This window comes from Streptomyces sp. NPDC086554, assembly GCF_040686095.1.
Lineage (GTDB): Bacteria > Actinomycetota > Actinomycetes > Streptomycetales > Streptomycetaceae > Streptomyces.
This window is the reverse complement of the sequence record NZ_JBFBJK010000016.1, coordinates 1-54851: the sequence shown is the minus strand read 5'-3', so window position 1 is coordinate 54851 and position 54851 is coordinate 1. Positions and strand designations below refer to the sequence as shown.

Below are 54851 nucleotides of genomic sequence, written 5' to 3'. Positions count from 1 at the left end.
GTGGGCAGGCCCAGGAAGGGCGCGACGTCCTTCATGTACGCCTGTGCCTGCGCGGCCCGCTGCGGATCGGCCGCCTTCGGGTACGTGGCGGTGAGCCGCTCCATGACCATGTCGGCCAGACCGCTGCGCGGGACGGTGACGCCCGGGACTGTGACGCTCATGAGACGCACCCTACGGCGATCACACACGTAAGTCGGTTAGTCTCCCCGGATGCTCGACACCGCCGCTGCCGCCCGCCCGCAGGGCATCGCCGTGCGCTGCGCGAGGGCCCTGCTCTCGCCGTGGTCGCGGCTGTCCTTGCTGGTGGTCCTGCTCGCGGCGGCCGGGGCGTGCGTGCTGGTCTTCGAGCCGCAGCGGCTGCTGTCCGACGGGTGGCCCCGGCAGTTGGGCGGCGCCGCAGCGGTGCTTGTGTTCGCTGCCGCGTACGGCCTGTGCACCGCGGCGTTCGTGCCACGCCCCCTCCTGAATCTGGCGGCGGGCGCCCTGTTCGGATCGCAGGCGGGGCTCCCGGCGGCGATCGCGGGGACGGTCATCGGCGCCGGGATCGCCTTCGGCCTCGGACGGATGCTGGGACAGGACGCGCTGCGCCCGCTGCTCCGTGGCCGCTGGCTGAACGCGGCGGACGGCCAGCTGAGCAGACACGGGTTCCGCTCGATGCTCGCGGTGCGGCTATTCCCCGGGGTGCCGTTCGCGGCCGCCAACTACTGCGCGGCGGTGTCCCGCATGGGCTGGCTGCCGTTCCTGCTCGCCACGGCCCTGGGCTCGATCCCGAACACCGCCGCGTACGTCGTCGCAGGCGCCCGCGCCTCGACACCCACGTCACCCGCATTCCTGATCGCGATGGGGTTCATCGCGGTGACGGGGTTGGCGGGGCTACTGGTCGCCTGGCGCAAACGCCACCACCTGCGGGGCAAATAAGACGCCCCGAGGGGAAGCGCCCCCGGAGGGGCGCGGGGCTGTGACATTGTGCGGCTCCGCCGCGTGGGCGCGACAAGCCCCCACGCACCTTCAGACGAAGTACCGGCCCCCAGCAGAGCTACAACGCTTCAAGAATGGTGGCGTTGGCAAGACCCCCGGCCTCGCACATGGTCTGCAGCCCAAAGCGCGCTCCGCGCACCCGCATGGCATGCACCAGGGTCGTCATGAGCCGCGTACCACTCGCACCCAAGGGATGCCCCAACGAAATCGCGCCCCCGTGCACATTCACCTTCTCCGGGTCAACGCCAGTCTCCTGCAGCCAAGCAAGCACCACACTCGCGAACGCCTCATTGACCTCGAAGAGGTCGATGTCGTCGAGGCTCAACGAGGCGTTGCGCAGCACCTTCTCGGTGGCGGGCAGGACCCCGGTGAGCATGAGGAGCGGATCGGACCCGGTGACGGCGAAGCTGTGCAGACGGGCCAGCGGCCGCAGGCCGAGTCGCGCCGCGTTCTCGCTGGTGGTGATGAGGACGGCAGACGCCCCGTCGTTGATGGGGCTGGTGTTGCCCGCCGTGACGGACCAGTCGATCTGCGGGAAGCGCTCGCCGAAGGCGGGGTCTTCGTAGGCGGGCTTCAGGCCGGCGAGGATCTCCGGAGTGGTGGCGGGACGTACGGACTCGTCGCGGGTGACGCCCTCGATCGGGGCGACCTCGGCGTCGAAGAGGCCGTCGTCCCAGGCCCGCGCGGCGCGCTGGTGCGATGTCGTCGCGAAGGCGTCCATCCGCTCACGTCCGATGGACCACTTGGCGGCGATGAGTTCGGCGCTGATGCCCTGCGGGACGAGCCCTTCGGGGAAGCGCTCGGCGACGCCGGGTCCGAAGGGGTCGGCGCCCGCCGGGACGTTCGACCACATCGGTACGCGGCTCATCGACTCCACACCGCAGGCGACGGCCATGTCGTACGCCCCGGAGATGACGCCCTGCGCGGCGAAGTGCACGGCCTGCTGGGAGGAACCGCACTGGCGGTCCACGGTGGTGGCGGGCACGGACTCCGGGAAGCCGGCGGAGAGGACGGCGTAGCGGGTGGTGTTCATGGCCTGCTCGGCGACCTGGTCGACGCAGCCGCCGATCACGTCGTCGATGCGGGCCGGATCGACGCCACTGCGCTCCACGAGGCTGCGCAGGGTGTGGGCGAGGAGCTCGACCGGGTGGATGTGGGCGAGGGAGCCGTTGGGCTTTCCCTTGCCGACCGGGGTGCGTACGGCTTCGACGATGACGGCGTCACGCATGGTGCGGGCCTCCTAGGGCGCCGAGGAGGGGCACGGAACGGCACTCCCCCATGGCGATTACCAGTGAGTAGGAAATCTGAACTCACCATAACCTCGTGAGTTGGAAATTCAAACCCTCTGTTTCGCTCCCCCTAGACTGCCCGTCATGAAGGATGCGCGCCCCTGCTCGATCGCCGACGCCCTCGCCCTCGTCGGCGAGAAGTACTCCCTGCTCGTCCTGCGCGAGGTCTGCCTCGGCAACGGACGCTTCGACCAGCTGGTGCGCAACATCGGCGCCCCGCGTGACGTCCTCGCGACCCGCCTGCGCCGCCTGGTGGACGCGGGCGTCCTGGAGAAGATCCCCTACAGCGAACGCCCGCAGCGCTTCCAGTACCGCCCCACGCAGGCCGGCCTCGAACTCGAACCGGTCCTGATGACCCTGATGGCCTGGGGCGACCGGCACCTGCGCAAGGACGACGACCGCCCGATGGTCATCGAGCACGCCTGCGGCCACGAGATGCTGCCGGTCGTGACCTGCGGGGCCTGCGGCGACCGGGTCCACCACGACGACCTCACCGCGCACCCGCAGGCACTGGGCTGGACGACGAAGGGTCCGACGGAAGCCGCTTAACCAAGTGACGCTACGCTGCCCCACGGCAAGGGCTTGATCACCCCTCGCTCACGTACCGCCCGCATCCCCCTCGTCCCACGCACCTGACCGCACCCGCAGCCCATGATCAGTACTTGGACGGCGCAGTTTCCATGTCTTGGCTTGAATCCTTCATCCTCGGGCTCGTCCAGGGACTGACCGAGTTCCTCCCGATCTCGTCCAGCGCGCATCTGCGGCTGACCGCGGCGTTCGCGGGCTGGCACGATCCGGGGGCCGCGTTCACCGCGATCACCCAGATCGGCACCGAGGCCGCCGTGCTGATCTACTTCCGCAAGGACATCGGACGGATCATCACCGCGTGGTTCGGCTCCCTCTTCGGCAAGGTGCCGCGCTCCGACCACGACGCGCAGATGGGCTGGCTCGTCATCGTCGGCTCGATCCCGATCGGGGTTCTCGGCGTCACGTTCAAAGACCAGATCGAGGGCCCCTTCCGCGATCTGCGCCTGATCGCCACGACCCTCATCGTCATGGGCATCGTCCTCGGCATCGCCGACCGCCTCGCGGCCCGCGACGAGACCGGCGGCAAGCACCGCGCCGTGAAGGAACGCAAGAGCCTGAAGGAACTGGGCGTACGCGACGGCCTGATCTTCGGCGTCTGCCAGGCCATGGCCCTCATCCCCGGCGTCTCCCGCTCGGGCGCCACGATCAGCGGCGGCCTGCTGATGGGCTACACCCGCGAGGCCGCGGCCCGCTACTCGTTCCTGCTCGCCATCCCGGCCGTCCTCGCGTCCGGCGCCTTCGAGCTGAAGGACGCGAGCAATGGCGGTCATGTGTCGTGGGGCCCCACGATCTTCGCGACGATCATCGCCTTCGTGGTGGGCTACGCGGTGATCGCATGGTTCATGAAGTTCATCACGACGAAGTCCTTCATGCCCTTCGTCTACTACCGCATCCTGCTCGGCATCCTCCTGTTCATCCTCGTCGGCGCCGGCACGCTCAGCCCGCACGCGGGGGAATCGGCGGGATGAGGCGAGGGCCTTCGTTGTGACGTGCGGGGCGCCGGGCTCTGCCTGGTGAGGCGGCACAGCCTCACCCCGGAGAAGGCTTGAGCCCGGCGCCGAGGGCGACGATGCCGTCGAGCATCGTGGAGACCGGGTTGGGACGACCAGGAAGCCGATGAGCTTCGGCACGGACTGCGCGACCTTGGACCAGGCGTCGCTGCGGCTCTCTCTGTTACGCCGTACGGGTCACGATCAAGGGCCACGACAAAGGGCCAGGTCACAGCCCCCAGAGTCCCTTGGCGAGCGTCGTGATCCCGCCGCCGAGGGCCAGCAGCAGCACGAGCCTGCGGGCCTGGCGCTCCGGGACACGGGCGGCGATCGCCCTGCCGATCACGGCGCCCGCCGCCATCGCGGCCACGGCAAGGACCCACACCGGTGCGGCGAGGCGCGGCACTCCGTTGGCCGCCACGGAGAAGGCGTTCACCACGACTCCGTAGAACAGCGCGTTCGGCACGAACTCCCGTACCGTCCAGCCCGCGTTGACCGCGTACAAGGAGACCGGCGGACCGCCCACACCCGCCGACGCGTTCATGAACCCACCCGCCGCACCAGCGGCGAGCGCCCCCTTCCTGCCGCGCAGGACGGGCATCCGGACGCCCCGCATCACCAGCAGCACCGCCACGCTCACCAGGGCGCCCATGGCGGTCAGCAGCACGGGCTCGGGCAGCCGCCGGGCCGCCCACGTACCGGCGGGGACGGTGCACACCGCCGCCGCCACCAGCGGGACCATCGCGGAGGGGCGCACCTGCCGCCAGGCGCCTGCCAGGCCGACCACGCTGATCGCACAGCCGGCGCAGTTCGCGAGGACCACGCCTTCGGCCGGGCCGAGGATCAACACCAGGGCGGGCACCGTGACGAGCGCGAACCCCATGCCCGTGAGCCACTGCACCGACGCACCCAGGAGGACGATGGAGCCGAGCAGGACATCCGCCGTCCAACCGCTCGCCACAGGCGGCTCCTCACCTGGTCCGTTGAGTGATCCATCACAGCCTCCCCCGCGCACCGACCCCAACACCAGCCCCTCGACGCTCACTTGGAGGATCTGCCCAGTAGCGGACAGTTCCGATTGTCGTAGCCATCCCCTAGGCTTGACCGCATGCCCTTAAGCTCTCAGCCCTCTGGTTCCGTGCGGTCTGCCGCGGAGTTGAACGAGCGGATCCGCGGCCTGTGGCTGCGCGCCGACGGCCGCCTCTCGGCCGAACAGCGGCGGGAGTACGAACAGTTGGTGACCGAGTGGGCGGCGGCCGTGCGCGAAGAGGTCGTGAAGGCGGCGTAGGCGCGGCCCAGTTGGCGCCGGTTCGCCCGCTCACACCGGAGCGATGAACTCCTCGATGCGGTCCAGGGTCGAGGCCGTATCCGTGTGTACGTGACCTGCCATCCCCAGTGCCCGCGCTGCCGTGACATTGGCGGGCATGTCGTCGATGAACAGCGACCCTTCCGGCTCGGCGCCAAGCCGCCCCAGCGCGATCTCGTAGATCCGCGGGTCCGGCTTGGCGCAACCGACCTCGCAGGACAGGACCAGCTCGTCGGCGATGTCGACCAGGCCGCCGTCCGTCATCCGCTCCCGCAGCCCGGGCCAGGTGTTGCTGACCACGGCGGTCGGCACGCCCGCCCCGCGCAGGGTGCGCAGCCGAGCGACCAGCGCCGCGTCCCAGGTCTCCCGGGCCGCCAGATCGCGCCGCAGCTCACCGATCAGGTCCGGGCCGATCCGCAGGCGCTCCCGGACGGTGTCCCACCAGGCGTCCTCGCCGACACGGCCGATGAGAACGCCGGTGTCGTTGCCGTCGTACAGGGCGGCCAGGAAGTCGGCGGGCGAGAGGCCGAGCCGCTCGCCCCAGGCTGCCGCGACGCCGGGCAGGTAATCGGGGACCAGCACGCCACCGGCGTCGATCAGTACGCTGCGGTTACGCGGGCTCATGAGCAGTACCTTCGCTATCGGCGGGACGCGGCGCTACTCGCCACGCTCGGCGGGCATCTCGCCGGCCAGGACGACGCCCCCGGCCCTGACGAGCGGACCGGACGGATCACCGTACGGCTGCCGCGCGACGCGGCCGACGCTGCCGTCGACGCATGGCGGCGCGACGAGACCGACCGGTTCGACGACGAGTCCCCCGAGCAGGCCCAACTACGCGATGAGGCAGCCGAGTTGGCGCTGATCGGCCTGGCGATCGAGGAGCGCGGCAGGTACGAGGGCGATGAGCTCGTCGTCGAGCTCGACCCGGCCTCGCTGGCGGCGGCGCGACGCAGCCGGGCGCTCCGCGGGTAGTGCGGTGAAACCTGCGGGCCGGTGGGGGCTGGTCGCGCAGTTCCGGTACCGCACGGGCCCAGGGTTCGTACCTGCACGACCCTTGGCTGCGCACCCCCGGTGCCCAACACTGAGCCGATGACGCAGCGTGTGGAACTCGCGGCCGTGCTCGACCGGTTGGCCATCGACGCCCTGATCACCGAGTACGCGGTCACCGTCGACGACGGCGACTGGGACGCCTACCGGAAGCTGTTCGCTCCGGACGGCCGTGCGGACTACCGCTCGGCCGGTGGCATCGAGGCAGGCGCCGACGACATCGCCGGATGGCTCGCCGACACGATGCGGCTCTTCCCGATGCGCCAGCATCTGATCGTCAACCGCAGACTCCGGTTCGGGACCCTGGAGCAGGACACCGGCGACACGGCCCATGTACAGGCCGACTATGTGAACCCCATGCGGTTCGCGCGGGACGGCGGTGGGGCGTCCACGGCGCCGGACTTCGTGTGCGGCGGCAGGTACGCGTTCGCGGCGCTGCGGACGCACGCCGGCTGGCGGCTGCGGCAGGTGGTCGTCGAGGAGAGGTGGCGGCAGAGCCCCGTACAGCACGACCAGAACTCCGCCGCCGGATGAGTGCCACAGACACGGGCGGCGTCCGCCTGTCCTAGATCGTCGCGGGCGCGCACACTGGGAACACGACCGGGCGTCGAGGACCGAGGAGGCGCTGCATGGAGGCAGTCGGCGACGACCGGAGCAGGTGGCGGGCCCGTCTGACGCCCCCCGCGGGCCGGGAGCTGCTCGCTTCTCCCCGGTGGCGCGGCGCCGTCGCCGTGCTGGTCGGCGCGCTGCCTGCCCTCGCCTTCCCCGCTCCCTCTCTGTGGTGGTTCGCCTACGTCGCGCTCGTGCCGTGGATCCTGCTCGCCCGCTCGGCGGGCACCGGCCGCCGGGCCGCGCTCGACGGCTGGCTCGGCGGCATCGGGTTCATGATCGCCGTGCACCACTGGCTGCTGCCGAGCCTGCATGTGTTCACCCTCGTCATCGCCGCGCTGCTCGGCCTGCTGTGGGCGCCCTGGGCCTGTCTTGTGCGGCGCTTCCTGGGCGGGGCCGCGTCGCCGGGGCGGACGGCGGCCGCGCTGCTCGTCCTGCCGTCCGGCTGGCTGATGGTCGAACTGGTCAGGTCCTGGGAGGGCTTGGGCGGCCCCTGGGGGCTGCTCGGATCGAGCCAGTGGCAGGTCGCCCCCGCGCTGCGCCTCGCGTCGGTGGGCGGGGTGTGGCTGGTCAGCGCCTTCATCGTCGCCGTCAACGTCGGCATCGCGGTACTCGTCGTGGCGCACACCGGACGGGCCCTCGGGACGACCCGCATTCCGGCCGTCGCCGGGCTCATGACCGTCGCCACGGTCACCACATCCGCCTGGGCCTGGGCGCCGCGCCCCGAGCCCGCCGGACATATCCGGGTCGCCGTCGTCCAGCCCGGCGTGATCGACGGGGCCGGCAGCGTGGACAAGCGGCTCGCGCGCGAGGAGGCGCTGACCCGCTCCCTGGCGGACCGGGACCTGGACCTCGTCGTCTGGGGCGAGAGCAGCGTCGGCCACGACCTGACACAGCGCCCCGACGTCGCGCGCCGGATAGCGGCACTGGCACGCGAGACCGGCGCCGACATCCTGGTGAACGTGGACGCCCGCCGCTCCGACGGGCCCGGCATCTTCAAGAGCTCCGTCCTGGTGGGCCCGCAGGGACCGACCGGCGACCGCTACGACAAGATGCGGCTCGTCCCCTTCGGCGAGTACGTCCCCGCCCGCTCGCTCCTCGGCTGGGCGACGTCCGTGGGCAAGGCGGCGGGCGAAGACCGGATACGCGGCGAACGGCCGGTCGTGATGAACGTCGGGGACGGCCTCAAGGTCGGTCCGCTGGTCTGCTTCGAATCGGCGTTCCCCGACATGAGCCGTCATCTGACGCGCGAGGGCGCCCAGTTGCTGCTCGCGCAGTCGTCCACCTCGACGTTCCAGTCCAGCTGGGCCCCCGAGCAGCACGCCTCGCTCGCGGCGGTGCGGGCCGCAGAGACAGGGCGCCCCATGGTGCACGCCACGCTCACCGGCGTCTCGGCGGTGTACGGCGCGGACGGCGAGCGCCTGGGGGCCCCGCTCGGCACATCGGCGAGCGCCACAGCGACGTACGAGATACCGCTGGCCAAGGGCGTCACGCCGTACGTCAGGTTCGGCGACTGGCCCGTGTACGCGGCCCTGGCCGCGCTCGCCGCCCTGTGCGCGGCCGAGGGCGTGCGTTCGCTCAGGCGGCCTGCTCCTGAGCCGCGCGGACCACGCGCTCGCACAGCTCATGGGTCGCCAGCGCATCCCGGGCGCTGAGCACCTTTCCGGCACGCACGGCGTCGAGGAAGGAGTGCACCGCCTGCTCGATGCCGCGCTGCCGGGCGACCGGCACCCAGTCGCCGCGCCGCCGCACGGTGGGCTGGCCCTTGTGGTCGACGACCTCGGCGAGGTTGAGCACCTGCCGCTTGGTGTCCTGCCCCGAGACCTCGAGGATCTCCTCGGTGGAGCCGCTCATCCGGTTCATCACGCCGAGCGCCGTGAACCCGTCGCCCGCGAGCTGCAGCACGATGTGCTCCAGGAGCCCGTCCGCGATCCGGGCCCGCACACCGACGTGGTCGATCGGTCCCGGCGCCAGGAAGCGCAGGGTGTCGACGACATGGATGAAGTCGTCGAGGACGAGGGTGCGCACGTCCTCGGGCAGGCCGATGCGGTTCTTCTGCATCAGGATCAGCTCGCGCGGGTGATCCAGGCATTGCGCGTAGCCGGGTGCGAGGCGGCGGTTGAAGCCGACGGCGAGGCTGGTTCCGCGCTCCTCGGCGAGCCGCACGAGCCGCTCGGAGTCGGCGAGTTCGTACGCGAGGGGCTTGTCGACGTAGACGGGTACGTCCGCTTCGAGCAGCCGCGTCACGATCTCGGGGTGCGCGGCGGTCGACGCGTGCACGAACGCGGCGTCCAGGTCCTGGGCGAGCAGCGCGTCCAGGTCGGTGTGACAGCGCTCGTCGGGGATGTGGTGGACGCCCGCGATCCGGGCGAGGGTCGCGGGCGTGCGCGTCTGCAGGTGCAGCTCGACCCCCGGCAGGGTGGTGAGCACCGGCAGATAGGCCTTCTGCGCGATGTCACCGAGTCCGATGCAGCCGACCTTCACACTGTCTCCTCTAGCGCTGTACGTGTTGCTCGTGCCGTACGCGTTGCTCCTGCTGGACGCGTTCCGTTCCCGCAGCATACGGCGGCTGCGGTGGGCGCCAGTCGGCGATCGAGGCGAAGCCGCGCAGGATCAGGTCGGGTGCCAGGCGGGCCGCCGCGCCGACGAGGGTGTTGCGTACGGCGATGAGCGGGGCGCTCGTCAGATGGGTCATCCGGGCGGTGCGTGCCGCCTGCCGGACGATCGCGGTGGTGCGCGGCACCCGCACCGCGCTGTAGGCGGCGAGCCCGGCGGACAGGTCGCCGCCGGGTGCCGCGTGGTGGGCGAGCACCACGGCGTCCTCGATGGCCTGGTTGCCGCCCTGGCCGAGGCTGGGCGTCATGGCGTGCGCGGCGTCGCCGACGAGGGCGGTGCGGCCCCGGTGGTAGGCGGTGAGCGGTGTGGTCAGGTGGCGTACGTCGCTGCGCAGGATGTCCTTGGGGCGCGCGGCGTCGATGATCGCGGGGATCGGGTCGTGCCAGTCGGCGAAGCGGCGGGCCAGCTCGGCCTTCTCGCCGTCGGGGCTGTGGCCGCCCTCGGGCACGGTGGCGGTGCCGTACGCGTAGATCCTGCCGTCCTTGAGCGGGTGCGTTCCCCAGACTCCGCCGCGCCCCCAGGTCTCGTGCGGCTCGAAGGGGCGGTCGGGGGCGGGGACGACCAGGCGCCAGGCGGTGAATCCCGCGTACGCCGGCTGCGGATGTGCCGGGAAAAGGGCCGTGCGCACGGCCGAGTTGATGCCGTCGGCGCCGATCACGAGGTCCGCCTCGATAGTGCCTTCGTCGGTGGTGACGACGGCCCTGCGGTCGGCCGCGCCGGGGTCGGTGAGCTCCGCGCGCACCCCGGTGCGCAGGGCGTCCGCGGGCAGCGCGGAGACGAGCAGGTCGACGACGGTCGCGCGGTGCAGCAGCACGAGCGAGCCGCCGAACTCCCGCGAGGCCGCCGTGGCGCTGGTCCGCACGAGCCAGCGTCCGTTCTGCGCGCGCATCCCGCCGCCGCCCTCCCAGGCGGCGAGCTCGCGGACCCGCTCGCCGAGGCCGAGGACGTCCAGGGCCCGCTGGGAGTTGAGGGCGAGCGCGATGCCGGCGCCGACGGGCTCCAGTGTGGTCGCCCGCTCCAGGACGGTGACCCGCCAGCCCGACAGGTGCAGGCCGATGGCGGCGGTGAGCCCGCCGATGCCGCCGCCGATGACGACCGCGTACGGCCGCTCGCCCTGCTGTGGACGCCGTGCTCGCTGTCCCTGTGCCATGGCTCCTCCTCCGACTCTGCTCACTACACCTGTAGTGGTCGATGACTCGACCGTACTACACCTGTAGTGGTTGGCGGTAGGGTTGCCCCATGTCCGTACGCAGCGCGGGGACGCCGCGCACCGAACTGATCGCCGACACGGCGCTCGCCCTGCTCACCGAGCGCGGTATGCGCGGCCTGACGCACCGGGCGGTGGACGAGGCGGCGGGACTGCCGCAGGGCTCCACGTCGAACCACGCACGCACCCGCCTCGCGCTCCTGGAGACGGTGGTGCGCCGGCAGGCGGAGCGCGAGGCGGTGGTGCTCGATCCCGACGAGCTGCCGGACCCCGCAGGCGGCCGCGAGGCACTGATCGCCTCGCTCGCCCTTGCAGTGCACCGCTACCTCTCCGGCGACTTCCGCCAACTCCTCGTCTCCCGCTACGAGCTGGCCCTCGAGGCGACCCGCAGACCGGAGCTGCGGGCCTATTACGACGCGGCGGGAGCGCAGTTCAGGGAGCCGTTGACGGCGATGCTGCGGGCCGCGGGGTCGAAGGACCCCGAGCGGCACACGCTGACCCTTGTGGCGTGGACGGACGGGCTGTTGTTCACGTGCGTGGCCGGCACGTACCACGCCACGGTCCCGAGCGAACAGGACCTGCGCGCGGGCTTCCGGGAGTTGCTGCGGGGGATGTTGGGGTAATCGGGTGGGTGGGCGGGAAAAAACCGCCGCGAAGCGGCGCGCAACGCGGAGTCAACCCGCAGACAAATGCGGCACTCCCAGCGGCAGCGCCCCTTCACCCATGCGGGGCATTCTGGCCCGCCGCCCTTCCCGCAGGGCGGGACAACGCAGCAGAGTTGCCCGAATGCACCGAACCACGACCACCGCGACGCTCCTGGTATCCGTGGCGGTCACCGCCGTCTCCGGGTGTGTGAGCGTCGAGCGGAAGCCCGCGCAAGGACCGGCCCCCGTGTCCGCACCGCCCCCGGCGCCGCGCCCGGACGGCAGCGCCCGCCCCCGGATCGTGGAGGCCCCCGCGCGGGAGGCGCTCGACCTCATCGGGCCGCCCCGCAGTCCGACCCCCAGCACTACCGGCACCGCGGCGACGGTCCCGGCGGCGCCGCCCCGCACACCCCGCCCCGAGCGGCCCGAGCGTCCCGAACGCCCCAGCGATCCCCCGCACCGCCACGGCGACCGAGCCGCGAACCCCGCCCTGCCCGCGCTTCCCTCGGCCGCACCCACCGTCCTGGACGTCTGCGCCCTGGGCGAGGAGTACGGCAGCTGGCAGCCGGGCAGCCCCGAATCCGTCATCTGCGAGGGCACCTACGGGCGTTGACGCGCAGCCGCCCGGCCCCCGCCGTGTCCGCCCCGGCTCACTCCACGTCGCTGCCCTCCCCCAGCCGCAGCTCCAGCCTGCCGATGGCCGCCCGGATCCCGTCCCCGTACCCGTCGTCCCCCAACGTGCCCACGGCTGCCCGTGCCCGGCGGATGTGGCTGCGCGCCGCCTCGGGGCGCTCCAGCTTCACGTAGTCGGCCGCCAGGTTGAGGTGCAGGGAGGGATAGAAGCCGCGGACCGCGATCGACTGGTGGTGCTCGTGCAGCCGCTCGTCCGTCAGCTCGTCGGCCGCCGACAACGCCCGCAGGTCCCAGGCCAGTTCGTCCGTGGGGTCCTCCTGCGTGTCCGCCATGTAGTGCGCGAGCGTGCAGCGGTGCAGCGGGTCGCCCTCCTCGCCGATCTCCGACCACAGGTCGAGGAAGCGGCCCTGCGCCTCCTCCCGGTCGCCCCCGTGGTGCAGCATGACCGCCTGCCCGATCCGCGTCATCATGGCGTCTTCCGCCGCCTGCTCCTGCTGCTCCGCCACCGGATCCTCCACACTCGTACGCCCATCGTGCAAACCGATCACGACGCTAACCGCAGCCACTGACAATCACGGTCAGGCGCGATCGGGCGCGGGGCGCTCACGCGTACCGCTGGGCCAGCCCGGTGACGGTTCTCGCCAGCTCGGCGCGGAGTTCGGGCGGTCCGAGCACCTCGGCTTCGAGGCCGAGCCTGAGCAGGTCGCTCACGGCGACCGGCAGCGTCTCGACCTCCAGGTCGACCACCCGCCGGCCCTCCGCGTCCGGCCCGCCCGCCGCCTCCACGGCCCGCGCCCCGGCCGCCCCGAACAGCGCGGGCAGCAGCCGAAGGCCGGCCGGGGAGACCCGCACCCGTGCCGTGCCCCGCAGCACCCGGGCCTGCAGGTCCTGGGATGCCGCCTGCCAGTACGCGGCCAGGTCGAACCCCGCGGGGCGCTCGGACGGTTCGTGACGGTCCCCCGCCGCCACGTCCAGGAAGCGCGAGACACGGTACGTGCGCACGGTGCCGTCGGCGGTCGCCACCAGGTACCAGTTGCCCGCCTTGAGGACGAGGCCCAGGGGGTGCAGTTCGCGGTGCACCTCGCCGCCCCAGCGTCGGTAGTGCGCCCGCAGGACCCGTCGTCGCCACACGGCGTCGGCGACGACGGGCAGCAGCGGCGCGGGGTCGGCCGCCCGGAACCAGCCCTCGGCGTCGAGCAGGAAGCGCTCCTGGATCCGCCGGGACCGCTCACCGAGCCCGGCGGGCAGTGCGGCACCCAACTTGAGCTGGGCGGTGACCAGTTCGGCGCCCAAGCCGAGATCGGCGGCAGCCGCCGGCATGCCCGCGAGGGCCAGCGAGTCCGCCTCGTCGTCGGTGAGGCCGGTAAGCCGGGTGCGATAGCCGTCCATCAGCCGGAAGCCGCCCGCCGGGCCGCGCTCGGCGTACACGGGCACTCCGGACGCGGCCAGCGCCTCCACGTCCCGGTAGACGGTGCGGACCGACACCTTGAGCTCGTCGGCCAGTTCGGGCGCGGTCATGCGCCCGCGGTTCTGGAGCAGCAGGAGCAGGGCGAGAACCCGGTCGGCGCGCATGCGGTCAAGTGTGCACCGGTACCTGACAGAAGGTGTCAGGTACCGGTGACAGGCTCCTCTCATGACGACGAACGCCACAGCCGACGACACGACGACGACCACCACCACCGGCGCCTTCACGTTCACCAACTGGGACGAGAAGCCGGTCGCAGGCAGCGACGGCGGCGCACGCATCGCGCACGCCGCCGTCACCAACGACTTCACCGGCGCCATCGAGGCCACCGGCACGTCGTGCGAGTACGCCCTCGTGTACACCGGCGAGGCCACCGGCGCCTTCGTCGGCTACGAGTTCATCGAAGGGACCGTCGGCGGCCGCGAGGGCTCCTTCGTCCTGGAGCAGCGCGGCACCTTCGGCGCCGACGGCATCACCTGCACCGTCACCGTCCAACCCGGCTCGGGATCGGGCGAGTTGGCGGGCCTCACCGGCACCGGTTCGTTCACGGCGCGGCACGGCGACTCCACCGTGCCGTACACCTTCACGTACGACATCGGCTGAGCTCAGCCGATGTCCGGGATGCGCCAGTCGATCGGCTCGTGCCCCTGCGCCGCCACCGCCTTGTCGATCTGGGTGAAGGGGTGCGAGCCGAAGAACTTCTTCGCGGAGAGCGGCGAGGGGTGCGCGCCCTTCACCACGACGTGCCGCTCCTCGTCGATGAGCGGGAGCTTCTTCTGGGCGTAGTTGCCCCACAGGACGAAGACGGCCGGGTCGGGGCGTTCGGCCACCGCGCGGATCACGGCGTCCGTGAACTTCTCCCAGCCCTTGCCCTTGTGGGAGTTGGCCTCGCCGGCGCGGACCGTGAGCACCGCGTTCAGGAGCAGGACGCCCTGCTCGGCCCACGGCATCAGATAGCCGTTGTCCGGCACCGGATGGCCGAGCTCTTCCTTCATCTCCTTGTAGATGTTCCGCAGCGAGGGCGGGGTCTTCACGCCGGGCCGCACGGAGAAGCAGAGGCCGTGGCCCTGTCCTTCGCCGTGGTACGGGTCCTGGCCGAGGATGAGCACCTTGACATCCTCGTACGGCGTCGCGTCCAGGGCGGCGAAAACCTCGTCGCGCGGAGGGTAGACGGGACCTTTCTCCCGCTCTTCCTCGACGAACTCGGTGAGCTCCTTGAAGTAGGGCTTCTGCAGCTCCTCGCCGAGGACTCCGCGCCAGGACGCGGGCAGCATGGCGATGTCGGTCACGTCAACAACCTCCGGTGTGCGGTCACTTCTCACCACAGAACCTACCGGCGACCACTGACAATCGATCCGATCACCCTGCTGCCCGCCACCACTGCCGGCCGGCCTTGCGCTTACCAGCTGGTCTTGCGCTGCAGCTCCCACATCATCATGATCGCCGAGGGGTCGAGGGCGCGCTCGCCGCCCGCGATCTCCTCGCTCGCCATGATGTACTGCTTGCCCTGCCACAGCGGAAGCAGCCGCGCGTCGTCGACGAGGAGCTGCTGCGCCCGCTCGAAGTCGTCGGCCACGGCGCCCCGGTCGGCCTCACGGCGCGAGTGCGGCAGGACCTCGTCGGTGATCTCCGGTACCGGATAAGGCGTGTTGAGCACGTTCTTCTCGCCGACGAACGGCGCGATGAAGTTCTCCGCGTCGGGGAAGTCGGGGAACCAGCCACGGCCGAAGACCGGGTACTCGCCCTTCTTGGTGCCCGCGTCGAACTCCGTCCAGGGACGGCTCTTGAGCGTGATCTTGAACAGGCCGGACGCCTCGAGCTGCCGCTTGATCTCGGCGAACTCGGGTGCGGTGGCCGAGCCGTAGCGGTCGGTCGTGTACCAGAGCGTGAGCGGCACCGGCGCGGTGATGCCCGCCTTCCGCAGGATCTCCTTTGCCTTGTCCGTGCTGGGGTCTCCGTAGTCGTCGAAGAAGCCGGTGCCGTGCCCGGTCAGCCCCTGGGGGACCATCGAGTACAGCGGTTCGACGGTGTCCTGGTAGATCTTGTGGGCGATCGCCCCGCGGTCGATGACCTGGGCGAAGGCCTGGCGTACCGGCTTCTTCCTGGCCCAGGGGTCGTCGGGGTTGAAGACCAGGTAGCGGATCTCGGTGCCCGCGCCCTCGACCAGCTGGATGCCCTCGCGCCGGTGCTTGCCCTGCATCTCGACGATGTCCTGGGACGCGAGGCCACGGAAGGTCACGTCGATCTGCTTGTTCTTGAGGGCGGACACCATGGCGGACGACTTCTTGAAGTAACGGATCGTGACGGCGTCGTTCTTGCGGTCCGCCGAGCCGTCGTAGTAGTCGTTCTTGACCAGCTCCGCCCGTTCGCCGGGCTTGTACGACTCCAGGGCGTACGGCCCCGATCCGGCGATCTCGTTGCCCGCACGGAGCTTGTCGGCCGGGTACTCCGCGGGGTCGACGATCGACATGGCCGGCGTCGCGAGCACGAACGGGAAGGTGGCGTCCGACTTCTTGAGCCGGAATGTGACCGTCCGGTCACCCTTCGTCTCGACCTTGTCGAGCGAGCCGAGCAGACCCGCGGGCCCGCCCTCCACGTCGATGCGCCGCATCCGGTCGAAGGTGAACTTGACGGCCTTCGCGTCGAGCTTGTGACCGTTGGAGAACTTCTGATCCTCGCGCAGTTCGCAGGTGAAGACGGTGTTGGACGCATCGGCGAACTTGCAGGACCGGGCTGCGTCCGGCTCGGGCTCCGCGGCCCCGGTCGGGAAGCTCAGCAGCGTCTGGAAGACGTTCCGGTACAGCTCCCAGGAGCTGTCCCAGGCGGCCGCCGGGTCGAGAGTGCTGGGGGCACTCATGGTGCCGACGGTGATCTGCTGCTCCTCGTCCTCACCGTCGGACGAGATCACTCCGCACCCTGCGAGCAGGGATATCGACAGCAGTCCCGCGGCCGGCCGCAGGCCCCGGCGGGACAGTCCGGCAGGGCCTCGAAGACCCGCCGCCACCACCGGGCGAACTTCACTGAACACGCGCACGCTCCTCGATCGGCCATGCCATGGGTCGGGAGACAATATCGCAATGCCCCGCCGGGCCAACTTGCGGCGCCGACGGGGTACTTGATGCGTATGTACGTCCCTATAAGCGGTGTACGCAGCGGTTTCGAGGGCTTCGTCAGCCGACGCCCGCATTGAGGAAGATGCCCCCATCGACCACGAGTGTCTGGCCCGTGATCCAGTCGGACTGGCTCGAGGTGAGGAAGGCGGCGGCGCCGCCGATGTCCTCGGGCACACCGAGCCGCCCCAGCGGGTACGCGGCGGCGGCCTCCTCCTCACGGCCCTCGTAGAGTGCCTGCGCGAACTTGGTCTTGACCACGGCGGGCGCGATCGAATTGACCCGGACCTTGGGCGCGAACTCGTGCGCCAGCTGCAGGGTGAGGTTGACCATGGCGGCCTTGCTCATCCCGTACGCGCCGATGAACGGCGATGCGGAGACGCCGGCGACGGAGGCGATGTTCACGATCGCGCCGCCGTTCTCGCTCTGCCAGGCCTTCCAGGTCTGCTGGGCGAAACCGAGCGCCGAGATCACATTGGTCTCGAAGACCTTGCGCGCCACATTGAGGTCGAGCTCCGCGATCGGCCCGAACACCGGGTTCGTACCGGCGTTGTTGATCAAGAAGTCGACCCGCCCGAAGGCCTCCATGGCGCGCTCGACGGCGACCGCCTGGTGGGCCTCGTCGTGGGCCTTGCCCGCGACGCCGATCACCCGGTCGGCGCCGAGCTTCTCGACGGCCTCCTTGAGGGCTTCCTCGCCCCGTCCGGTGATGCAGACGCGGTCACCGCGGGCGACGAGCGCCTCGGCGATGCCGTAGCCGATGCCGCGGCTCGCGCCCGTGACGAGCGCGGCCTTTCCACTGTCCTGCACTGCCATCTCGACATCCCTCCGGGCTAGTTGAGCGGGCCGCCGGCCACGTACATGACCTGGCCGGAGACAAAGCCCGCGGCGTCGCCGGTGAAGAAGGCGATGGCGTTGGCGATGTCCTCGGGGCGGCCCACGCGCTGCACCGGGATCTGGCTGGCGGCCGCGGCCTGGAAGTCCTCGAAGCCCATGCCGACGCGGTCGGCGGTGGCCTTGGTCATCTCGGTGACGATGAAGCCGGGGGCGACCGAGTTGGCGGTGACGCCGAACTTGCCGAGCTCCTTGGCGAGGGTCTTGGTGAAGCCCTGCAGACCGGCCTTGGCCGCCGCGTAGTTGACCTGGCCGCGGTTGCCGAGCGCGGAGGACGAGGAGAGGTTCACGATCCGGCCGAACTTGGCGTCCACCATGTGCTTCTGGATCGCGCGGGACATCAGGAACGCGCCGCGCAGGTGCACGTTCATGACCGTGTCCCAGTCTCCGGCGCTCATCTTGAAGAGCAGGTTGTCGCGGAGCACACCGGCGTTGTTCACGAGGATCGTGGGCGCGCCGAGCTCCTGGGCGATGCGCTCGATGGCGGCCTCGACCTGCGCCTCGTCGGACACGTCGCAGCCGACGGCGATCGCCCGGCCACCGGCGCCGGTGATCTGCGCGACGGTGTCCTTGCAGGCGGCCTCGTCGAGGTCGATCACCGCGACGGCGCGGCCCTCGACGGCCAGGCGCACGGCGGTCGCCGCGCCGATGCCTCGCGCTGCTCCGGTCACGACCGCGACGCGCTGCTCAGTGGTGGACATGCTGGTTCTCCTCGCCCTTGGGATGCGGCTCTACGGTACGCCCCAATGGTGAGCGACCGCTTAGTACCTTCAGCTGAACGAGACGCTAGAAGCCCTGGCACCCGGTGTCAACGGCACACCGGGCCTGTGATTCTTTACCTCACCAGGAGGTCGAGCAGCCGGTCCAGCTCTGCGCCCGGATCGGCGGTGAGTCCGGTGTGCACCGGCCCCGGCTGGACGACGGTCGAGCGCGGCGCGATCAGCCACCGAAAGCGCCGCCCCGCATCGTCCCGCTCGGCCTGACCCGCGCCTTCACCGCCCGCGCAGATCCGCTCGACGGCGGCAAGGGCGGCCCGTACGCCGCCCACGTCGGCCTTCGGGTCGAGGGCCCGCAGCTTGTCCTCGTCCAGATGCGTACGGGCGGCCACGAAGGATTTGGCGCGGCAGTAGAGCACGACCCCCGCGTTGAACTGCTCGCCGCGCTCCACCCGCGGCACGACCCGCACCAGCGCGTACTCGAAGACATCCCGCTCGGTCACTGGGTGCGCCCCTTCCGGTGCGGCTCGGGGAGATCGATCCGTTCGTGAATGGTCTTGGCTCGCGGCAGCAGCGCCGCCACATAGGCGCGGCGCACGGCGTCCGGGTCCTCGAAGCCCGGCTCGTCCACCAGCCACTCGTCGGGTACGTCGGCGGCGGCCGCCGCGAGGATTTCCTCGGTGACCAGCGGCGCGAGCTCGGCGGCGGCCGCGGCGACGTCGGGCCGGAAGGGAGCAAGGGCGTGGTCGGACGCGTCGTACGGCTTGGCGGCGGCGGTCTCGGCGGTGCGCCAGTTGTGGTGCCAGATCATGCTCGCGCCGTGGTCGATGAGCCAGAGATCGCCGTGCTTGACCAGCATGTTCGGGTTGCGCCAGGAACGGTCGACGTTGTTGATCAGCGCGTCGAACCACACGACGCGGCCGGCCTCGGCCGGATCCACCGCGTACCCGAGCGGGTCGAAGCCGAGCGCGCCCGACAGGAAGTCCATCCCCAGGTTCAGGCCGCCGCTCGCCTTGAGCAGCTCCTGCACCTGCTGCTCGGGTTCGCCGAGGCCGATCACGGGGTCGAGCCGGATCCGGGTCAGGCGCGGCACCCGCAGGCCGAGGGCGCGCGCGAGCTGCCCGCAGATGACCTCGGCGACGAGTGTCTTGCGGCCCTGTCCGGCGCCGGTGAACTTCATGACGTACGCGGCGTACGTTCCCTCGTCGTCGACCGCCTCGACGAGGCCGGGGAGCGATCCGCCCTCCCGCAGGGGCGTCGCGTAGCGGACCGCGGTGACTTCGGTGAGCATTGCCCCAGGTTAATGCCGGTGTGCATACGGGCCTTCATGCCGGTGCGAACGCGGGTCGCGCAAGAAGTGCTTGAGCCTTTGAACACGGCGCGGCGCGGCCTCGTACCACCTGGCATGACCGTTTCCAGGAATTCCCTGCCCGCTCCCTCCCGTCGTTCCGTCGTCGCCGCCGCGGGTGCCGTCAGTCTTGCCGCCGCCCTCACCGCCTGCGGCGACAGCGACGACAGTTCCGACCAGTACGGCGCGGACGACTCCGCACCGGCCGAGAAGGAGTCCCCGGACGGTGCGGGGTCGTCCGGTGGCGCCGGCGGTGCGGTGCTCGCCAAGACGTCGGAGATCCCCGTGGGCGGCGGCAAGATCTTCAAGGCCGAGGGGGTGGTGGTGACCCAGCCGACGAAGGGCGAGTTCAAGGCCTTCTCGAACCGCTGCACACACAAGCAGTGCCCGGTGACGAGCGTCGAAGGCGGCACCATCAACTGCCCTTGTCACGGCAGCAAGTTCGACATCACCGACGGCAGCGTGAAGGCGTCACCCGCCCCCGCCCCGCTGCCCGCCACCGAGATCAGCGTGGACGGGGACTCCATCAAACTGGCCTAGGGCCTGTCTGATGGGTCCTGCCGGGGTCGCGACCCCTGGCACGCACATCTGCCGCGTTGTCGTCGGTTGCCAACGCTCCGCGTTGTCGCCCTCCTCCGCCTTGCAGCTGCACGCACCAGGGCCCGCTCGGCCCTGCTGAATCGGCACCCGGCGCGAAGACCGGCCCGACCCATCGGACAGGCCCTAGGAGGCGGGCGGCGCCGGCGGCCACGGAATGTCGGCGAGGAGCGGGAGCACGATCCCTTCCTCGTAGTCGAGGTGGGCCAGCAACTCCTTGGACATCCGGGCCAGTTCGGCCCGGAAGTGCTCGGGGTCGGCCGTCCCGACGTCGGCGAGCAGGGCGACAAGGTCGTCCTGGATGCGCGCCACCGTGCGGTGTTCCTCCTGGATGCGGTCCATGGCCTCCCGAAGATGCGGATGGTGGTGTGCGACCACGGGGAAGACATGGCCGTCCTCGCTGGTGTGGTGGAACTCCAGGGTCTGGCAGAACGCCAGGCAGTGCTGCCGGATCTGCAGCCCGAGGCCGGGCGCGGGCGGCTCGCCGGGCCCCTGGTGGGCCGCCCGTGCGGCGAAGTGGGCGTCGGTCTCGGCGCTCACGTGCCGCAGTTGATGGCGCAGCCAGGTGTGGATCTCCAGGATCTTGTCGGCGAGGCTTGTGACCTCACGGGGCCCTTCACCCGGGGCGGGTTCGGAGCGCTCCAGGGCCACGACCGGCAGGATCCTGGTGGTCCGCTCCTGGTAGTCGGCGTATCCGGGCACGGCTTCGACGACACGCCGGAAGAGCCGGTCACGGCGCTCTCCTTCGGCGGGGACGGCGATCGCTTCGAACTCCTCGCCGCCGATCTCCACGCCGACCCCGGGGTGGGCGAGCAGGTTGTGGTACCAGGCGGGGTGGCGTGGCGAGCCGAGGTTGGACCCGACGACGAGCAGCAGGTCGTCGACGCGCACATAGCCGAGAGGGGCGGTGGTCCGCTCCCCCGACTTGGCGCCGGTGGTGGTGAGCAGGAGGAGATCGCCGCCTTCGAAGGGGCCACCGACCTTCCCCCCGTTGGCTCGGAACTCTTCGATGACGGACTGGTTGAACGACGTGGGCATGCTGAGGTGACTCTCCAGGCAAGAAGGTGAAGTCCGCGCAGGACGACAGGACATGCGTCCGCGCAGGACGAGGAAAGGGAGGGGGACGCCGAGCGCGATTGATGCGCTTGCGTCAGTACGTCGGTCGACGCGCTCGCGTCAGATACGGCGCGTCAGATACGGGATGCGGAGTACGAACTCATGACACGTCCCTGAGTGAAGGTGCTCGCCCGGCATCCGGCCTGCCCACTGCTCTTTGGCCGGTGCCACGCGGCACGCGCCCCATTACAGACGCGTGGCCGTCACCTGTCAAACGCCGGGCCGCCGGCGCTTCCAGACGCCGAGGACGTCCTCGGTGGTGGTGACGGTGGCGACCAGGGAGAGCGTGTTGCGGATCATCGCGGGGGTGTAGTCGGCGGGGACGCCCGCGATGGCGTCAGCGGGCACGACGGCGGTGTATCCGAGGTTCACGGCATCGAAGACGGAGTTCGGGATCGCCACGTTCGCCGAGACTCCGGTCACCAGGAGCGTGCGGCACCCCAGGTTGCGCAGCAGCGGGTCGACATCCGTGCCCGCGATGGGCGAAAGACCGTGCAACCGCCGCACGATGAAGTCCTCTTCGGACACCTCGATGGGCGGTGCGATGCGTACGGCCCTGGTCCCGGAGAGCTGCTGCACGGGCAGCCGGCCCGCGGCGCGGAAGAGCCGCGCGTTGTGGTTGGCGCCCCGCCCGTCGGGGCGCCGCTCGGCGACGGCGTGCAGGACCTGGGTCCCGGCCTGGTGGGCCGCGGAGACGAGCCGCGCGACATTGCCGATGGCGCCCGACTCCCTTGCCTCCTTGGCGAGTTCGGGCAGCGCGCTCTCCGTCCCCACGACGCCCTGCTGGCACTCGACGGTCATCAGCACGGTGGTGGCGGGGTCGAGGAGTTCCCTGAGCTGTTCGTACGACGGCATGGTTTCCCCTGTCGCTCTGTCGCCCTGTCGCTGTCGCCCTGTCGCTGTCCGGGATGCGCGGAGGCTAGCGGCCATTGCGTCACGACGGAAGAGACCGCATCCTTCTTCCCTGACGCACCATCAGCCAAGAGATGCATCAGCTACGGATGTACGGAGGACGCATGGCCGTCACACAGCGCCGGGGCCGCAGGATCATGATGTCGCCGGGCGAGCTCGACGAGTTCCTCTCCACGGAACGCACCTGCCGGGTCGCGACCGTGTCCGGCGACGGCGCCCCGCACGTCAGCGCCCTCTGGTTCGCGTGGGACGGCACGTCCCTGTGGCTGTTCTCGATCACCCGCAGCAAGCGCTGGGCGGATCTGCGGCGCGATCAGCGGATCGCCGCGGTGATCGACACGGGTGTGGAGTACGCGGAGCTGCGGGGCGCGGAGCTTTCCGGGACGGCGGCTTTCGTCGGCGAGGCGCCGCGCACGGGCGAGCCGTGCCCCGAACTCGACGCCCCCGAGCGGCTGTTCGCCCAGAAGCACTTCGGGATGGACTCGATGCCGTACGACGGAAAGCACGCGTGGATCCGGCTTACGCCGGACGCGATCTCCTCTTGGGACTTCCGGAAGCTGGCGCAGCTCTAGCCCCGCCCGCTAGCGCAGTCCCGCCCCCACCCCCTGAAGTGCCTCCACCGCCGCCCTGATCGACGGGCGCCGGTCCGCGTCCGCGCGCCACACCACGTACACATGACGCCGTACGCGATGGCGCACCGGGACCGCCCTGACGCCGGCCGGCATCGGGTCGCGCCCCAACTGCGGTGCCACGCAGACGCCGAGGCCCGCGGCCACCAGGGCGAGCTGGGTGTGATGCTCCTCCGCGCGGTGCGCGATGCGCGGCTCGATGCCCTTGGCGCGCAGGGTGAACATCAGCCACTCATGGCAGAACTCCCCCTCGGCCCAGGTGATCCACTCGTCGTCCGCGAACTCGTCGAGGTCCACTTCGGCGCGGTCGGCGAGGGGATGCGCGGCCGGCATCGCGACATCGGCGGGGTCGTCGAGGAGGGGCGCCTTGACCAGGCCTTCGGGCATCGGCAGCGGCTTGTTGTACCAGTCGAGGACGACCGCCATGTCGATGTCGCCGCGCACCACGGCGGCGACTCCGGGCTGCGGCTCCAACTCCTGGGAGCTGACGCGCAGTCCGGGGTGGTCGGTGCGCAGCACGGAGAGCGTGGCGGGCAGCAGGCCTCGCATCGCGGTGGGGAACGCCGCGAGCCGCAGCTCGCCAACTGCCTTGCCCCGCTGCTCCTCCAGGTCGGACTGGGCGAGCTCGACCTGGGAGAGGATGCGCGCGGCGTGGTCGGCGAGCAGCCGTCCGGCGTCGGTGAGGCGCACGCCCCGGCCGTTCTTGGCGAGCAGCTGCTGGCCCACCTCGCGCTCCAGCTTGGTCATCTGCTGCGAGACCGCCGACGTGGTGACGTGCAGCCCGGCCGCGGCCCCGCTGACCGAGCCGTGCCGGGCGAGTGCGTCGAGGGTGCGCAGGCGCTCCAGGTTCAACATGTAAGCAATGCTACGCGATACCAGGAACTTAATCTCGCTTGTGCTACGAGATGGACTGCACCCATCGTGGCGTACATGAGCGTCGCCACCACTCCCGTCACGGCCGCGTCGTCGGCCCACTCCCCCGCCCCGCCCCGGCGCCGCCGCGCCCTCGGCTGGCATGTGCGCTTCGGCGTCCTCTCGCTGATCTGGGGCTTCAGCTTTCTGCTCATCAAGGTCGGCACGGAGGGGTACGCGCCCTTCCAAGTCACCCTGGGGCGGCTCGTGTTCGGCACGGCCGTCGTGGCGGCCGTGCTCGTCGTGAAGCGCGAGCGGCTGCCGCGCGGGGCCCGGACGTGGGGGCATCTGACGGTCTCGGCGTTGCTGCTCAACGCCCTGCCGTTCTCGCTGTTCGCGTACGCGGAGCTGACCATCCCGTCCACGCTTGCCGGGATCTGCAACGCGACGTCGCCCCTGTGGGGCATGGCCCTCTCCCTGGTCGCGCTCTCCGAGGACCGCCCGACGCGGCGCAGGGTCGCGGGCCTTGGCATCGGCTTCTTCGGCGTGCTGACGGTGCTCGGCGCCTGGCAGGGCTTCAGCGGCCTGGACTTCGGCGGCACGGCGATGGCGCTGCTCGCCTCGCTCAGCTACCCGATCGGCTGGATCTATGTCCGGCGCACGCTGGCCGGTTCCGGCCACTCCAATCTCTCCCTGTCCGGCGCGCAGTTGCTGGTCGCGACCGTCGAACTGGCCGTGGTGACCCCGCTGTTCACGTCCTTTCCCACGCACTTCCCGGTCGTGCCGCTCCTGGCGATCGTGGCCCTGGGCGCGCTCGGCACCGGCCTGGCCTTCCTGATCCAGTACGGCCTGGTCTCCGAAGTCGGGCCGACGACCGCCCAGATGGTCACCTACTTCATCCCGGTCATCGCCACCGCCGCGGGCGTTGCCGTGCTCGGCGAGTCCCTGAGCTGGTCGACGCCGGTCGGCGCGGTGATCGTCCTGGCGGGCGCGGCCCTCACCCAGTCCCGCCCGAGGGACCGCGCGCCGGACCGGGCCAGCCGCAAGTCGCCCCGGCCCGAGCGCTCGTGACGCCGCGTCACTCGTAACGCCGCGCGGGAGCGGGCCCGGCTGCGGAGGCGACGGCGTCCGCCACGGCCTCGATGTCGTCGTCGCCGAGTGTCGAGACCGTGATCCGCACCCCGGGCCGCGCGTTCATCCGGAACCGCGCCCCCGGGGCGACGGCCCACCCCGCGTGCAGCAGCCTGGCGACCGCACCGGTCTCGTCCGGCACGGGCACCCAGACGTTCATGCCGCTGCGCCCGTGCGCCACGACACCCCGCGCCGCGAGCCCGGCGATCAGCGCGTCACGCCGCCTCCCGTACGACGCCGCCACCTCGGCGGCTTCCACCGCCCCGTCCTCCCACAGCCGCACCACGGCCCGCTGCGACAGATGGCTCACCCACCCGGGGCCGAGCCGCTGCCGCCCCTGGAGGCGGTCAACGGTCACGGGGTCCCCGGTGAGCACGGCGAGGCGCAGGTCGGGGCCGTACGCCTTGGCCGTGGAACGGACGAACGCCCAACTCCGTGTCACACCCGCCAGCGGGTGCAGCGGCAGGTCGACGATGCCGTGGCCGTGGTCGTCCTCGATGAGCAGCACATCCTTGTGCGCTGCCAGAACTTTTCGCAGCGCACGCGCGCGTGGGGCGCTGATCGCGGCGCCCGTCGGATTCTGGGCGCGGTCGGTGACGATGAGCGCGCGGGCGCCGCCGCGCAGCGCCTGCTCCACATCCGCGGGCAGCGGCCCCTCGTCGTCGACCCCCACGGGGACCGTGCGCAGCCCGAGCACGGGCACCAGATCCAGCAGGCTGCCCCACCCCGGGTCCTCGACCGCCACCGCGTCGCCGGGCTTGAGATGGGCCGCGAGCACCCGCTCGATGGCGTCGAGCGATCCGGAGGTGACGGCGACTGGACCGCCGGGAACCCCGTCCTCGGCGAAGGCCACGCGCGCGTGGCGCTCCATGTCCGGGTCCACGGCCGCCTCGCCGTAGAGCACAGGACGCCGGTCGCCCTCCGCCGCGGCGGCCGCGAACACCTCGGCGAGCGGGGGCAGCAGCTCCGTGTCCGGATTGCCGTTGGAGACATCCCGCACGCCGGACGGCACGTCCACGCGGATCAGCTCGCGCACCGTCGTCGCGGGCTTGGGCCGTACGCGGCTGCCGCGGCGCCCCGCCGTCTCGATGACGCCCCGTTCCCGCAGCGTGCGATAGGCGGCGGCCACCGTATTGGGATTCACCCCGAGCCGCTCCGCCAACTCCCTCATCGGCGGCAGGAGTTGACCCGGCTCAAGGCCGCCGTCACCCACCGCGCGCTCCACGCTGGCCGCGATCTCGGCTGCGCGCTTGCCTTCGATCGGATACTCTACTAGCACAAAGCAGATTATGCACTAGTGCAATGGAGAAGGCAACATGAGCGTCGCATCCGAGCCCGGCATCGAGACCGCCACCGACACCGCCTCGTACGCGCCGACCGACCGCACCGTCCCCACCCGCGCCCGGGAACGTGCCGCGTACGACCACGCGTCGGTGCACGCGATACTCGACGAGGCCTATGTCTGCCATCTCGGCTTCGTGCGCGACGGCGCCCCCGTGGTCCTGCCGACGCTGTACGGCCGGGTGGGCGAGACCCTGTACGTGCACGGCTCGACGGGCTCGCGTCCGCTGCGGATGGCCGGTGCCGCGCCGCAGGACGACCCGGGGCTCCAGGTGTGCCTGACGGTCACCCACGTCGACGGCCTCGTCCTGGCCCGCTCGGCCTTCCACCACTCGATCAACTACCGCTCCGTGGTGGTCCACGGCACCGCGTACCAGGTCACGGACCCCGAGGAGAAGCGCACCGCGCTCGACGCGCTCGTCGACCATGTCGTGCCGGGCCGCTCGGCCGACTCCCGCCCCGCGAACGGCAAGGAACTGGCGGCCACCGCCGTGCTCCGCCTCGACCTCACCGAGGTGTCCGCGAAGGCGCGCACCGGCGGCCCGAACGACGAGCCCGAGGACCTCGACCTCCCGTACTGGACGGGCGTAGTGCCCCTGCGCAAGGGCCACGACCCCCTCATCCCGGCGGACGACCTGGCCCCCGGCATCGCGGTCCCGGACTACCTGATCGAACTGTGATGCTGATCCACCCCTGGGACGCGCCGCGCTCCGACGCCGAATGGCAACAGTGGCTCGCTGCCCACGACTTCGGGCAGCTCGCCGTGAACGGCCTGCCAGGAGAGCCCCCGCACGTCCAGCCGACTCACTTCGCGTACGACCCCGAACACGGCCCGCACGGCCGGGTGATCCTCCACCTGGCGCGCCCCAACCCGCTGTGGCCCGCGCTCGAAGCCGATCCCGAAGTGCTACTGAGCGTGGTGGACGACTACGTGTACGTGCCCGGCCCGTGGCAGGCACCCCCGGACACCCCGCCCGAGCACGGCGTGCCGACCAGCTTCTACGCCGCCGTCCAACTCCGCTGCACCGCCCGCGTCGTCGACGCCCCGGAGGAGAAGGCCGAGCTGCTCAACCGCCAGGTCGACCGCTTCCAGCCGGCGGGCGGATCAGCGCGGGCCGCCGTGGGCGAGGCACCGTACGGCCGCATGCTCTCCGGCATCCGGGGCCTGTGCCTCGAAGTCACCGACGTACGGGCCAAGTTCAAGTACGCGAGTCACAAGCCCGCGGAGGTCCAGGACCGGATCGCCGCGGGCCTCGCCGAGCGCGGCGAGACGCGCGACGCGGCGGCGCACGCCCACCAGCTGCGCCGACGCTGAAGCCCGTGCACGCGGGGCGTGGCCGCATCGGCCGCGCCCCGCGCCGCGTTCACACCAGGGACGCCACCGGCTCCGCCTCGCGCCGGGCCGCCACCGCCCCCCCGCGTCTCCGCAACCGCGAGCCCAGTCACCGCACCCAGCATCAGCAGCGTGCCGACGACGGTCGACAGGGTCAGCTCCTCGCCGAGCAGGACAACGGCGATCACCGCGGCGCTCAACGGCTCGAGCAGCGTGATCACGGAGACGGTCGCGGACCGCACGACCGCGGCACCCGCGAAGTACAGCGCATAGGCGACCGCCGTCGGGATCGCCGCGATGTACAGCAGATAGAGGCCCATGCGCGCCGGCTCGGCGGTGTGCGGCACAAGACCCTCCACCGCGGCGAGCGGCAGCAGGCAGACGGCCACCACGGCGAACGACCAGATGGTCGTGTCGGACGAGTCGGCGCCGCCGTCCCGCCCCCACCACCGCGTCAGCAGCGTCATCACGGCGTACGCGGCCGCCGAGGCAAGGCCCCACGCGACACCCGCCGTCCGCACACTGGCGCCACCACCCCCGACGACGAGCACCACCAGACCGGTCAGCGCCCCGGCCACGGCGACGACCCCGCCGAGCCCGAGCCGCTCGCCCATCGTGATCCGCGCCCCGAGCGCGATGAGCACCGGGCCCGACCCCATCGCGACGACCGTGCCGACCGCGAGGCCCGTCGACTCGACGGACGCGAAGTAGGCGGTCTGGAACACGGCGAGGGCCACCCCGGTCACCACGATCCGCGGCAGCCTGCGGCGCAGCGGCACGGTGCCCGCGGCCGACGCGGACCGGCGGCGCCCCCGCACGAGACGGGCCGCAAAGAGCAGGGCGAAGCCGCCCACGCAGCGCCAGAAGGACAGGCTCACCGGCCCCATGTCGCCGGTCCGGAAGACCAGCGCGGCGGCGGCACCGGCGGTGCCCCACGCCGTACCGGCGACGATCAGATAGAACAGGCCACGTCCGACGGACAGGCCGGAGACAGCATTCGACACGTCGAGTTCTCCGCAGAAAGAAGGAAGGTTCCTGGTCTCCGTCTGCGGGCAGCGTCGCTCCACCCGGCGACCGGCCGGGTGTGATCCAGGAAGTGCCCGCGCCTAAGCGGCGGGCGGCGGAAGAACGAGCGCGTTCGAATGCATGATCACAACCTAGGTGGCGCTGCTGGTCGACGACAACTGCGTATCGGGGTCCGGAACTCCACTCGCAGCAGGCTCCGGCCGGGGCTTGGCGGGCGTGGACGACTGGGCGATGAACGCCCCGGCGAGCACCACCGCGCCCCCGATGATCTGCGGCGCCGACAGATGCTCGCCCAGCATGATCCAGGCGAGGACGGTCGCGATGACCGCCTCAAGGCAGGCCACGACACCGGCCACCTGCGGGGAGAGCCGACGCACGGAAAGGACCCCGGTGACGTACGCGATGACGGTCGCCACCAGCACGATCCAGCCGATCAGGGCCCACGCGGGGACCGAGGAGCCGTCCATGTCGGCGCTGCCCGCGAGCACCGACCAGTCCATGCCCCAAGGGCGGGCCACCACGGTGAGCACGGCGGCGCCGATGAGCAGTCCGTACGCGATGACGCCGAGCGGATCGGGGGCCTCGTCGCCCGCGTCGCTGCCCTGGTCGGACAGGACGAAGTAGCCGACCTGGCAGCACGCGGCGCCGAGGGCGAGCAGCAGGCCCACGGCGTCGAAGCTCAGCCCGGCCCACACCTCGACGACACAGGCGAGCCCGCCGACCGCGAGCACCACGCCGACCGCGGCCGCGCGCGTCACGGGCCGCCGCTGCACGAACCGCACCCAGCCGAGGACGAGCGCGGGCGCCAGGTACTCGACCAGGAGCGCGACGCCGACGGGGATGCGGGAGATCGCCGCGAAGTAGCAGGCCTGGACGCCGGCCACGGCGAGCAGGCCGAAGCCGAGGAGGAGCGCGGGCCTGCGCAGGACCAGCGCGCGGTGGCGCCAGGCGACGGGCAGCATCACCAGGGCGGCGCCCGCCACCCGCAGCCACACCACGTGGAGCGGGTCGAGGCCCACCTCGATCAGCGGCTTGGCCGCGACGCCCGATCCGCCGAAGGCGATCGCCGAACCGAGGGCGAGCCCCAGGCCGACGCCCCTTCCCTGGCTCGCCCGCGAGCCTGCCTGATTCCCCTGAGACGCTTGCACCGGCACATCATGACAGGACGCGTCATGAGCGTCACCCCCGATAGCCCCTGTCTCAATCGGCGGACGACTCGGCGGAGATCTCGGCGGACGACTCGGCGTACGGATCCAGGAACCCGTCGCCCGGCGCACCGCTGGACGCAGCCGCCTCGATCCTCCGCAGCAGCGCCTTCGCGTCGGCACCGGCCCGCCCAAGCACCTCGACAGCGCGGCAGTCCGGATCGGCGACGAGCACCGCCATGAGGTCCACGCCGACGGCACGCGGTTCGCCGCGCAGGGCCGCCCGAGCGATGGCCGCCTCCATGGCGGTGGCCGCCGACGGCGACAAGGCCGTCTCCTTGGGAGATGTCACCAGTGGCACGGCCCCGGAGTCCTCCACGGTGCCCTGCCACTGCAGTCCGTACCCGATGCTGCGCTGCACCAGATAGCCGAGGAGCCGCACCACTTGGGCGCCGTCGTCGATGACCGCCCGCACATCGGGGTCGGCCTCCAGGAGCGAGTGCAGCAGGTGCGCGGTGTCGATCTGCCGGTCCCCGTCACGCACCGCGCGCCGGCGCGCACCGGCCACCACCGACGCCAGCGAAGCACTGAGCCGGGATTCGATGTCTGCGCGGGTCGGGCCGGGCTCGGCGCCCTGCGATGTACGGCTTTGCACATCTCCCACCCCATCAGTCCCCGGCGACGTTGTCATCGGCGGCGGGAAGCATCTTCGCGTCCGACACAGGTTGGGTACGCCTGAGTGGGCTCTCCTCCTTACGGATGAGATCCGACCGTTCTTCCCCGAGGGGCGCGCGCCGCCTTGATGTGCGCCGCAACCATCACACCCCCACCGATCGTCTTTCGGGCATGGAGAGCAGGTGCTGGATGGTCGCGCTGCCCGCGATCGACGGCAGGCAGTACGTGTACCGGGTGTACGCCCCGGACGACGCACTGCCCGCCGACCTGTTCTGGGAAGCCTGGCACTGCCACGACGAGAGCCGGCTCCCCCGGGCCTGCGATCTCTTCGACGCGGCGGTGATCCGCAAGGTCGGCTGAGCGGCGGGCCACGCCTCCGGGCTACGCCTCCAGCGTCCCGATGATGACCGTCGCGTACAGCTCGTCGTCGCTCACCGACCGCGGCACGAGACCGCCGTCGGCGACCGCTTCGAGCGCGTACGGCACCTGCCGCTCGCTCGTCTCGAACAGCAGCCGGCCGCCGGGGGCCAGCCAGCGCGCGGCGTCCGCGGTCACCCGGCGCAGCACGTCGAGTCCGTCGGCGCCGCCGTCGAGCGCCACCCGCGCCTCGTGGATCCGGGCCTCCGGCGGAAGCAGGCCGACCTCTTCGGTCGGTACGTAGGGGACGTTGGCCAGCAGAATATCGACGCGGCCGCGGAGAGCCGCGGGCAGCGGTGCGTAGAGATCGCCCTCGTAGACCTCTGCGCCTATGCCTGCGACGTTGCGCCGGGCGCACCGCACCGCGGCGGGGTCGATGTCGGCGGCGTACAGCTCGACCTTGTCGACGGCCGCGCCCAACGCGGCCCCCAGCGCGCCCGATCCGCAGCACAGATCGACGACGACCGCTCCGGGTCCCGCCGAATCGGCGGCCTGCCGCACGAGGAACTCGGTGCGCCGCCGCGGCACGAAGACCCCGGCGTCCACGGCGATCCGCAGACCGCAGAACTCCGCCCAGCCCAGGACGTGTTCGAGCGGAAGACCGGTGACGCGCCGGTCCACCATGGCGGCGAGTTCGGCGGGGTCGTGGGCCGTGGAGATGAGCAACTCCGCCTCGTCCTCGGCGAAGACACAGCCGGCGGCGCGCAGCGTGGCGACGACAGCAGCCGTGGTGGGCGAGGGCAGGGACGAAGACGCGGGTGATGACGGTGAAGCCGACATGAAAGAACCTTTCGGGATGCCTGTGGGGCTCCCTCGGTCACCTATGCCGGGTGAACCGCGCGGTCGCGAGAGGGGAGCACCCGACCTGCTACTGCGGTAATGGGTCCCACCTCCTCGGTCCGTATCCCTGCGTCGGTCGCAGGAGACGGCCACAGTACCCGACCCGCATCCCGGCGGCATCGGCGCACCCAAGGACGGATCTGACGGTTCATCAGTATTGAATGTTCGAGGCCCTGCGGCTACGTTCCGCGACACCGCAGCTGCGCCCCGCCGCAGCGCCCAACGAGAAGGGGTCGTCGCATGGCCGAAGTCAGCGCGGAAGCACGGATCGAGGCGCCCGCCGAGAAGGTCTGGGCCCAACTCACCGACTTTTCCTCGTACGGCGAATGGAACGCCACGCACACCAGCTTCCCCAAGGGCGGCCCCGCCACGCTGGAGGTCGGCGGCACCTTCGCGGAGAACATGAAGCTGATGGGCTTCCCCGCCGAGGTCGCCTGGACGATCGAGGAGCTGGAAAGCGCGCGCACGCTGGCGATCCGGGGCAAGGGCCCGATGGGCGTGAACGTCGGCACCCGCTACAGCCTCACCCCCGACGGGGACGCGACCACGGTGCGCATCGACGGGGAGTTCACGGGCGCGGCGGTCTCCCTGATGGCGGGCAAGCTCACGGACTCGGCGACGGCGGCGCTGACCGAGTCGCTGCGCAAACTGGGCGGCCTGGTGACCTGAACGCTGGTCGCACACAGCTCCGTACGCACAAATCCGTACGCACAAAGAGGCGCCCCGCACATCGCATGCGGGGCGCCTCACCGGCAATGAGGGTCGGTGACCCCCACCGCCTCAGTCCTCATCGGCGAGGATCAGATACAGCTTCTTACGGGCGTCGTTGATGACCGTGAGCGCCTTCTCGCGCTGCTCCTTGCTGCCGGTCTTCCAGACCTGGCCGAACGCCTCCATCAGGCCGAAGCCGGCCTGCCGGATCTCGTTCAGCGTCTCCCAGTCGACCCCGCGCCCGGCCTCTTCCCAGGGCGCGTCGGGCCCCTCTTCGGCCGCCTCGCGTCCTGCGTCGGTGAGCGAGAAGAGCTTCTTGCCGCCCTCGCTCGCGCTGCTGATCAGGCCCTCGTCCTCCAGGAGCTGGAGGGTGGGGTAGACCGAGCCGGGGCTGGGCTTCCACGCCCCGCCGCTGCGCTCGGCGATCTCCTGGATCATTTCGTAGCCGTGCATCGGCCGGTCCTTCAGGAGGGCCAGGATCGACGCACGTACATCGCCGCGTCGGGCCCTGCCCCGGGGACCGCCCCTGCCGCCGCGCCCGCCGCCCCAAGGGCCGCCGGGACCGCCGAAGCCGGGGCCGAAGGGACCGAACGCCGCGCGCCGCCCCTCGAAACCGCCCCGGCCCTCATGACCGGGGCCGCAGTGGCCACGCCCGTGCTCGTGTTCATGTCCGTGGGTACGCATCGCCATCACTCCTTTGATGTCATCGATCAACGTCTTGTCGTTGATCAGTCGCGATGCGTCAACGATATATCGGAACTACTCGCCCGGCAAGCCCCTTCTTCTGTCCTGGCAAGGTCACGGCGTATCTGGCGGACCCGGGTCTGACGGCGTTCGGCATCGACCTGTCCCCGAAAATGGTCGAGCTCGCCCGGCGGCGACATCCGCACCTGAACTTCGCGGCGGGTCCGATGACCGCGCTGCCGCTCCGGGACGGCCGACCGAGTTCCGTCGCACGCTCGCGCCCGGCGGTGTGCTGATGCCAGCCGGCCACGCAGGCGAGGACCTGCGCCTGCGGCCGACGCACGCCTACGGAGGACATCCGGTGTCCTACGAGTCCCATCTGCTGCCCGCGGAACGGATCGCCGAGCTTCTGGAGCAGGCCGAACTCGCCGTCACCGCACGGCTGGTCGAGCCGAACGCCGCGGGCAGCGGCCGCCGCACCGGAGGTCAGCCCATCTGCGCCTTGACGTAATCGATCACCTCGTGGAACTCCTTCGTGGGCGAGAAGTCGATGTACTCGCAGTCCTCGAGCGCCTCCGGGGCATGGCCGGGCGCCCAGTAGAAGGCCTCGCCCGCTTCGTAGATCTCATCGCCGGACGCCGTACGCATCTTCAGGCGCCCCTTGAACAGGTACCCCCAGTGCGGACACGGGCACAGACCGTCCGGCATTCCGGTGAGAACCGGCGCCATGTCCGTGCCCTGCGGAAGCCGCGCGAACGCCACGGTCATGTCGCCCCCGACGTCCCGCATCCGCAGCTCCACACCGCCGCCCTCGATCGCGACGGGAGTGTCGTCGCGCGTCGTCGCCGTCATGGTTCCTCCTCTGCGGGCCCACTTCCGGGCCCAAGGAATCCCGTCCCTTCCAGCCTCTGCCCACGGGGTACGGGACGCGAGGCGAGATGGGATCGGCGAAGGGGCCAATCGGGCCACCCACCCGCAATTGGCCTTGGCTCGACCCCACATTGGCCCGCTAGCGTCGTCGACATGCCGACTTCCCACCGCATCCGCGTCGTCGACGCCTTCACCGACCACCCCTTCACCGGCAACCCGGCAGGCGTCCTGCTCCTCGACGCCTTCCCGGACGACGCCTGGCTCCAGCACGTGGCCGCAGAGATCAACCACGCCGAGACGGCCTTCGCCCACCGCCTCCCCGTGCACGGCGAAGCCGACTGGGCCCTGCGGTGGTTCACACCCACCACCGAGGTCGACCTCTGCGGCCACGCCACCCTCGCCACCGCCCATGTCCTGCACACCACGGGGGCCGCCACCGGACCCGTGCGCCTCGCCACCCGCAGCGGCGTCCTCATCACCACCGCGCACGACGACGGCACCATCACCATGGACTTCCCGACCGCCCCGCTCACACCGGCCGAGATCCCCGACGGCGTCGCCGAAGCCCTGGGCGCCGAGCCCCTCGCGGCGTACGACGCCGGAGACAACCTCGGTGACCTGCTCGTCGAGTTCGCGGACGAGAAGACGGTGCGCGCACTGACCCCCGACCACAAGGCCCTCGTCCGGCACTCCCGGCGCGGCATCATCGCGACCGCCCGCGCCGAAGACCCCACCCGTGGCTACGACTTCGTCTCCCGCTGCTTCTTCCCGCGCGTCGGCATCGACGAGGACCCGGTGACGGGCAGCGCCCACACCGCCCTGGCCCCCTTCTGGTCCCAGCGCATCGGCCGCACGGAACTGACCGGCCTGCAGGCCTCGGCCCGCACCGGCCTCGTCCGCACCGAACTGCGCGGCGAGCGCACCCTGTTGACGGGCAGCGCGGTCACGGTCATCGAGGGCGAACTGCACGCCTGACGGGACGGTGGGGACGTACCGAGTCGTGTCGTACGTCCCCACCGGGCCGCGCTACGGAGTCGGCAGCCACCCCACCTTGCCGGCCAGCAGGGCGTACCCGACGAACGCCCCGATATCCAGCAGCGAATGGGCCACCACCAGCGGTCCGACCCGCCCCCACCGCCGGTAGAGCAGCACGAAGACCACGCCCATCGCCATGTTGCCGAGGAATCCGCCGATGCCCTGGTAGAGGTGGTAGGAGCCGCGCAGCACCGAGCTGCCGACCAGCGCGGCCATCGGCGTCCACCCCAACTGCCCACACCTGCGCAGCAGATAGCCGACGACGATCACTTCCTCAAGCACCGCGTTCTGCACCGCGGAGAGCACGAGGACCGGGTACTTCCACCACACCTCGGGCAGATCCTCCGGCACCACGGTGAGGTTGAACCCGAGGCCCCGCGCCGCCAGATAGAAGGCGATCCCGGTACTGCCGATCACCGCGGCGATCGCCGCCCCGCGCCCCAGATCGGGCCACGGGCGGCTCCGGTCGAAACCGATCGTGCGCAGTCCTGCGCCCTCCCTGATCAGGAAGTGCGCGACCAGCGCCACCGGCACCAACGCGGTCGTAATTCCGAACAATTGCCACGCGAGATCAAGCCAGGGACGCCCCGGAGCGGCGGACGCGTTCATCGTCGCCGCCTGGTCCTTCAGACCACCCGGTTTGGTGACCGATCCGACAAAGCTGATCAGCGCGGACACACCACTCGCGCCGAGCGAAAGAGCCAGGACGAGCAGCGCCTCGTCCCGGAAGATCCGCCGCGATGGCTCCTCCGGTCGAAAAGAACCAGCCAACGACCCGGGCTCCGCTTGCACTCCGCCTCCAGTTGAGTAATCCCGCCTCATCCTCACCCGCGCCCCGCTAGGGTCTCGAAAGAAGTTACGAAGATCGTGCGCGACAGGCCGAGGGGGACGGACGCCGATTGCGGTCGTGCCACCCCCTCTTTCCTTGCTTCATCACTCAAGGAGGGGCACCACCGCCATGGGACGTCACAGCTTGCCCGATGAGTACGGGACGGTCGCACCCGACCCACGACCGCCCAGGCGCGGCCGCACCGTGGCCATCGCGACGGCGCTCGTCCTGGCGGTCGCCGCGGGCACCGCGTTCGCCGTCCGCAGCGACCTGCTCTCCTTCGGCGGATCGTGCAGCGAGGACGCGGTCCGGCTGAATGTCGTCGCCGCACCGGACATCTCCCCGGCGCTGCGCGCGGCCGCCGACGACGCCCGCGAGAAGCAGGTCACGTCCGACGGGCACTGCATCGACGTACGCGTCACCGCCCGCGATTCGTACAAGGTGGCCGACGAACTCCGGGCGGGCAAGGGCGATCCGGAGTACGACGTGTGGGTGCCGGACTCCGACCTGTGGGTGCGGCGCGTCGGCCTCGGCGGCAAACAGACCAAGGTGGTCCCCGCGGGGAACATCGCATCGTCACCGGTCGGCATGGCCATGGTGCCGTCCGCCGCCGAGTCCCTCGGCTGGCCCAAGAAGACGTACGCCTGGCCGGAGTTGGCCAGCGCCGCGATGAAGGGCGACAAGCTGCGGCTCGGCGCCGCCGACCCGGCGCGCAGCGCGACCGGGCTGCTCGCCCTCGCCAAGCTGGGCGCGTCGGCGAAGAAGTCGGGCGGCGCGGAGGGCGACACCCAGGCGGCCGGCATGGCCAAGGCGCTGTCCGCGCGAACCGCCGACAGCGACGGCCAGCTGCTCGACACCCTGGCCCGCGACGACTCGGGCACCGAGCAGGGCAACCCGCGCCGCAATCAGGCGCTGATCCTCTCCGAGCAGGCGGCGTTCCGGCACAACGCGTCGGCGGGCGAGGAGAACAGCCTCGACATGTTCTATCCGAAGGACGGCTCACCGCGCCTCGACTACCCGTACACGCTGGTCGAGGAGGACCGTCTCTCCACGGACCAGAGCCGGGCGGCGCTGCGCTTCATGACGCTGTTCAGGGACGACGCCGGGCGCGGGATCCTGGAGAAGCACGGCTTCAGGACCGACGACGAGCAGGTGTCCGAGAAGCTCGTCACCGCCGCCGGCGGCCGCACCCCGCAGCCGTACACGGACGACGCGACCGAGCCGCCGTCGGACAAGCAGCTCCAGGAGACCCTCGGCATGTGGACGATCACGGTCCAAAGTGCCCGGCTCAGCACGGTCGTCGACGTGTCGGACTCCATGAGCGAATGGGTGCCGGGCCGCGAGCAGACCCGCATGGAGGTCACCAAGTCCTCGCTCCTGCAGGCACTCGCGGGCTTCACCGACGAGGACGAGATCGGGCTCTGGGAGTTCGCCACCGCGCTCGACGGGGAGCGCGACTACCGCAAGCTGGTGGCGACCGAGCGGCTCGGCGACCGCAAGGGCGACGGCACCCAACGGGACAAGATCTCCGAGGCGTTCAGTGATCTGCAGCCCATTCCGGGCGGCGCGACCGGCCTGTACGACACGACGCTCGCCGCGTACAGGGAGGCGACGTCGACGTACGCGAGCGGCAAGTTCAACGCGCTGGTGGTGCTCACCGACGGCGCCAACCAGGACCCCGGCTCCATCTCGCGCAGCAGCCTCATCTCCCAGCTGGGGGAGCTCGCCGACCCCAAGCGCCCGGTGCCGCTCATCGCGATCGCCGTCGGCCCGAACGCGGACAAGGAAGAGGTCAAGCAGATCGCGGAGGCGACCGGAGGCTCCGGCCACCAGGTCGACGACCCGTCGCAGATCCACGCGGTCATCCTCAAGGCCATCATGGAGGCGGGCAGCCAGGGCTGAGCCTCAGCTCAGAACCGCCGGTTCGGGCAGCCCCACCGGCCAGGTGTGCACCGGGTCCCCCGAGTGCATCAGCTCGGCGTAGCGACGGGTGGTGGCGGCGAGCGCGGCCTCGCGTTCGAGCCCGGTCTCCAGGGCCTGGTGGTACGTCGCCGCCTGCCAGGACGCCCCGTTCACCCGCCGCCTGCACCGCTCCTCGATCACGCCGAGGTAGAAGTCCCGGTCGGCGGGCTCCACGCCCCACGCGTCGAGCCCCGCGGCGGCCAGCGGAAGCAGTTCGTCGCGGACCAGCGAGACCGCGGGCACCTCGACGATCCCGCCGTATCTGCCGCGCCGCGGCCACTTCAGGCGGGCCTCGATGCCGTAGCGGCACGCGGTGTCGAAGTTGTCGGCCGCGGCCTCGAAGGGCAGCCGGGTCCACACCGGCCGCGCCTCCTCGGCCAGTGCGCGTACGAGGCCGTAGTAGAAGGCGGCGTTCGCGATGACGTCGGTGACGGTGGGGCCCGCGGGCAGGACGCGGTTCTCCACCCGCAGATGCGGGACGCCGTCGGCGATGCCGTACACCGGGCGGTTCCAGCGGTAGACGGTGCCGTTGTGCAGGACGAGTTCGGCAAGGCTCGGCACCCGGCCGTCGTCGAGCACCTCCAGCGGGTCCTCGTCGTCCATGAGAGGAAGGAGCGCCGGGAAGTACCGCAGGTTCTCCTCGAAGAGTTCGTACGCGTCCGTGATCCAGCGCTCCCCGAACCAGGTACGCGGCCGTACGCCCTGCGCCTGCAGTTCGGGCGGCCGGGTGTCCGTGGACTGCAGGAACAGCGGCGGCCGCGACTCGCGCCACAGCTCGCGGCCGAACAGGAACGGCGCGTTGGCGCCCACGGTGATCTGCGCGGCGGCCACGGCCTGCGCCGCGTTCCACACGTCGGCGAACCGTCCCGGGGTGACCTGGAGGTGCAACTGCACGGAGGTGCACGCCGCTTCGGGTGCTATCGACGTGGAGGTGCAGGTCAGCCGCTCCACGCCGGTGATGTCCAGGGCGAACTCCTCACCGCGCGCAGCCACGATCTGGTCGTTGAGCAGGGCGTAGCGGTCGACGTCGGAGAGGTTCCCGGAGACCAGGTCGTGGTGGGCGAGGGTCGGCAGAATGCCGATCATGACGATGCCGGCGTTCACCTCGTTCGCTTTACGGTGGGCATAGGCGAGGCCGGTGCGCAGCTCCTCGGCGAGGCGGTCGAGAACGCGGCCGCCCAATCGGTGCGGAGCGATATTGACTTCGAGATTGAACATTCCGAGTTCCGTCTGGAAGTCGCGGCTCGCGATGCGCTCGAGAACTTGCGCATTCATCATTCTCGGCATGCCGTCGGGTCCCGCCAGATTCAGCTCGATCTCCACGCCCATCAGATTCTTGGGCCGGTCGAACCGCTCCTCGTCCAACAGCCTCCGTAACCCCGCGAGACACTCCCTGAGCTTGCTTCGATACCGGTTCCGCTCGGACAGGTCAAACGTTCCTGCTACGACCTTCTCCCCCATCGAAGCGTCCCCTCCTCGGATGGGCAGCCAATGATCCGGCTGCGGTGTCTCGCAGGATGATGCCCTGCAATGTGATCGATAACGCCCCGCACATGCCCCCGTCCCAGTACGCTCGACGAGGGTCGTCACACGGCACATTCGCGAGGCATGACGCACACCAGAAAATCGACGCACCCATATCTGGTGAAAAACACCGACGAGAATCGGCCGTCCGCTGCACAGAAGTGAGCCGAGGTCAGAAGGACCACCCGCATACGGAATCGGGATGAAGCCCGCAAAAGGGCGACCGACAATCGACTTGCGAGCAATATTGGGCGCGGTTAGACGAAACACCGTCTGAACACGTGTCGTATAAACTCCGCGAACGAGGCAGAGAGTTGGCGCTCGCGGTCCCCTGCCCCCGCCCCTCTGGCCCAGAGCAGACAGCGTCGTCCGCACCTGCCCTCGATCCACCGTGCCTGTCGAATGAGAGAGGCGACCCACCATGCCGCTGCAAGTCCCCCCGGCTCCCGCGCCCGCCCTGCGCAGCGTCCTCGCGGCACTCGGTTCCCCCACGGCCGTACGCGAAGCCCGCACCCCGTCCCTGCGTTCCGCCCAGGGACCCGTGACCCCCGAACTTCCGCTGCCCGTCCACGTCCTGGATCGGATCACCCCGTCGGGCAGCACGCCCACCCGGCTCGCGGGATGGCGTTTCCTGATCCGCTGCGGCGAGCGAGCGGTCGCCGCGGCCGACACGATGCTCACACCGGACGGGTGGACGTTCTCGCACTTCTTCGAGGGCCCGTACATCGCGGCCACCGAGCGCGCCCTGCGCCACGCCGAGAAGATGCCCCTGTCGTACCAGCCACGCCTGTTGTCCGTGCCCGAGCTGTACATGCTCACGCTCTGGCTGCACGGCGACTGCACGGCCGACGGCGCGGGCGGCCATCTCTCGGCCACCGACATCCTCGTACCGCTGGCGCCCGCGCCGCCCGGCATCGCGGCCCACCGCCCGCACCACGCCGCCGAACTGCTCAAGGTCCTCACCCACCGCCTGACCCCCGCGCCGCTGCTCGGCTCACCCGCCTGACGCCGCCGCATCTCCCGTGCCCCGCCGCCCGACCGGCCGCGGGGCACGGCGCTGCCCGCTGCCCGCTGCCCATACGGACTAGCCCGGTATGACCACCCCGAACCACCCGAAGAGACAGTGCAGTTGGGCTGAACCGTCCGGGCGGGTGATACGTCATTAAGCAGTAAGGAGCGCTGCCGTTAAATCCCTGCGGATTGGCGCCCGTAGGGCAACACTGGGATCGGACCGACTAATACACGGGGGGCGGTCATGAACACCGCATCGAGCCGCAGGACAGACGTCACAGCCATCACATCGCAGCGAAAGAACCCTTCCATGTGCCAGCACCAACCACCGTGCCCGACAGCCGACTCCGCCGACCGGGAAGCCGCGCTCCTCATGGCGAGCCACCCGGAGCAGGGCTGGAGCCTGCTGTGCAACGGCGTCCTCCTCTTCGAGGACACCGGTGAGCTGCTGCCGGACGGCCAGATCATCGCCCCGCACCGACCGCTGGGCACCGACGAGATCATGACGGCCGCCTGACGCGGCGGCGCCACGGCACGGATGACAAAGGGGCCGACCCGGAGAAACAACCTCCGGACCGGCCCCGACGCATGTGCTGGACGTATCAGTCCTCGTACGCATCCAGCGGCGGGCAGGAGCAGACCAGGTTCCGGTCGCCGTACGCCTGGTCGATGCGGCGCACCGGCGGCCAGTACTTGTCGGCCGCGACGACACCAGCCGGGAAGACGGCCTCCTCGCGGCTGTAGCCGTGCTCCCACTCGCCGCCCAGCGCGGCGGCGGTGTGCGGCGCGTTGCGCAGCGGGTTGTCGTCGGCGGACCACTCGCCGCCGCCGACCTTCTCGATCTCCCCGCGAATGGCGATCATCGCCTCGCAGAACCGGTCGATCTCGACCAGGTCCTCGCTCTCCGTCGGCTCGATCATCAGCGTCCCTGCGACCGGGAACGACATGGTCGGCGCGTGGAAGCCGTAGTCGATGAGCCGCTTGGCGATGTCGTCGACGCTGACGCCGGTCTCCTTGGAGAGCGGCCGCAGATCGATGATGCACTCGTGCGCGACGAGGCCGCCGGGGCCGGTGTAGAGCACCGGGTAGTGCGGCTCCAGGCGCTTGGCGATGTAGTTCGCGGAGAGCACCGCGACCTGCGTGGCGCGCTTGAGGCCCTCGCCGCCCATGAGGCGTACGTACGCCCAGGAGATCGGCAGGATCCCTGCGGAGCCCCACGGCGCGGCGGAGATCGGTCCGACACCCGTCTCGGGGCCCGCCGCGGGCTGCATCGGGTGGTTGGGCAGGTACGGCGCGAGGTGCTCGCGCACACCGACCGGACCGACGCCGGGGCCACCGCCGCCGTGCGGGATGCAGAAGGTCTTGTGCAGGTTCAGGTGCGAGACGTCACCGCCGAACTTGCCGGGCTGGGCGAGGCCCACCAGGGCGTTCAGGTTGGCGCCGTCGACGTAGACCTGGCCGCCCGCCTCGTGCACCTGGGCGCAGATGTCGGCGACGTGCTCCTCGAAGACACCGTGCGTCGACGGGTACGTGATCATCAGCACCGCCAGCTCGTCGCGGTGCTTCTCGATCTTGGCGCGCAGGTCCTCGACGTCGATCTCACCGTCGTCGGCGGTCTTCACGACGACGACCTTCATGCCGGCCATCACGGCGCTTGCGGCGTTGGTGCCGTGCGCGGAGGACGGGATGAGGCAGACGGTGCGCTGCTCGTCGCCGTTGGCTCGGTGGTAGCCGCGTACGGCGAGCAGTCCGGCCAGCTCGCCCTGCGAACCGGCGTTGGGCTGCAGCGAGACCTTGTCGTACCCGGTGACCTCGGCGAGCCGCTCCTCCAGCTCACGGATGAGCGTGAGGTAGCCCTGCGCCTGCTGGGCGGGCGCGAAGGGGTGCAGCTGCCCGAACTCGGGCCAGGTGACGGGCTCCATCTCGGTGGTCGCGTTGAGCTTCATGGTGCAGGAGCCCAGCGGGATCATGCCGCGGTCGAGCGCGTAGTCGCGGTCGGCCAGCTTGCGCAGGTAGCGCAGCATCGCGGTCTCGGAGCGGTACTGGTGGAAGACCGGGTGCGTCAGGTACTCGTCGGAGCGCAGCAGACCGGCGGGCAGCGTGTCATCGGCGGCCGCGTCGAGCGCCTCGATGTCCGCCTCGACCCCGAACGCGGTCCAGATCGCGGTCAGCTGCTTGCGCGTGGTGGTCTCGTCGCAGGCCAGCGAGACGTGGTCGGCGTCGACCTGGTGGATGTTGGCGCCACCCTCGCGGGCCGCGGAGACGAGCTCCTCGGCCTTGCCCGGCACGCGCACGGTCAGCGTGTCGAAGTACGCGCCGTGCACGACCTCGACCCCGCCCGCGGTGAGGCCGGCGGCCAGCAGCGTCGCGTAGCGGTGGGTGCGCCGCGCGATGGACCTGAGGCCCTCGGGCCCGTGGTAGACCGCGTACATCCCGGCCATGACGGCGAGCAGCACCTGTGCCGTACAGATGTTGCTGGTCGCCTTCTCACGGCGGATGTGCTGCTCACGGGTCTGCAGCGCGAGCCGGTAGGCCTTGTTGCCGTCGGCGTCGACGGAGACACCGACGAGCCGGCCCGGCAGGCTGCGGGCGAACTTCTCGCGCACCGCCATGTAACCGGCGTGCGGCCCGCCGAAGCCCATCGGAACACCGAACCGCTGCGTCGTACCGACCGCGATGTCCGCACCGAGCTCACCGGGCGAGGTGAGCAGCGTCAGGGCGAGCAGATCGGCCGCGACGGAGACGACGGCACCCAGCTCGTGCGCCTGCTCGATGACCGCCTTGATGTCGCGTACGACACCGGAGGCGCCCGGGTACTGGATCAGTACGCCGACGACACCGCGCTCGGCGACCTCGGCCGGGATGCCGTCGCTCAGATCGGCGACGACGATCTCGACGCCGGTCGGCTCGGCACGGGTCTGCATCACGGCGATGGTCTGCGGCAGCGCATCGGCGTCAACGACGAAAACACCGTCCTTGACCTTGCTCATGCGTCGCGAGAGGGCCATGGCCTCGGCCGCGGCGGTCCCCTCGTCGAGCAGGGAGGCACCGGAGGTGGGCAGTCCGGTCAGTTCGGCGACGACCGTCTGGAAGTTGAGCAGCGCCTCGAGGCGCCCCTGGGAGATCTCGGGCTGGTAGGGCGTGTAGGCCGTGTACCAGGCAGGGTTCTCCATGACGTTCCGCAGGATGACGGGCGGTGTGAAGGTCCCGTAGTAACCGAGCCCGATCATGGAATCGAGCACCTGGTTCCGATCGGCCAGGGAACGCAGCTCGGCCAGAACCTCGGCCTCGGTGCGCGCTCCGGGCAGATTCAGTGCCTCGGCGTTCTTGATCACATCCGGCACCGCGGCGGCGGTCAGCTCGTCGAGCGAGCCGTAGCCGACCTGCGCGAGCATCTTGGCCCGTGCTTCGGCATCGGGGCCGATGTGCCGCTGCTCAAAGGGAATGCCCTGCTCAAGCTGTGAGAGCGGGATGCGAGGGGTGGCGGTCATTGCGGAGGCCTCCTGGTCTGACGCGACCTGCGAGGGGCACCACGGCACGGGTACCCGGACGGCCTCCCCCTCTGTCATCTCAACCTGAGAGCTTCACCGGGGAGCACCCATGAAGGAGCCGTCCCGGCTTTCACCGTCGGTGAGGAAGGGTTCCGAACGTGCCCGCCCGACGCCCGCCCTGCTTTCCAGAGTGACCTCGTCCGTGCGGTACAGGTGCCTGAGAGATTCCGGGGAGGAGTTGCTCCTTCGGCGCCTCCGGTGTCTCCACCGGAGAGCTCTCCCGCACGGGGTCAGCAGCCACCGCCAGCCTACCAGCGAGGACCGCGCCCCATCCCTCGAGTGGCCGCCCGCCCCGATGTGCTCTTTCGTAGTGATTACAAGCGAATAATGATGAGTTACGCGCCATTTCGACAAACTGCGACCAGTTGGAGGGCCCGTGCAGACCGACATCGATCCGCGCAACCTGATCGGCCGCAAGGCGTTCGACCGGGACGGGGCCAAGATCGGCACGATCGACGAGGTCTACCTCGACGATGCCACCGGCGCCCCGGAGTGGGCCGCCATACGCACGGGCCTCTTCAGCCGTGACGCGTTCGTCCCCCTGGAACCCAGCGAGGTCACCGGCGAGGGCAACCTGCGCATCCCCTTCGAACGCTCGCTGATCAAGGACGCCCCCGACTTCGGCGTAGGCCGCCATCTCTCCCCCGAACAGGAACTCCAGCTCTACCACCACTACGGCCTGGACATCGCACCCCCACCCCCACCCGACCAGGACTTCGGCAACATCACAGACCAGGAAGACCCCTAAGCCCTGGGCCCTACCCGAGGCCGGTCACCTCCATCACCCGCAGCTCTCCTCCCAAGCCGACCGCCAAGGTCCCGCGCAGACACACCACACCCCTCCCCCACCCAAGCCAGCCATCCCAGTTGCGGGCAGGCGTTCCACACACCTCCCCACCCAAGCCAGCCGCCCTAGTTGTGAGCAGGCGTTCCGCAAGGCGGAACGGGTGGGCACAACGCCAACCGCCGGGCGCCGCTACCCCAAGGGGCACGGCCAGGCGCCCTCCCCCGGCGGAGCCACCAGCGGCAACGGCTCCGCCGCCGACAACTCCGGATCATCGACCCGAAACGTCCGCACCCGCCCCGGCGCCGACCCCGGAGTCTCGAACCGCACCGTCACCCGCCCGAGCCCACTCCCCTGCACCCACCCCGCCCCGTACACGGCATGCCGCACATCGTGCCCAGCAGCCCACCGCCGCGCCCCGAGCGGCACCTCCTCGACCGACGGCTCCTCGACCTCCTCCGCGCCCACCGCCTCCTCCGGAACCGCCCCCGCAGCCTCGCCCGCCCCCCGCTCAAGGCCCTCGGCCCGAGCCTGCGCGAAGAGATCCTCCTGCGTGTAGTCCGCAAGCCCCGTGACCCCCACCCCGAGGAGCCGCACACCCCCCGTGGTGTCCACGGACTCCAGCAGCCGCGCCGCGGCCTCCCGCACCACCCCAGGGTCGTCCGTGGGCCCCCGCAGCGTCTCGGACCGCGTCAGCGTCGAGAAGTCGAACCGCCGCACCTTCAGGACGATCGTCCGCCCCGAGTGCCCAGCCGCCCGCAGCCGCTCCACACACCGGTCGGCAAGCCGCGCCACCTCGCCCCTCACCCGTACCCGGTCGTGAATGTCCACGTCGTACGTGTCCTCGACGCTGACCGACTTGGACTCCCGCTCCGCCACCACGGGCCGCTCGTCCCGCGCCAGCGCCATCGCGTACAGCGCGCTCCCGTGCAACTTCCCGAGGAGCCGTACGAGCTCGTCCTCGCCCGCCTCCGCGATCTCCCCCACCGTCGTGATCCCGCCCCGCCGCAGATGATCCCCGGTGGCAGGACCGACCCCGGGCAGCGTCCGCACCGACATCGGCGCGAGCAGCTCCCGCTCGGTCCCCGGAACTATCAGCCGCAGACCATCGGGCTTGGCCTCCTCCGAGGCGATCTTCGCCAGCATCTTGGACGCGGCGAGCCCGACCGACCCCGGGAGTCCGGTCACCGTCTTGATGTCGGCGCGCAACCGCTCACCCACGGCAAGCGCCGACGCCTGGTCGTCGGCCACGCCCCCCGCCTCCAGGTCGACAAAGGCCTCGTCCAGGCTGAGCGGCTCCACCAGCGGCGACAGCTCACGCAGCAGCGCCATCACCTGCTCGCTGATCTCCCGGTAGAGCCCGAAGCGCGGCACCAGATAGGCGGCATTCGGCGCGAGGCGGCGCGCCTGCCCCATGGGCATCGCCGAGTGCACACCGAGCTTCCGCGCCTCGTACGAGGCCGTGGCCACCACACCCCGCGGCCCGAGCCCGCCCACCACCACGGCCTTCCCGCGCAGACTCGGCTTCGCGGCCTGCTCGGCAGACGCGTAGAAGGCATCCATGTCGAGATGCAGAATCGTGGGCGCGGTTCTCACACCTCTGATGCTGCCCTACGCCACTGACAACGCCCCGAAACCGCCACCCCGAGCCCCGACCCTGCCGCGACGCCGCAGCCGCGTCACACGGCCCTGTTGCGCCGCCTCGCGAGCTCATCGGCGGGGTTCTGACGCAGCAGCGTCTCCCCGGTGTCGATGCGCTCCCCGTGCAGCTGCGAGAGCGCCGCTTCCACATCCCGCCACACGACGCCCACGGCGATACCGAAGACCCCCTGCCCGCCCTGGAGCAGATCGTGGACCTCGTCGGGGGACGTGCACTCGTAGACCGTCGCGCCGTCGCTCATGAGCGTCATCCGCTCCAGATCCCGGAATCCGCGGTCGCGCAGATGCTGGACCGTGGTCCGGATGTTCTGCAGGGACACCCCGGTGTCCAGGAACCGCTTCACGATCTTCAGGACGACGACGTCCCGGAAGCTGTAGAGCCGCTGGGTCCCCGACCCGCCCGCGGACCGCACACTGGGCTCGACGAGCCCCGTACGGGCCCAGTAGTCGAGCTGGCGATACGTGATACCGGCGGCCGCGCACGCGGTCGGCCCTCGATACCCGATCCGTTCCTGTTCGGTCTGTCCGGACGTTGCGTCCCCGCTCCCCTGAACCGCCATCGGCCGCTTCGGAGAGTGATCGGCCGTGCTGCCGTGAAGCGGATACGGTCCGCCCATCGCCGTACCGTCGCCGCTGCTTCTCACGCCGACCTCCGTCCTTGACCTGCCTTCCCGACGGTAGGCAGTCACCAGGGGCTCGTCAACGATCGCCACACTCGGCACGCCGAGTGATAATCACCCTAAGAGTGGTTTGCCGCGCCTCGCCGCCGGGAAAGGCTGGCCGAATGGTCCGTCGGGACCCTCCGGAGGCATCGGTTCACTGGCTATTGGTGCCGAAGTCCTCGGGCGAGATCTGGTCGAGGAACTCGCGGAACTTCTCCACCTCGTCCTCCTGCTCGTCCGGAATGGCGATGCCGGCGTCGTCGAGGACCCCGTCACTGCCGTAGATCGGCGTACCGGTGCGCAGCGCAAGCGCTATGGCATCGGACGGCCGGGCGCTCACCTCGACCCCACTGGCGAAGACCAGCTCCGCGTAGAAGACCCCCTCGCGGAGGTCCGTGATGCGCACCTCGGTGAGCTCCTGACCCACCGCCTCCAGCACGTCCTTGAACAGGTCGTGGGTCAGCGGCCGTGCGGGCGCCATCCCCTGCTGTGCGAAGGCGATCGCGGTCGCCTCCCCTGGTCCGATCCAGATGGGGAGGTACCGATCGCCTCCCACTTCACGCAGGAGCACGATCGGTTGGTTGGAGGGCATTTCGACCCGGACACCTACGACGTCGAGCTCGTTCACACAGCAACCCTAGGACGTGCCCGGCAGGTTTGGGTAGTCGGGCACCCCCTGAGTCAGGGCAACCGCACCCCGAGAGCGGTCTGAACCAGTGCAGAGTGCAGCTTTCCGGTGAGCCCCGCCAGTTCCTTCGTACGGGCTTCCGCATGGGCCCTGGTCTGCGGATTACGATGCCTCCGCAGGGGCGCCACGACCTGGTCGACAAGGCCGGCCTCGCGTTCGGCGGCGGCTTTCATTGCCCGCAGATGGCGCGGTTCGATGCCGAACCGGCCGAGTTCGACCACCAGGGCGGCGACCGTCACGGCCTCGGCGTCGTAACCACCGTCCGGCAGCGGCGCGATGAGCCCGTACGTCTCCCACTCGGCGAGCTGCTCCGCGTCGATCTCGGCCGCCGCGATCAGCTCGGCCCGGCCCACCCGGGCCGCGCTGGGCCCCTCGGCCTCGCCGGGGCCCCAGGCGTCGCCGGGCTCCCTCGGCTGCCCCAGGGAGGGCAGCGGGGCGGCCTCTCCGCGCTCCAGGGCGTCCAGGTGCTCCCGGATGACCTTGAGCGGCAGATAGTGGTCCCGCTGCATCCTCAGGACGTGACCGAGCCGCTCGACGTCCTGCGGGCCGAACTTCCGGTATCCGGACGGCGTGCGCTCGGGCTCGATGAGCCCTTCCGACTCCAGGAAGCGGATCTTGGAGATCGTGACCTCGGGAAATTCGTCACGCAGCGCGTTCAGGACGGCGCCGATGCTCATCAACCGACGGTCCTCGGCGGCGGTGCCGTTCCCGGCACCGCCCCTCGGTGTTTGAAGCATGGACCTTCCTGACGGGTCAGATGCCGACGCTCCGCTGGCTCGCGTAGAAGACCAGCCGGTACTTACCGATCTGCACCTCGTCGCCGTTCGACAGCGCGACGGAGTCGATGCGCTCCCGGTTGACGTACGTGCCGTTGAGGCTGCCCACGTCCGCGACGGTGAACGAACCGTCCTGGAGGCGACGGAACTCCACGTGACGGCGCGACACGGTCACGTCGTCCAGGAAGATGTCGCTCTGCGGGTGACGCCCCGCCGTGGTCAGCTCGCCGTCCAGAAGGAAGCGGCTGCCCGAGTTCGGACCGCGGCGCACCACGAGGAGCGCCGAGCCGAGCGGCAACGCGTCGACGGCAGCCTGGGCCTCCGGCGAGAGAGCGGGCGAGGCGGTCTGCCCCGTCGCCTCCGCGTCATAGGCCTCGAGGCCCGAGATGGAGATCGTCGAGGTCGTCTCGGACGGACGCTCCGGCGCGGCCCCGGCCCGCAGCGGCGCGCCGCAGTTGGAGCAGAACCGGCTCGCATCGGCGTTGCGGTTCCCGCACCTCGTACACACCAGGGCCATGGACGGATCCTCCTGCCGCGGCTGCCCCGCGGGGGCATTGGACGCGTACGGGTCGGGGGTAAACCCTCCACCCGTACTTGAGGTTGACGGTTCTCCGAAACCTATGCGGCCTTGACCGGCAGGGTCAACAGACGACGCGCCCTGTCCGCCCGAAATGTCACCGCCAGGACCACCGACCTGATCACGGAACATCGGGCGCTCGCCGCCCTGGCCCTCGGCGTCTCCATGGCGCGGCGCACGGTGGCGGGCAGTGGCGGGATTGCCGCTGTCCTCACGCGAGCGCTTGCCGAACAACTTCTCAAACAACTTCACGGGCGATTCCCCTTGACCGAAACAGACCCGCCCGTGGGGCAGGACGAACCCTGATTGCACACACCGGCGTACATCGGCGTACCAGACATCCTCACAACGTCCGTACCCGCCAAACAGTTTCCACCACGCACCACGCTTACAGTGCGCCGACCCCCCGCAACCTCATGCCCTCCGTGGACGGCCCCCATGCGCCCCCGCCTCACTGGGAGGACGACCGAGCGTAGTCAGGCCGCTTCGCGGGTCGCAAGGCGTCCACCACGACCTTCTCCGCGCGCGCCACGGTGACGGTGGCCTGCTCCTTCTCCAGAGTCTGCACCACCCCACCAGGGATGTTGAGCGCCGGCTCGAGGTCCTGCGGCTTGCCGATCACCTTGAAGCGGTAGGGCTTGCCGACCTTGCGACCGTCCACGCGTACGCCACCGTCCGTGTCCGACAGGTAGGTGCTTGCCACCACCCGCACATCATTGATCTGGATGGCCTCGGCCCCCGCAGCGCGCAGCTCCTGAATGGCGTCGAGCAGCATGTCCGCCTCAACCGACCCCTTCTTGTCATCGATGGTCAGCGTGATGCCAGGACCCTGCGCGGCCACGGTGCCCGCCAGAATGCCGAGTTGTCTTTCCTTCTCGACCGTCTGCTTGCGGGCCTCCTCGGCCTGGTCCGAGCTGTTCTCGAGCCCGGTGCGCTGATCCTCCAGACGCTGCTTCTCATCTTCCAGACGCTGCGTACGGTCATCCAGTTCATCGAGGATGCGTACGAGATCTTCCTGACGTGCTCCGCGCAGTGCGCTGCTGTCGTTGTTGGAGCGCACCTGGATGGCCAGACCGAGGCCCAGCACGAACAGCAGCAGGGCGACGATGAGTTGGGGGCGCGTGACACGCGGCGGCCACAGCCCCTCCAGCAACCGCTGACGGCCGGTCAGCGGCTGCTGCTCGTCCTGCACGGGCGCGGCGCTGTCCGCCGGCTCGACGGGGGCACTCTGCACCTCGGCGGGCAGTTCCCTGCGCCGGTTGTCGTTCCCGGGCGTCTCGTCCGTGGCCATCGGCGTCACGCCCGGAAGATGTGTCGGCGGATGGCGGCGGCGTTGGAGAAGATCCGGATGCCGAGCACCACGACGACGCCGGTGGACAGCTGGGCGCCCACGCCCAACTTGTCGCCCAGGAAGACGATCAGCGCGGCCACCACGACGTTCGAGAGGAACGAGACCACGAAGACCTTGTCGTCGAAGATCCCGTCGAGCATCGCGCGCAGGCCTCCGAACACCGCGTCGAGCGCGGCGACGACGGCGATCGGAAGGTACGGCTCGACCACCGCCGGAACCTCGGGCCGGACCAACAATCCGGCCACGACTCCCACGACGAGGCCCAGTACGGCGATCACTATGTGCCCTTTCCTGCCTTCGGCTCTGCTGTACGTACGGTCACACTCGGTGCTGCCGGCAGCCGGACCGCTTCCTGCACGGAAATGCTGGTCCTGACCCCGAAGTTCTCCTGCAGAGCATGCAGATACTGACCGTCGCGACTGTTCTGGAATCTCGTGCTCAACCGCTGCCCGTCCCCCACGGCAAGCACCGTATAGGGCGGCACCAGCGGCTTGTTGTCGACCAGTATCGCGTCACCCGCGGCCCTGATCGCCGACAGTGCGGTCAGCCGCTGGTCGTTGATGGCGATCGCCTCCGCGCCCGACTGCCACAGGCCGTTGACCACCCGCTGCATGTCGCGGTCCCGCACCCGTCCGGTGTCGGAGAACCCGCTGCTCTCCCGCGGTCCGCCACCACCCTGATCGGCTGCCTTGGCGTCGTCCACGACAAGCTTCACGCCCGGCCCCTGCACCTCCGTCGCACCGGAAAGCAGAGCCACCAACTCGCCCTGGCTTCCACCGTGCTTCTTCAGCGCCTCACGCTGCCGCTCGCTCACGTCATCGCGGAGCGTCTCGACGTCCTCTTCCAGCGCGTCCGCGTCCGAAGTCGCCGACTCGATGCGGTCGATGAGCTCCGCGCGCTCCTTGGCGACGACCGGAGCCGCTATCCGCGCCTGCGCGGCTCCCACGGTCACCACCAGGGCGGCGAGTACGAGCCCGAGTGCGAGCCCGAGCTTGGCGCGCAGCGGCCGCGGAACGCCGGCGTCGCCCTTCTCCTTCTTCCGGGCCGCCGCCTCCGCGTATCCCTCGTCCAGGCTGTGGTCCATGACGGTGGTGAGCAGCGACATGGAGGCGTCCGGGCGCCGGGGGCGCGAGGGGGTGCTCCGAACGGGGGGCTGCTGCGGCATGCCGCACATCGTCGCACGTCGCGGGCGTTACCTCCGAATGGCCCCACCGGCGTGCCGGACGGCGCCGCTGCCGGGCGCCGTCCGGCCCTCGCCCACGGTCAGCGACCCGCGCTGTCCACCACGGCGGACCATTCGTCGAGCAGTGCCTGCGCGGACGCGTCATCGGGCCCCTCGGCCCACAGATGAGTGACCGCCTCGGCGGGATCGGGCAGCACAAGCACCCAGCGCCCGTCGGTCTCCACGACCCGCACACCGTCGGTCGTGTCCACCGAACGCTCCCCCGCGGCCTCCACCACGCGACGCATCACCAGGCCCTTGACCGCCCACGGAGTCGCGAGGTCATGCCGCAGCACATGGGCTCGCGGAATCCGCGCGTCGATCTGGCTGAGCGTGAGCTGCGTCCGCGCCACAAGCCCGATGAGCCGTACGAACGCCGCCGTACCGTCGAAGACGCTGCTGAACTCAGGGATGATGAAGCCACCGCGGCCGTCGCCCCCGAAGATGGTCGACTCGTCGCGCCCCACCCGCGTCAGATCGTCCGGCGATGTCGTCGTCCAGTCGACCTGCGTACCGTGGTACGCGGCCACCTGCTCGGCGATGCGCGTCGTCGTCACCGGAAGGGCCACGCGCCCGCTGCGCCGCTCGGCGGCGACCAGATCGAGCATGACGAGCAGCGCCCGGTCGTCCTCGACGATCCGCCCCTTCTCGTCGACGAGCGAAAGACGCTCGCCCACCGGATCGAAGCGCACCCCGAACGCGGCCCGCGCCGACGCCACGATCTCGCCGAGCCGCACAAGCCCCGACCTGCGCGCCTCGTAGGACTCGGTCGGACGTGACTCGTCGAGACCCGGGTTGATGGTGAGCGCATCGACACCGAGCCGCCCGAGAAGACTCGGCAGCACGAGGCCCGCGCTGCCGTTGGACGCGTCGACGACCACCTTCAGCTCGGACTCGGCCACACCCGTGGTGTCGATGTTGCGCAGCAGAGAGCCGGTGTAGGAGTCGAAGACACTCGACGGGAAATGCAGGTCCCCGATCTCGCCGGGAAACGCACGCCGGTACTCCTGACGCGCGTACACACGGTCCAGCTTCCGCTGACTCCCCTGCGACAGGTCCGCACCGCGCCCGTCGAAGAACATGATGTCGACGGAGTCCGGCACCCCTGGGGTTGTCCGGATCATGATCCCGCCGGCACTGCCCCGCGCGGTCTGCTGCCGCGCCACCGGCAACGGCACATTCTCCAGATCGCGTACGTCGATGGCGCTGGCCTGCAGGGCCGAGATCACCGCTCGCTTCAGCGCACGCGCGCCTCGCGAATGGTCACGCGCGGTCGTGACGGTCGAGCCCTTCTTGAGGGTCGTGGCGTACGCCCCCGCCAGCCGCACCGCGAGCTCCGGGGTGATCTCCACATTCAGGATCCCGGACACCCCGCGCGCACCGAACAGATGCGCCTGGCCCCGCGACTCCCAGATGACGGACGTGTTGACGAAGGCGCCGGCCTCGATCGTCTTGAACGGGTAGACACGGACGTTGCCCTGGATGATCGATTCTTCACCGACCAGGCACTCGTCACCGATGACCGCACCGTCCTCGATACGGGCGGCCCGCATGATGTCGGTGTTCTTCCCGATCACACAGCCCCGCAAGTTGCTGTGCTCGCCGATGTAGACGTTGTCGTGAACGACGGCCTTGTGCAGAAACGCCCCGGTCTTGACCACGACGTTCGAGCCGATGACGGTGTGCTCGCGAATCTCCGCGCCAGCCTCGACCTTGGCGTAGTCCCCGATGTACAGCGGCCCGCGCAGCACGGCGTCGGGGTGTACCTCGGCCCCTTCGGCGACCCACACACCGGGCGAGATCTCGAAGCCGTCGAGCTCGACGTCGACCTTGCGCTCCAGTACGTCGGCCTGGGCCTTGCCGTAGCTCTCGTGCGTGCCGACGTCCTCCCAGTACCCCTCGGCGACATACCCGTAGATGGGCTTGCCCTCCTTCATGAGCTGAGGGAAGACATCGCCGGACCAGTCCACCGACACATCTGCCTCGACGTAGTCGAAGACCTCGGGCTCCATCACATAGATGCCCGTATTCACCGTGTCCGAGAAGACTTGCCCCCAGGTCGGCTTCTCGAGGAAGCGCTCGACCTTTCCTTCTTCGTCCACGATGGTGATGCCGAATTCCAGCGGATTGGGAACACGCGTCAGACAGACGGTGACAAGTGCGCCCTTTTCCTTATGGAAGTTGATGAGCTCGGTGAGGTCGAAATCAGTGAGAGCATCACCGGAGATCACGAGGAATGCATCGTCCTTCAGCGCTTCCTCAGCGTTCTTCACACTCCCAGCAGTGCCGAGTGGCTTCTCCTCATTGGCATAGGTGAGCTCCATCCCGAGCTCTTCACCATCGCCGAAGTAGTTCTTGACCAGAGAGGCCAGGAACTGGACTGTCACTACGGTCTCGGTGAGCCCATGCCGCTTGAGCAGCCGCAGCACATGCTCCATGATCGGCCTATTGGCCACGGGCAGGAGCGGCTTGGGCATGCTCGAGGTCATGGGGCGAAGGCGAGTGCCTTCGCCTCCGGCCATTACGACGGCCTTCATGTCGGAAGCGTCCTCCTCAATAGACGACGATCTAGCCGACTTAGCCCGCCCAGATTGGCCCGCATATGTCAGTTACGGGCCTGCAAGCCTCTGCAGCTGCCGAATCGGCAAGCTCAATCGGCCGTGGCGTCCGCCCGGACAAGTCTGCGGACCTGAACCACGTAGAGGATCCCTGCCCACCAGTACAGCGTTGTACCCCATCCGGCGAACGCCCATCCGAAAATAGCAGCGAGAGTGTTGATCCAGCCACTTCCATCACTGAGAAGCAGTAGTGGAAAGGCGTACATCAGGTTGAAGGTGGCGGCCTTGCCGAGGAAGTTCACCTGGGGCGGCGGATAGCCGTGCCGCCTGAGGATCCCGACCATCACCAGCAGAACCAGCTCGCGCAGGAGCAGCACCGCGGTCAGCCACAGCGGAAGAATCTCCCGCCACGTGAGTCCGACCAAAGTGGACAAAATATAGAGCCGGTCAGCAGCCGGGTCGAGCAGTCGCCCGAGGTTGCTGATCTGGTTCCAGCGGCGGGCCAACTTGCCGTCGAGATAGTCGCTGATGCCGCTCAGCATCAGCACCAACAGCGCCCAGTGGTCACTCTTGGGGCCACCGAACTCCGGCCTGAGGATCAACCACAGGAAGAGGGGTACGCCGACGAGGCGCGCCATGCTGAGGATGTTCGGGATGGTGAGGACTCGGTCCGTCTGGACACGTGTCTCCTGGACCTCCACCCGGGGGCCTCCTGTGGGAAACGAGCCGATGATGCCCCCTGACCTTACCCTCAGTTGTCAGCCGCCGATGCAGAGGGGTAGCCGGCAGCGGAAAAACAAAAAAGCCGTGGCCCCTGGAATTAAATCCAGAGACCACGGCTATAAAAGAAGTTCGGCGGCGTCCTACTCTCCCACAGGGTCCCCCCTGCAGTACCATCGGCGCTGTGAGGCTTAGCTTCCGGGTTCGGAATGTAACCGGGCGTT

At 70.4% G+C, this 54851-nt stretch carries 60 protein-coding genes, 1 rRNA gene, 1 pseudogene and 1 riboswitch (1 of these 63 running past the window's edge); of the genes and pseudogenes, 23 read left to right on the top strand and 39 right to left on the bottom strand.

Going from position 1 to position 54851, the window contains the following annotated elements:
- Positions 1-161: the 5' end (the start) of a DNA alkylation repair protein gene (locus AB0O76_RS25810; RefSeq protein ID WP_365495785.1), read on the bottom strand. It extends 553 nt beyond the left edge of the window; 161 of the gene's 714 nt are visible here — the first part of the coding sequence; its start codon is at positions 159-161; the stop codon falls past the left edge of the window.
- Positions 162-210: 49 nt separating this feature from the next.
- Here AB0O76_RS25810 and AB0O76_RS25805 point away from each other — a divergent pair, with 49 nt between their 5' ends.
- On the top strand, positions 211-918 hold the full coding sequence (locus AB0O76_RS25805) for a TVP38/TMEM64 family protein (protein ID WP_365495784.1): 708 nt from the start codon (positions 211-213) through the stop codon (positions 916-918).
- A gap of 118 nt (positions 919-1036) precedes the next feature.
- Here the strand turns inward: AB0O76_RS25805 and AB0O76_RS25800 are convergent, their stop codons facing one another.
- Complete coding sequence (locus AB0O76_RS25800; protein WP_365495782.1) at positions 1037-2206, bottom strand: thiolase family protein; 1170 nt, start codon at positions 2204-2206, stop codon at positions 1037-1039.
- Positions 2207-2342: 136 nt separating this feature from the next.
- Here AB0O76_RS25800 and AB0O76_RS25795 point away from each other — a divergent pair, with 136 nt between their 5' ends.
- Together AB0O76_RS25795 and AB0O76_RS25790 are read left to right on the top strand one after the other, a co-directional pair.
- The gene (locus AB0O76_RS25795; protein WP_365495971.1) at positions 2343-2816 is read left to right on the top strand and encodes a helix-turn-helix domain-containing protein; all 474 of its coding nucleotides are present in this window, start codon (positions 2343-2345) and stop codon (positions 2814-2816) included.
- A gap of 131 nt (positions 2817-2947) precedes the next feature.
- Positions 2948-3823: an undecaprenyl-diphosphate phosphatase gene (locus AB0O76_RS25790; RefSeq protein WP_365495780.1), complete on the top strand. Its 876-nt coding sequence runs from the start codon at positions 2948-2950 to the stop codon at positions 3821-3823.
- Between the two features lie 250 nt (positions 3824-4073).
- Here the strand turns inward: AB0O76_RS25790 and AB0O76_RS25785 are convergent, their stop codons facing one another.
- On the bottom strand, positions 4074-4805 hold the full coding sequence (locus AB0O76_RS25785; protein ID WP_365495778.1) for a sulfite exporter TauE/SafE family protein: 732 nt from the start codon (positions 4803-4805) through the stop codon (positions 4074-4076).
- Between the two features lie 147 nt (positions 4806-4952).
- Here AB0O76_RS25785 and AB0O76_RS25780 point away from each other — a divergent pair, with 147 nt between their 5' ends.
- Entirely contained in the window at positions 4953-5132 is a 180-nt protein-coding gene (locus AB0O76_RS25780; protein WP_365495776.1) for a hypothetical protein, read from the top strand.
- A 30-nt stretch (positions 5133-5162) separates the two neighbouring features.
- Here the strand turns inward: AB0O76_RS25780 and AB0O76_RS25775 are convergent, their stop codons facing one another.
- Both AB0O76_RS25775 and AB0O76_RS25770 read right to left on the bottom strand, forming a co-directional pair.
- The gene (locus AB0O76_RS25775; protein WP_365495774.1) at positions 5163-5774 is read right to left on the bottom strand and encodes an HAD family phosphatase; all 612 of its coding nucleotides are present in this window, start codon (positions 5772-5774) and stop codon (positions 5163-5165) included.
- Positions 5775-5807: 33 nt separating this feature from the next.
- Positions 5808-5981 carry a hypothetical protein gene (locus AB0O76_RS25770; RefSeq protein WP_365495771.1) on the bottom strand — a complete coding sequence of 58 codons (174 nt, stop codon included), beginning with the start codon at positions 5979-5981 and terminating at the stop codon, positions 5808-5810.
- Positions 5982-6239: 258 nt separating this feature from the next.
- On the opposite strand from AB0O76_RS25770, the gene AB0O76_RS25765 reads away from it, so the two are divergent.
- Positions 6240-6731 (top strand): nuclear transport factor 2 family protein, encoded by a 492-nt coding sequence (locus AB0O76_RS25765; protein ID WP_365495768.1) that lies wholly within the window; start codon positions 6240-6242, stop codon positions 6729-6731.
- Positions 6732-6826: 95 nt separating this feature from the next.
- Positions 6827-8461 carry an apolipoprotein N-acyltransferase gene (lnt, locus tag AB0O76_RS25760; protein WP_365495765.1) on the top strand — a complete coding sequence of 545 codons (1635 nt, stop codon included), beginning with the start codon at positions 6827-6829 and terminating at the stop codon, positions 8459-8461.
- Here lnt and AB0O76_RS25755 read toward each other — a convergent pair.
- Together AB0O76_RS25755 and AB0O76_RS25750 are read right to left on the bottom strand one after the other, a co-directional pair.
- On the bottom strand, positions 8385-9290 hold the full coding sequence (locus AB0O76_RS25755) for a Gfo/Idh/MocA family oxidoreductase (RefSeq protein ID WP_365495762.1): 906 nt from the start codon (positions 9288-9290) through the stop codon (positions 8385-8387). The genes lnt and AB0O76_RS25755 overlap by 77 nt on opposite strands.
- A 10-nt stretch (positions 9291-9300) precedes the next feature.
- Positions 9301-10572 (bottom strand): FAD-dependent monooxygenase, encoded by a 1272-nt coding sequence (locus AB0O76_RS25750; RefSeq protein WP_365495759.1) that lies wholly within the window; start codon positions 10570-10572, stop codon positions 9301-9303.
- Positions 10573-10661: 89 nt separating this feature from the next.
- Between AB0O76_RS25750 and AB0O76_RS25745 the strand changes: the two genes are divergently transcribed.
- Together AB0O76_RS25745 and AB0O76_RS25740 are read left to right on the top strand one after the other, a co-directional pair.
- Positions 10662-11252, top strand: a complete 591-nt coding sequence (locus AB0O76_RS25745; protein WP_365495756.1) for a TetR/AcrR family transcriptional regulator — start codon at positions 10662-10664, stop codon at positions 11250-11252.
- A gap of 163 nt (positions 11253-11415) precedes the next feature.
- On the top strand, positions 11416-11886 hold the full coding sequence (locus AB0O76_RS25740) for a hypothetical protein (protein ID WP_365495753.1): 471 nt from the start codon (positions 11416-11418) through the stop codon (positions 11884-11886).
- 37 nt (positions 11887-11923) lie between these two features.
- Here the strand turns inward: AB0O76_RS25740 and AB0O76_RS25735 are convergent, their stop codons facing one another.
- A complete protein-coding gene (locus AB0O76_RS25735) occupies positions 11924-12412 on the bottom strand; it encodes a hypothetical protein (RefSeq protein WP_365495750.1) in 489 nt (162 codons plus the stop codon).
- 97 nt (positions 12413-12509) lie between these two features.
- Positions 12510-13478: a WYL domain-containing protein gene (locus AB0O76_RS25730; protein WP_365495747.1), complete on the bottom strand. Its 969-nt coding sequence runs from the start codon at positions 13476-13478 to the stop codon at positions 12510-12512.
- A gap of 61 nt (positions 13479-13539) precedes the next feature.
- On the opposite strand from AB0O76_RS25730, the gene AB0O76_RS25725 reads away from it, so the two are divergent.
- Positions 13540-13974 carry a DUF3224 domain-containing protein gene (locus AB0O76_RS25725; protein ID WP_365495744.1) on the top strand — a complete coding sequence of 145 codons (435 nt, stop codon included), beginning with the start codon at positions 13540-13542 and terminating at the stop codon, positions 13972-13974.
- Positions 13975-13976: 2 nt separating this feature from the next.
- Here AB0O76_RS25725 and ung read toward each other — a convergent pair whose 3' ends face one another.
- The 6 genes from ung to AB0O76_RS25695 all read right to left on the bottom strand — a co-directional run bounded on the left by ung (position 13977) and on the right by AB0O76_RS25695 (position 19382).
- Positions 13977-14660: a uracil-DNA glycosylase gene (gene ung / locus AB0O76_RS25720; RefSeq protein WP_365495741.1), complete on the bottom strand. Its 684-nt coding sequence runs from the start codon at positions 14658-14660 to the stop codon at positions 13977-13979.
- Between the two features lie 110 nt (positions 14661-14770).
- Positions 14771-16345 carry an ABC transporter substrate-binding protein gene (locus AB0O76_RS25715; RefSeq protein WP_365495969.1) on the bottom strand — a complete coding sequence of 525 codons (1575 nt, stop codon included), beginning with the start codon at positions 16343-16345 and terminating at the stop codon, positions 14771-14773.
- Positions 16346-16541: 196 nt separating this feature from the next.
- On the bottom strand, positions 16542-17297 hold the full coding sequence (locus AB0O76_RS25710) for an SDR family oxidoreductase (protein ID WP_365495738.1): 756 nt from the start codon (positions 17295-17297) through the stop codon (positions 16542-16544).
- Positions 17298-17314: 17 nt separating this feature from the next.
- Positions 17315-18076 (bottom strand): 3-oxoacyl-ACP reductase FabG, encoded by a 762-nt coding sequence (gene fabG, locus AB0O76_RS25705; protein ID WP_365495735.1) that lies wholly within the window; start codon positions 18074-18076, stop codon positions 17315-17317.
- A gap of 134 nt (positions 18077-18210) precedes the next feature.
- A complete protein-coding gene (locus AB0O76_RS25700; RefSeq protein ID WP_365495732.1) occupies positions 18211-18594 on the bottom strand; it encodes a DUF3037 domain-containing protein in 384 nt (127 codons plus the stop codon).
- On the bottom strand, positions 18591-19382 hold the full coding sequence (locus AB0O76_RS25695) for a HipA family kinase (protein ID WP_365495729.1): 792 nt from the start codon (positions 19380-19382) through the stop codon (positions 18591-18593). Before AB0O76_RS25695 ends, AB0O76_RS25700 begins: the two co-directional genes overlap by 4 nt.
- A gap of 114 nt (positions 19383-19496) precedes the next feature.
- Here AB0O76_RS25695 and AB0O76_RS25690 point away from each other — a divergent pair, with 114 nt between their 5' ends.
- Complete coding sequence (locus tag AB0O76_RS25690; RefSeq protein WP_365495727.1) at positions 19497-19979, top strand: Rieske (2Fe-2S) protein; 483 nt, start codon at positions 19497-19499, stop codon at positions 19977-19979.
- 183 nt (positions 19980-20162) lie between these two features.
- Here the strand turns inward: AB0O76_RS25690 and AB0O76_RS25685 are convergent, their stop codons facing one another.
- Both AB0O76_RS25685 and AB0O76_RS25680 read right to left on the bottom strand, forming a co-directional pair.
- Complete coding sequence (locus tag AB0O76_RS25685) at positions 20163-21074, bottom strand: nitroreductase/quinone reductase family protein (protein WP_365495724.1); 912 nt, start codon at positions 21072-21074, stop codon at positions 20163-20165.
- Between the two features lie 288 nt (positions 21075-21362).
- A complete protein-coding gene (locus AB0O76_RS25680; protein WP_365495722.1) occupies positions 21363-22007 on the bottom strand; it encodes a cysteine hydrolase in 645 nt (214 codons plus the stop codon).
- Positions 22008-22168: 161 nt separating this feature from the next.
- Here AB0O76_RS25680 and AB0O76_RS25675 point away from each other — a divergent pair, with 161 nt between their 5' ends.
- Positions 22169-22636, top strand: a complete 468-nt coding sequence (locus AB0O76_RS25675; protein WP_365495719.1) for a pyridoxamine 5'-phosphate oxidase family protein — start codon at positions 22169-22171, stop codon at positions 22634-22636.
- A gap of 9 nt (positions 22637-22645) precedes the next feature.
- Here the strand turns inward: AB0O76_RS25675 and AB0O76_RS25670 are convergent, their stop codons facing one another.
- Positions 22646-23548, bottom strand: a complete 903-nt coding sequence (locus tag AB0O76_RS25670; RefSeq protein ID WP_365495716.1) for a LysR family transcriptional regulator — start codon at positions 23546-23548, stop codon at positions 22646-22648.
- Between the two features lie 75 nt (positions 23549-23623).
- Here AB0O76_RS25670 and AB0O76_RS25665 point away from each other — a divergent pair, with 75 nt between their 5' ends.
- Positions 23624-24616 (top strand): DMT family transporter, encoded by a 993-nt coding sequence (locus AB0O76_RS25665; protein WP_365495713.1) that lies wholly within the window; start codon positions 23624-23626, stop codon positions 24614-24616.
- A gap of 7 nt (positions 24617-24623) precedes the next feature.
- On the opposite strand, the gene AB0O76_RS25660 is transcribed toward AB0O76_RS25665, so the two are convergent.
- Entirely contained in the window at positions 24624-25955 is a 1332-nt protein-coding gene (locus AB0O76_RS25660) for an aminotransferase class I/II-fold pyridoxal phosphate-dependent enzyme (RefSeq protein WP_365495711.1), read from the bottom strand.
- 37 nt (positions 25956-25992) lie between these two features.
- Here AB0O76_RS25660 and AB0O76_RS25655 point away from each other — a divergent pair, with 37 nt between their 5' ends.
- Entirely contained in the window at positions 25993-26697 is a 705-nt protein-coding gene (locus tag AB0O76_RS25655; protein WP_365495708.1) for a pyridoxamine 5'-phosphate oxidase family protein, read from the top strand.
- Positions 26697-27332 (top strand): FMN-binding negative transcriptional regulator, encoded by a 636-nt coding sequence (locus AB0O76_RS25650; RefSeq protein WP_365495705.1) that lies wholly within the window; start codon positions 26697-26699, stop codon positions 27330-27332. The genes AB0O76_RS25655 and AB0O76_RS25650 overlap by 1 nt, the downstream gene beginning before the upstream one ends.
- Before the next feature lie 101 nt (positions 27333-27433).
- On the opposite strand, the pseudogene AB0O76_RS25645 reads toward AB0O76_RS25650, so the two are convergent.
- The 3 genes and pseudogenes from AB0O76_RS25645 to AB0O76_RS25635 form a co-directional block, all read right to left on the bottom strand.
- Positions 27434-28354 (bottom strand): annotated as a pseudogene (locus AB0O76_RS25645) (DMT family transporter); the annotation flags it as partial.
- A 153-nt stretch (positions 28355-28507) separates the two neighbouring features.
- On the bottom strand, positions 28508-29530 hold the full coding sequence (locus tag AB0O76_RS25640; RefSeq protein ID WP_365495702.1) for an EamA family transporter: 1023 nt from the start codon (positions 29528-29530) through the stop codon (positions 28508-28510).
- Between the two features lie 46 nt (positions 29531-29576).
- Entirely contained in the window at positions 29577-30176 is a 600-nt protein-coding gene (locus AB0O76_RS25635) for a Clp protease N-terminal domain-containing protein (protein WP_365495699.1), read from the bottom strand.
- A gap of 191 nt (positions 30177-30367) precedes the next feature.
- Here AB0O76_RS25635 and AB0O76_RS25630 point away from each other — a divergent pair, with 191 nt between their 5' ends.
- Entirely contained in the window at positions 30368-30556 is a 189-nt protein-coding gene (locus tag AB0O76_RS25630) for a hypothetical protein (RefSeq protein WP_135331802.1), read from the top strand.
- Positions 30557-30577: 21 nt separating this feature from the next.
- Here AB0O76_RS25630 and AB0O76_RS25625 read toward each other — a convergent pair whose 3' ends face one another.
- A complete protein-coding gene (locus AB0O76_RS25625; RefSeq protein WP_365495695.1) occupies positions 30578-31393 on the bottom strand; it encodes a putative protein N(5)-glutamine methyltransferase in 816 nt (271 codons plus the stop codon).
- A gap of 300 nt (positions 31394-31693) precedes the next feature.
- Between AB0O76_RS25625 and AB0O76_RS25620 the strand changes: the two genes are divergently transcribed.
- Entirely contained in the window at positions 31694-32122 is a 429-nt protein-coding gene (locus AB0O76_RS25620) for an SRPBCC family protein (RefSeq protein ID WP_365495692.1), read from the top strand.
- Between the two features lie 111 nt (positions 32123-32233).
- Here the strand turns inward: AB0O76_RS25620 and AB0O76_RS25615 are convergent, their stop codons facing one another.
- Positions 32234-32848, bottom strand: coding sequence for a PadR family transcriptional regulator (locus tag AB0O76_RS25615; protein WP_365495689.1), 615 nt, complete (start codon positions 32846-32848; stop codon positions 32234-32236).
- A gap of 53 nt (positions 32849-32901) precedes the next feature.
- Between AB0O76_RS25615 and AB0O76_RS25610 the strand changes: the two genes are divergently transcribed.
- Together AB0O76_RS25610 and AB0O76_RS25605 are read left to right on the top strand one after the other, a co-directional pair.
- Positions 32902-33144, top strand: coding sequence for a methyltransferase domain-containing protein (locus AB0O76_RS25610; protein WP_365495686.1), 243 nt, complete (start codon positions 32902-32904; stop codon positions 33142-33144).
- A complete protein-coding gene (locus tag AB0O76_RS25605; protein WP_365495683.1) occupies positions 33144-33359 on the top strand; it encodes a hypothetical protein in 216 nt (71 codons plus the stop codon). Before AB0O76_RS25610 ends, AB0O76_RS25605 begins: the two co-directional genes overlap by 1 nt.
- Here the strand turns inward: AB0O76_RS25605 and AB0O76_RS25600 are convergent.
- The gene (locus AB0O76_RS25600; RefSeq protein WP_365495680.1) at positions 33335-33700 is read right to left on the bottom strand and encodes a hypothetical protein; all 366 of its coding nucleotides are present in this window, start codon (positions 33698-33700) and stop codon (positions 33335-33337) included. The two genes, AB0O76_RS25605 and AB0O76_RS25600, sit on opposite strands and share 25 nt — an antisense overlap.
- 171 nt (positions 33701-33871) lie before the next feature.
- Here AB0O76_RS25600 and AB0O76_RS25595 point away from each other — a divergent pair, with 171 nt between their 5' ends.
- On the top strand, positions 33872-34693 hold the full coding sequence (locus AB0O76_RS25595) for a PhzF family phenazine biosynthesis protein (protein WP_365495677.1): 822 nt from the start codon (positions 33872-33874) through the stop codon (positions 34691-34693).
- A 51-nt stretch (positions 34694-34744) separates the two neighbouring features.
- Here AB0O76_RS25595 and AB0O76_RS25590 read toward each other — a convergent pair whose 3' ends face one another.
- Positions 34745-35545, bottom strand: a complete 801-nt coding sequence (locus AB0O76_RS25590; RefSeq protein WP_365495674.1) for a type II CAAX endopeptidase family protein — start codon at positions 35543-35545, stop codon at positions 34745-34747.
- Positions 35546-35711: 166 nt separating this feature from the next.
- On the opposite strand from AB0O76_RS25590, the gene AB0O76_RS25585 reads away from it, so the two are divergent.
- Positions 35712-37484, top strand: coding sequence for a substrate-binding and VWA domain-containing protein (locus AB0O76_RS25585; RefSeq protein WP_365495671.1), 1773 nt, complete (start codon positions 35712-35714; stop codon positions 37482-37484).
- Positions 37485-37487: 3 nt separating this feature from the next.
- On the opposite strand, the gene AB0O76_RS25580 is transcribed toward AB0O76_RS25585, so the two are convergent.
- On the bottom strand, positions 37488-39005 hold the full coding sequence (locus AB0O76_RS25580) for a glutamate--cysteine ligase (RefSeq protein WP_365495668.1): 1518 nt from the start codon (positions 39003-39005) through the stop codon (positions 37488-37490).
- A 484-nt stretch (positions 39006-39489) separates the two neighbouring features.
- On the opposite strand from AB0O76_RS25580, the gene AB0O76_RS25575 reads away from it, so the two are divergent.
- A complete protein-coding gene (locus tag AB0O76_RS25575) occupies positions 39490-40074 on the top strand; it encodes a hypothetical protein (protein ID WP_365495665.1) in 585 nt (194 codons plus the stop codon).
- A gap of 315 nt (positions 40075-40389) precedes the next feature.
- Positions 40390-40596: a DUF5999 family protein gene (locus tag AB0O76_RS25570; RefSeq protein WP_280922834.1), complete on the top strand. Its 207-nt coding sequence runs from the start codon at positions 40390-40392 to the stop codon at positions 40594-40596.
- An 85-nt stretch (positions 40597-40681) separates the two neighbouring features.
- Here the strand turns inward: AB0O76_RS25570 and gcvP are convergent, their stop codons facing one another.
- Complete coding sequence (gene gcvP, locus AB0O76_RS25565; protein WP_365495662.1) at positions 40682-43570, bottom strand: aminomethyl-transferring glycine dehydrogenase; 2889 nt, start codon at positions 43568-43570, stop codon at positions 40682-40684.
- 195 nt (positions 43571-43765) lie between these two features.
- Positions 43766-43863: riboswitch (glycine riboswitch) on the bottom strand.
- A gap of 143 nt (positions 43864-44006) precedes the next feature.
- Here gcvP and AB0O76_RS25560 point away from each other — a divergent pair.
- A complete protein-coding gene (locus AB0O76_RS25560) occupies positions 44007-44378 on the top strand; it encodes a PRC-barrel domain-containing protein (RefSeq protein ID WP_365495659.1) in 372 nt (123 codons plus the stop codon).
- A 228-nt stretch (positions 44379-44606) separates the two neighbouring features.
- On the opposite strand, the gene AB0O76_RS25555 is transcribed toward AB0O76_RS25560, so the two are convergent.
- From AB0O76_RS25555 to rrf, 11 genes are all read right to left on the bottom strand, one after another.
- Positions 44607-46010: a DNA polymerase IV gene (locus AB0O76_RS25555; RefSeq protein WP_365495656.1), complete on the bottom strand. Its 1404-nt coding sequence runs from the start codon at positions 46008-46010 to the stop codon at positions 44607-44609.
- Positions 46011-46093: 83 nt separating this feature from the next.
- Positions 46094-46717 (bottom strand): MerR family transcriptional regulator, encoded by a 624-nt coding sequence (locus tag AB0O76_RS25550; RefSeq protein ID WP_365495653.1) that lies wholly within the window; start codon positions 46715-46717, stop codon positions 46094-46096.
- Positions 46718-46889: 172 nt separating this feature from the next.
- Positions 46890-47363 (bottom strand): bifunctional nuclease family protein, encoded by a 474-nt coding sequence (locus AB0O76_RS25545; protein WP_006123076.1) that lies wholly within the window; start codon positions 47361-47363, stop codon positions 46890-46892.
- 53 nt (positions 47364-47416) lie between these two features.
- The gene (locus AB0O76_RS25540) at positions 47417-48160 is read right to left on the bottom strand and encodes a MerR family transcriptional regulator (RefSeq protein ID WP_365495650.1); all 744 of its coding nucleotides are present in this window, start codon (positions 48158-48160) and stop codon (positions 47417-47419) included.
- Between the two features lie 16 nt (positions 48161-48176).
- Positions 48177-49145: an FHA domain-containing protein gene (locus AB0O76_RS25535; RefSeq protein WP_365495967.1), complete on the bottom strand. Its 969-nt coding sequence runs from the start codon at positions 49143-49145 to the stop codon at positions 48177-48179.
- Between the two features lie 82 nt (positions 49146-49227).
- On the bottom strand, positions 49228-50067 hold the full coding sequence (locus AB0O76_RS25530) for a DUF881 domain-containing protein (RefSeq protein ID WP_365495647.1): 840 nt from the start codon (positions 50065-50067) through the stop codon (positions 49228-49230).
- Between the two features lie 5 nt (positions 50068-50072).
- On the bottom strand, positions 50073-50405 hold the full coding sequence (locus tag AB0O76_RS25525) for a small basic family protein (RefSeq protein WP_030794354.1): 333 nt from the start codon (positions 50403-50405) through the stop codon (positions 50073-50075).
- Positions 50405-51301, bottom strand: a complete 897-nt coding sequence (locus AB0O76_RS25520) for a DUF881 domain-containing protein (protein ID WP_365495644.1) — start codon at positions 51299-51301, stop codon at positions 50405-50407. Before AB0O76_RS25520 ends, AB0O76_RS25525 begins: the two co-directional genes overlap by 1 nt.
- Positions 51302-51390: 89 nt before the next feature.
- Positions 51391-53886 (bottom strand): mannose-1-phosphate guanyltransferase, encoded by a 2496-nt coding sequence (locus AB0O76_RS25515; RefSeq protein WP_365495641.1) that lies wholly within the window; start codon positions 53884-53886, stop codon positions 51391-51393.
- A gap of 113 nt (positions 53887-53999) precedes the next feature.
- On the bottom strand, positions 54000-54608 hold the full coding sequence (locus tag AB0O76_RS25510) for a CDP-alcohol phosphatidyltransferase family protein (protein WP_135335514.1): 609 nt from the start codon (positions 54606-54608) through the stop codon (positions 54000-54002).
- A 149-nt stretch (positions 54609-54757) separates the two neighbouring features.
- A 5S ribosomal RNA gene (rrf, locus tag AB0O76_RS25505) occupies positions 54758-54851 on the bottom strand; the annotation flags it as partial.

Coding starts and splice junctions, on each gene's coding strand:
- AB0O76_RS25805 (WP_365495784.1), top strand. CDS start 211: ATGCTCGACACCGCCGCTGCCGCCCGCCCGCAGGGCATCGCCGTGCGC.
- AB0O76_RS25800 (WP_365495782.1), bottom strand. CDS start 2,206: ATGCGTGACGCCGTCATCGTCGAAGCCGTACGCACCCCGGTCGGCAAG.
- AB0O76_RS25790 (WP_365495780.1), top strand. CDS start 2,948: ATGTCTTGGCTTGAATCCTTCATCCTCGGGCTCGTCCAGGGACTGACC.
- AB0O76_RS25780 (WP_365495776.1), top strand. CDS start 4,953: ATGCCCTTAAGCTCTCAGCCCTCTGGTTCCGTGCGGTCTGCCGCGGAG.
- AB0O76_RS25775 (WP_365495774.1), bottom strand. CDS start 5,774: ATGAGCCCGCGTAACCGCAGCGTACTGATCGACGCCGGTGGCGTGCTG.
- AB0O76_RS25765 (WP_365495768.1), top strand. CDS start 6,240: ATGACGCAGCGTGTGGAACTCGCGGCCGTGCTCGACCGGTTGGCCATC.
- lnt (WP_365495765.1), top strand. CDS start 6,827: ATGGAGGCAGTCGGCGACGACCGGAGCAGGTGGCGGGCCCGTCTGACG.
- AB0O76_RS25750 (WP_365495759.1), bottom strand. CDS start 10,572: ATGGCACAGGGACAGCGAGCACGGCGTCCACAGCAGGGCGAGCGGCCG.
- AB0O76_RS25745 (WP_365495756.1), top strand. CDS start 10,662: ATGTCCGTACGCAGCGCGGGGACGCCGCGCACCGAACTGATCGCCGAC.
- AB0O76_RS25740 (WP_365495753.1), top strand. CDS start 11,416: ATGCACCGAACCACGACCACCGCGACGCTCCTGGTATCCGTGGCGGTC.
- AB0O76_RS25730 (WP_365495747.1), bottom strand. CDS start 13,478: ATGCGCGCCGACCGGGTTCTCGCCCTGCTCCTGCTGCTCCAGAACCGC.
- AB0O76_RS25725 (WP_365495744.1), top strand. CDS start 13,540: ATGACGACGAACGCCACAGCCGACGACACGACGACGACCACCACCACC.
- AB0O76_RS25710 (WP_365495738.1), bottom strand. CDS start 17,297: ATGGCAGTGCAGGACAGTGGAAAGGCCGCGCTCGTCACGGGCGCGAGC.
- fabG (WP_365495735.1), bottom strand. CDS start 18,076: ATGTCCACCACTGAGCAGCGCGTCGCGGTCGTGACCGGAGCAGCGCGA.
- AB0O76_RS25695 (WP_365495729.1), bottom strand. CDS start 19,382: ATGCTCACCGAAGTCACCGCGGTCCGCTACGCGACGCCCCTGCGGGAG.
- AB0O76_RS25690 (WP_365495727.1), top strand. CDS start 19,497: ATGACCGTTTCCAGGAATTCCCTGCCCGCTCCCTCCCGTCGTTCCGTC.
- AB0O76_RS25685 (WP_365495724.1), bottom strand. CDS start 21,074: ATGCCCACGTCGTTCAACCAGTCCGTCATCGAAGAGTTCCGAGCCAAC.
- AB0O76_RS25680 (WP_365495722.1), bottom strand. CDS start 22,007: ATGCCGTCGTACGAACAGCTCAGGGAACTCCTCGACCCCGCCACCACC.
- AB0O76_RS25675 (WP_365495719.1), top strand. CDS start 22,169: ATGGCCGTCACACAGCGCCGGGGCCGCAGGATCATGATGTCGCCGGGC.
- AB0O76_RS25670 (WP_365495716.1), bottom strand. CDS start 23,548: ATGTTGAACCTGGAGCGCCTGCGCACCCTCGACGCACTCGCCCGGCAC.
- AB0O76_RS25665 (WP_365495713.1), top strand. CDS start 23,624: ATGAGCGTCGCCACCACTCCCGTCACGGCCGCGTCGTCGGCCCACTCC.
- AB0O76_RS25655 (WP_365495708.1), top strand. CDS start 25,993: ATGAGCGTCGCATCCGAGCCCGGCATCGAGACCGCCACCGACACCGCC.
- AB0O76_RS25650 (WP_365495705.1), top strand. CDS start 26,697: ATGCTGATCCACCCCTGGGACGCGCCGCGCTCCGACGCCGAATGGCAA.
- AB0O76_RS25630 (WP_135331802.1), top strand. CDS start 30,368: ATGGAGAGCAGGTGCTGGATGGTCGCGCTGCCCGCGATCGACGGCAGG.
- AB0O76_RS25625 (WP_365495695.1), bottom strand. CDS start 31,393: ATGTCGGCTTCACCGTCATCACCCGCGTCTTCGTCCCTGCCCTCGCCC.
- AB0O76_RS25620 (WP_365495692.1), top strand. CDS start 31,694: ATGGCCGAAGTCAGCGCGGAAGCACGGATCGAGGCGCCCGCCGAGAAG.
- AB0O76_RS25615 (WP_365495689.1), bottom strand. CDS start 32,848: ATGCGTACCCACGGACATGAACACGAGCACGGGCGTGGCCACTGCGGC.
- AB0O76_RS25610 (WP_365495686.1), top strand. CDS start 32,902: ATGCGTCAACGATATATCGGAACTACTCGCCCGGCAAGCCCCTTCTTC.
- AB0O76_RS25605 (WP_365495683.1), top strand. CDS start 33,144: ATGCCAGCCGGCCACGCAGGCGAGGACCTGCGCCTGCGGCCGACGCAC.
- AB0O76_RS25600 (WP_365495680.1), bottom strand. CDS start 33,700: ATGACGGCGACGACGCGCGACGACACTCCCGTCGCGATCGAGGGCGGC.
- AB0O76_RS25595 (WP_365495677.1), top strand. CDS start 33,872: ATGCCGACTTCCCACCGCATCCGCGTCGTCGACGCCTTCACCGACCAC.
- AB0O76_RS25585 (WP_365495671.1), top strand. CDS start 35,712: ATGGGACGTCACAGCTTGCCCGATGAGTACGGGACGGTCGCACCCGAC.
- AB0O76_RS25580 (WP_365495668.1), bottom strand. CDS start 39,005: ATGGGGGAGAAGGTCGTAGCAGGAACGTTTGACCTGTCCGAGCGGAAC.
- AB0O76_RS25575 (WP_365495665.1), top strand. CDS start 39,490: ATGCCGCTGCAAGTCCCCCCGGCTCCCGCGCCCGCCCTGCGCAGCGTC.
- AB0O76_RS25570 (WP_280922834.1), top strand. CDS start 40,390: ATGTGCCAGCACCAACCACCGTGCCCGACAGCCGACTCCGCCGACCGG.
- gcvP (WP_365495662.1), bottom strand. CDS start 43,570: ATGACCGCCACCCCTCGCATCCCGCTCTCACAGCTTGAGCAGGGCATT.
- AB0O76_RS25540 (WP_365495650.1), bottom strand. CDS start 48,160: ATGCTTCAAACACCGAGGGGCGGTGCCGGGAACGGCACCGCCGCCGAG.
- AB0O76_RS25530 (WP_365495647.1), bottom strand. CDS start 50,067: ATGGCCACGGACGAGACGCCCGGGAACGACAACCGGCGCAGGGAACTG.
- AB0O76_RS25520 (WP_365495644.1), bottom strand. CDS start 51,301: ATGTGCGGCATGCCGCAGCAGCCCCCCGTTCGGAGCACCCCCTCGCGC.
- AB0O76_RS25515 (WP_365495641.1), bottom strand. CDS start 53,886: ATGAAGGCCGTCGTAATGGCCGGAGGCGAAGGCACTCGCCTTCGCCCC.